Source organism: uncultured Bacteroides sp. (assembly GCF_910585845.1).
Classification (GTDB): domain Bacteria; phylum Bacteroidota; class Bacteroidia; order Bacteroidales; family Bacteroidaceae; genus Bacteroides.
Map to the genome: position 1 here is coordinate 1 of NZ_CAJUHF010000013.1, position 57,671 is coordinate 57,671.

At 48.9% G+C, this 57,671-nt stretch carries 32 protein-coding genes and 1 pseudogene; 20 read left to right on the forward strand and 13 right to left on the reverse strand.

What is annotated here, in order from left to right:
• Window positions 1-127: 127 nt before the first annotated feature.
• The 4 genes from trxB to QZ323_RS05560 all read right to left on the reverse strand — a co-directional run bounded on the left by trxB (window position 128) and on the right by QZ323_RS05560 (window position 5,564).
• Window positions 128-1,075: a thioredoxin-disulfide reductase gene (trxB, locus tag QZ323_RS05545; RefSeq protein ID WP_294633508.1), complete on the reverse strand. Its 948-nt coding sequence runs from the start codon at window positions 1,073-1,075 to the stop codon at window positions 128-130.
• Between the two features lie 229 nt (window positions 1,076-1,304).
• Window positions 1,305-1,949 carry a LolA-like putative outer membrane lipoprotein chaperone gene (locus tag QZ323_RS05550; protein ID WP_294633509.1) on the reverse strand — a complete coding sequence of 215 codons (645 nt, stop codon included), beginning with the start codon at window positions 1,947-1,949 and terminating at the stop codon, window positions 1,305-1,307.
• 92 nt (window positions 1,950-2,041) lie between these two features.
• On the reverse strand, window positions 2,042-4,663 hold the full coding sequence (locus QZ323_RS05555) for a DNA translocase FtsK (RefSeq protein WP_294633511.1): 2,622 nt from the start codon (window positions 4,661-4,663) through the stop codon (window positions 2,042-2,044).
• A 292-nt stretch (window positions 4,664-4,955) separates the two neighbouring features.
• Window positions 4,956-5,564: a DNA-binding protein gene (locus QZ323_RS05560; protein ID WP_294633513.1), complete on the reverse strand. Its 609-nt coding sequence runs from the start codon at window positions 5,562-5,564 to the stop codon at window positions 4,956-4,958.
• Between the two features lie 637 nt (window positions 5,565-6,201).
• On the opposite strand from QZ323_RS05560, the gene QZ323_RS05565 reads away from it, so the two are divergent.
• From QZ323_RS05565 to QZ323_RS05655, 19 genes and pseudogenes are all read left to right on the forward strand, one after another.
• Window positions 6,202-6,453 (forward strand): DUF3874 domain-containing protein, encoded by a 252-nt coding sequence (locus tag QZ323_RS05565; RefSeq protein ID WP_294633573.1) that lies wholly within the window; start codon window positions 6,202-6,204, stop codon window positions 6,451-6,453.
• A 583-nt stretch (window positions 6,454-7,036) separates the two neighbouring features.
• On the forward strand, window positions 7,037-10,123 hold the full coding sequence (locus QZ323_RS05570; protein WP_294633574.1) for a TonB-dependent receptor: 3,087 nt from the start codon (window positions 7,037-7,039) through the stop codon (window positions 10,121-10,123).
• A 6-nt stretch (window positions 10,124-10,129) separates the two neighbouring features.
• Window positions 10,130-12,175, forward strand: a complete 2,046-nt coding sequence (locus tag QZ323_RS05575; RefSeq protein ID WP_294633515.1) for a RagB/SusD family nutrient uptake outer membrane protein — start codon at window positions 10,130-10,132, stop codon at window positions 12,173-12,175.
• A gap of 49 nt (window positions 12,176-12,224) precedes the next feature.
• The gene (locus QZ323_RS05580; RefSeq protein WP_294633517.1) at window positions 12,225-15,041 is read left to right on the forward strand and encodes a SusC/RagA family TonB-linked outer membrane protein; all 2,817 of its coding nucleotides are present in this window, start codon (window positions 12,225-12,227) and stop codon (window positions 15,039-15,041) included.
• Window positions 15,042-15,070: 29 nt separating this feature from the next.
• Window positions 15,071-16,801 (forward strand): RagB/SusD family nutrient uptake outer membrane protein, encoded by a 1,731-nt coding sequence (locus QZ323_RS05585; protein ID WP_294633518.1) that lies wholly within the window; start codon window positions 15,071-15,073, stop codon window positions 16,799-16,801.
• Window positions 16,802-17,397: 596 nt separating this feature from the next.
• Window positions 17,398-17,958 carry a DUF5063 domain-containing protein gene (locus QZ323_RS05590; protein WP_294633519.1) on the forward strand — a complete coding sequence of 187 codons (561 nt, stop codon included), beginning with the start codon at window positions 17,398-17,400 and terminating at the stop codon, window positions 17,956-17,958.
• A gap of 11 nt (window positions 17,959-17,969) precedes the next feature.
• Window positions 17,970-18,632 carry a 3'-5' exonuclease gene (locus QZ323_RS05595; RefSeq protein ID WP_294633520.1) on the forward strand — a complete coding sequence of 221 codons (663 nt, stop codon included), beginning with the start codon at window positions 17,970-17,972 and terminating at the stop codon, window positions 18,630-18,632.
• A gap of 5 nt (window positions 18,633-18,637) precedes the next feature.
• Window positions 18,638-19,819 carry a class I SAM-dependent rRNA methyltransferase gene (locus QZ323_RS05600; protein ID WP_294633521.1) on the forward strand — a complete coding sequence of 394 codons (1,182 nt, stop codon included), beginning with the start codon at window positions 18,638-18,640 and terminating at the stop codon, window positions 19,817-19,819.
• Window positions 19,820-20,088: 269 nt separating this feature from the next.
• The gene (locus QZ323_RS05605; RefSeq protein ID WP_294633522.1) at window positions 20,089-21,354 is read left to right on the forward strand and encodes a nucleoside permease; all 1,266 of its coding nucleotides are present in this window, start codon (window positions 20,089-20,091) and stop codon (window positions 21,352-21,354) included.
• Between the two features lie 23 nt (window positions 21,355-21,377).
• Window positions 21,378-22,076, forward strand: coding sequence for a 16S rRNA (uracil(1498)-N(3))-methyltransferase (locus tag QZ323_RS05610; RefSeq protein WP_294633523.1), 699 nt, complete (start codon window positions 21,378-21,380; stop codon window positions 22,074-22,076).
• 212 nt (window positions 22,077-22,288) lie between these two features.
• Window positions 22,289-23,839, forward strand: a complete 1,551-nt coding sequence (locus tag QZ323_RS05615; RefSeq protein ID WP_294633524.1) for a DUF4836 family protein — start codon at window positions 22,289-22,291, stop codon at window positions 23,837-23,839.
• 13 nt (window positions 23,840-23,852) lie between these two features.
• Window positions 23,853-24,497, forward strand: coding sequence for an ATP-binding cassette domain-containing protein (locus QZ323_RS05620; RefSeq protein ID WP_294633525.1), 645 nt, complete (start codon window positions 23,853-23,855; stop codon window positions 24,495-24,497).
• Window positions 24,498-25,703: an ABC transporter permease gene (locus tag QZ323_RS05625; RefSeq protein ID WP_294633526.1), complete on the forward strand. Its 1,206-nt coding sequence runs from the start codon at window positions 24,498-24,500 to the stop codon at window positions 25,701-25,703.
• A gap of 228 nt (window positions 25,704-25,931) precedes the next feature.
• Window positions 25,932-26,838 (forward strand): annotated as a pseudogene (locus QZ323_RS05630) (DUF5597 domain-containing protein).
• Window positions 26,839-26,925: 87 nt separating this feature from the next.
• On the forward strand, window positions 26,926-28,614 hold the full coding sequence (locus QZ323_RS05635) for a sialate O-acetylesterase (protein WP_294633527.1): 1,689 nt from the start codon (window positions 26,926-26,928) through the stop codon (window positions 28,612-28,614).
• A 14-nt stretch (window positions 28,615-28,628) separates the two neighbouring features.
• A complete protein-coding gene (locus QZ323_RS05640) occupies window positions 28,629-30,125 on the forward strand; it encodes an MFS transporter (protein ID WP_294633528.1) in 1,497 nt (498 codons plus the stop codon).
• Between the two features lie 62 nt (window positions 30,126-30,187).
• On the forward strand, window positions 30,188-31,165 hold the full coding sequence (locus QZ323_RS05645) for a glycoside hydrolase family 43 protein (protein WP_294633530.1): 978 nt from the start codon (window positions 30,188-30,190) through the stop codon (window positions 31,163-31,165).
• A gap of 86 nt (window positions 31,166-31,251) precedes the next feature.
• On the forward strand, window positions 31,252-33,282 hold the full coding sequence (locus QZ323_RS05650) for an alpha-glucuronidase family glycosyl hydrolase (protein WP_294633531.1): 2,031 nt from the start codon (window positions 31,252-31,254) through the stop codon (window positions 33,280-33,282).
• Window positions 33,283-33,716: 434 nt separating this feature from the next.
• Window positions 33,717-37,868, forward strand: a complete 4,152-nt coding sequence (locus QZ323_RS05655) for a two-component regulator propeller domain-containing protein (protein WP_294633533.1) — start codon at window positions 33,717-33,719, stop codon at window positions 37,866-37,868.
• 172 nt (window positions 37,869-38,040) lie between these two features.
• Here the strand turns inward: QZ323_RS05655 and QZ323_RS05660 are convergent, their stop codons facing one another.
• On the reverse strand, window positions 38,041-39,156 hold the full coding sequence (locus tag QZ323_RS05660) for an endo-1,4-beta-xylanase (protein ID WP_294633534.1): 1,116 nt from the start codon (window positions 39,154-39,156) through the stop codon (window positions 38,041-38,043).
• A gap of 26 nt (window positions 39,157-39,182) precedes the next feature.
• Window positions 39,183-41,582, reverse strand: a complete 2,400-nt coding sequence (locus QZ323_RS05665) for a glycoside hydrolase family 127 protein (RefSeq protein WP_294633535.1) — start codon at window positions 41,580-41,582, stop codon at window positions 39,183-39,185.
• Between the two features lie 532 nt (window positions 41,583-42,114).
• Here QZ323_RS05665 and QZ323_RS05670 point away from each other — a divergent pair.
• Window positions 42,115-42,378: a hypothetical protein gene (locus QZ323_RS05670; protein WP_294633536.1), complete on the forward strand. Its 264-nt coding sequence runs from the start codon at window positions 42,115-42,117 to the stop codon at window positions 42,376-42,378.
• Window positions 42,379-43,133: 755 nt separating this feature from the next.
• Here the strand turns inward: QZ323_RS05670 and QZ323_RS05675 are convergent.
• The 7 genes from QZ323_RS05675 to QZ323_RS05705 all read right to left on the reverse strand — a co-directional run bounded on the left by QZ323_RS05675 (window position 43,134) and on the right by QZ323_RS05705 (window position 57,003).
• Complete coding sequence (locus QZ323_RS05675; RefSeq protein ID WP_294633537.1) at window positions 43,134-43,868, reverse strand: hypothetical protein; 735 nt, start codon at window positions 43,866-43,868, stop codon at window positions 43,134-43,136.
• Between the two features lie 78 nt (window positions 43,869-43,946).
• On the reverse strand, window positions 43,947-46,166 hold the full coding sequence (locus QZ323_RS05680) for an endo-1,4-beta-xylanase (protein WP_294633538.1): 2,220 nt from the start codon (window positions 46,164-46,166) through the stop codon (window positions 43,947-43,949).
• A gap of 33 nt (window positions 46,167-46,199) precedes the next feature.
• Entirely contained in the window at window positions 46,200-47,222 is a 1,023-nt protein-coding gene (locus QZ323_RS05685) for a DUF5627 domain-containing protein (protein WP_294633540.1), read from the reverse strand.
• 45 nt (window positions 47,223-47,267) lie between these two features.
• Window positions 47,268-49,073, reverse strand: coding sequence for a RagB/SusD family nutrient uptake outer membrane protein (locus tag QZ323_RS05690; RefSeq protein ID WP_294633542.1), 1,806 nt, complete (start codon window positions 49,071-49,073; stop codon window positions 47,268-47,270).
• A 46-nt stretch (window positions 49,074-49,119) separates the two neighbouring features.
• Window positions 49,120-51,948, reverse strand: a complete 2,829-nt coding sequence (locus tag QZ323_RS05695; RefSeq protein ID WP_294633544.1) for a SusC/RagA family TonB-linked outer membrane protein — start codon at window positions 51,946-51,948, stop codon at window positions 49,120-49,122.
• Window positions 51,949-51,979: 31 nt separating this feature from the next.
• Window positions 51,980-53,842 carry a RagB/SusD family nutrient uptake outer membrane protein gene (locus QZ323_RS05700; RefSeq protein WP_294633545.1) on the reverse strand — a complete coding sequence of 621 codons (1,863 nt, stop codon included), beginning with the start codon at window positions 53,840-53,842 and terminating at the stop codon, window positions 51,980-51,982.
• Window positions 53,843-53,853: 11 nt separating this feature from the next.
• Window positions 53,854-57,003, reverse strand: a complete 3,150-nt coding sequence (locus QZ323_RS05705; protein ID WP_294633547.1) for a TonB-dependent receptor — start codon at window positions 57,001-57,003, stop codon at window positions 53,854-53,856.
• Window positions 57,004-57,671 lie beyond the last annotated feature (668 nt).

Genomic DNA, 57,671 nt, shown 5'->3' on the forward strand with positions numbered 1-57,671 from the left:
TGGTCAAATTAGCCACTATAAGATTATTATTGAGGAAAATTTAAACAGGCTCTAAACTCCCGAATAATTCTTTTCAACTCCCGATAACTCCTCAAAGACAGTTCTTCAAACAAATATCTTCCGCCAATCAGAGAAGATTGTTCGCCGAAAGGTACCTCTCTGCTTCCAGTGCAGCTTTACAACCGCTACCCGCCGCCGTAATGGCTTGACGATAATGAGGATCGGCAATATCACCGGCAGCAAATACTCCCGGCACCTTCGTCCGCGGGCTGTTGCCTTCGGTCATGATATATCCATTTTCATCCGTATCCAGATAAGCTTTGAAGATATCCGAATTAGGCTGATGGCCGATAGCGAGGAAGAAACCGTCGATAGGCAGATCGTAACGTTCCTCGTCCGACTCGCCCATACGCTTCACCAGATGGACACCTTCCACTCCACCCTCGCCGAACAAGCCTACAGCATTATGCTCGAACAAGACCTCTATATTCTCCCGATTCATCACACGCTCTTGCATGATCTTGGAAGCGCGCAAGAAAGGCTTACGTACCACCAGATAGACTTTCTTCGCCAAACCGGACAGGTAAACCGCCTCTTCACAAGCCGTATCACCCCCGCCGACTACAGCTACAACCTTCTTCCGATAGAAGAAACCGTCGCAAGTGGCACAAGCGCTGACGCCTACACCTGCATATTTCTTTTCATCCTCCAGTCCCAGATATTTCGCTGTAGCACCAGTGGCAATAATCAGTGTATCCGCCTCGATCACCTTCTCTCCATCAATCGTCACCTTATAGGGAGCGGCACTCAGGTCGGAAGCCGTAGCTACACCGAAACGCAGGTCGGCACCGAAACGCTCAGCCTGCTTACGCAAGTCGTCCATCAACTGCTGACCGCTGATACCTTCGGGATAACCGGGGAAGTTCTCCACATCCGTAGTAGTAGTCAACTGACCGCCGGGCTGCAATCCTTCATAAAGCACCGGAGACAGATTAGCACGACCCGCATAAATGGCTGCTGTATAACCAGCCGGTCCGGAACCTACAATCAGACATTTTACTTTTTCTGTTTCCATAATCATTTCATTTATATTATTCTTAGTATATTTGTTTTAGAAGTTATTAGGAGTTATCGGGAGTTAGAAGGAGTTATCATTCCGCTACGCTTCGTCAGGAGTTAAAGCCAATAGTCTTAACTGCTAAAGGATAAAAGGATAATATTACTCTATCATCAGCCATCAATGACCACCCCTCCCCCTAATTGTCAATTATCAATTGTCAATTATCAACTGTCAATTGTTCTGTTCAATCCCTCAAGTCAATCACCTCCGCAGTAGGATAGGCATTTCGGTCGAAGGTAAAAAAACTATCGTGATAGGTCTGTCCCGATTTATAAGATGTGATACGGATGACCACATTTCCCCCTCCCCTTTGCTGCATGCTGACACGCAAAGGCTGAAATGTATCTTTAGCGATATAAAGATTGACGGACTGCAAATCCTGTCTTTTATCCATAGCTGTCAGCGTGACTTCATATATGGACTTTCCGCCAAAAGCATTCGTACTACCCGAACGGATCTGATATCCCTGTTTGTAAATGGTCAACAGGGCGTACGGGTTAATGCTCTGCAACTCGTCTGCGGTAGGTTCGGAGATGTTCACTTCGTCACTACCGGAAAGATAACTCCACTGCGTACGACCGTCGAACCAGGTCTTCACTCCTTCGGAATCCAACATAAACTTCCGTCCCTGCAAACGGATAACTCCCGTGGAACTACCTTCCGACACACCATTCGAACTGGCTTGCACAGTAAACTCCGCCTCTACCCCTCCCGCACGGCGGAAAGCATCAGCAGTACGGTCCAATACCGTTTTGGCATCTAATTGCTGCGCCGAAGCCGGAAGCAGCAGACCGAACAAACATATATAAGTTAATAGTATATTCTTCATTACTTGTCTAACAATAATTATAGCAGATTGTTCAAACTGCAACTATAACAGATTATTCAAGCTGCAATTACAACAGATTACTCAAACCGCAATTACAACAGATTACTCAACCGCATCTGCAAATCATTCTCGTCAACACAGAGCACCTCACGCGGTTTACTACCTTGCGTCGGTCCTACGATGCCGGCTTTCTCCAGTTGATCCATGATACGCCCTGCGCGGTTATATCCGATGGAGAACTTACGCTGAATGAGCGAAGTGGAACCTTGCTGATGGATGACAATCAAACGGGCGGCATCTTCGAACAACGGATCAAGACGTCCCATATCCACATCTCCCAAATCACTACCCCCGTCTTCACCTACATACTCAGGCAGATAGAACGCTGTAGGATAGCCCTGTTGCTTGGCAATGAAATTGGTGATATCAGCCACTTCCGGCGTATCGATAAAGGCACACTGCACACGCACCGGATCAGCACCTTGCAGGAAGAGCATATCTCCACGACCTATCAGCTGGTTAGCACCCGGACGGTCGAGAATCGTGCGCGAGTCGATCATGGCGGACACACGGAATGCGACACGGGCAGGGAAGTTCGCCTTGATGGTACCAGTGATGATGTTCGTGGTCGGACGTTGCGTGGCGATGATCATATGGATACCTACGGCACGCGCCAGCTGGGCGATACGCGCAATAGGCAATTCGACCTCCTTACCGGCTGTCATAATCAGGTCGCCGAACTCATCAATCACGACTACGATATACGGCATGAACCGATGTCCCTTTTCCGGATTCAGTTTGCGGTTGATGAATTTCTCGTTATACTCCTTGACGTTGCGCACATGGGCAGCTTTCAGCAAGTCGTAGCGGGTATCCATCTCCACACAGAGCGAGTTCAGCGTCTGCACCACCTTGGTCACGTCGGTGATGATGGCATCTTCGCCATCGGGCAGTTTGGCAAGGAAATGGTGTTCGATCACCGAATAGATGCTGAATTCCACTTTCTTGGGGTCGACAAGCACGAACTTCAATTCAGCCGGATGCTTCTTATATAATAAGGAGGTGATGATGGCATTCAGTCCGACGGACTTACCCTGACCGGTAGCACCCGCCACCAGCATGTGCGGCATCTTGCACAAATCGACCATGAACACTTCGTTGGTAATCGTCTTACCCAATGCGACAGGCAGGTCGTAGGTAGACTCCTGGAACTTCTTGCTGCCGATGATGCTCTGTCCGGAGACGATCTTCGGGTTGGAGTTCGGCACTTCGATACCGATAGTTCCCTTTCCGGGGATAGGCGCGATGATACGGATGCCCAATGCGGCAAGGCTGAGGGCGATGTCATCTTCCAGACCACGGATCTTGGAGATACGTACACCCTGTTCGGGAGTAATCTCATAGAGCGTCACCGTAGGTCCTACAGTCGCCTTGATCGTACTGATTTCGATGCCGAAGTTATGCAATGTGGTTACGATTTTGTCCTTTTTGGCATTCTGTTCAGCCATGTCTATCGTGGGACCGTTGTCGTCATAATGCTTCATCAGGTCGATGGTCGGGAAATGGTAATTCTCCAAGTCGAGACGCGGGTTGTAGGGTTCCAGATCCGTTGCGTCATACTCTTCGTCTTCCACGGTTTCCACTTCAAAAGCTGGTTCATTTCGTCTCGGCTGTTCCGTGGGCTTCTCACTGAGGGAAGAGGCAAGTTCAGTAACCGGTGTTTCTATGATCATATCCACTTCGGAGTGAGAAGAGGAACCGGCGGGCGGAGTCTTCATCGTAGTATCCAGTTCCAAGGTGAGTGTATTCTCTTCCAGTACGTCTTCCACCGTCTCGTCTTCGGGAGTTTCAGCAAGATGGTCGTTGTAGCTTTCCTCCGCCACTTCGTCTTCTGCGACATCTGTTTCATCAGACGGAGCAGGATCAGCGGCAGCATCGGGCATTAGTTCCGGAGCAAAGGCTTTCTTTCTCTTTGCAGTCCATGAATCTGTAAATTCTTCCGGAGTATCTCCTTGAGCAACTTCTTTAGCCTCTTCAAGTTCTTCCGAGTCTTCACATTGCTCCCACTTCTCCTTCTTACTGCGTTTCAGGAAACTAAGGCCGAACAACTTCCGTAACCAAATGATGGTGTTTGCACTGGTATAGATGAAGAAGCATATAGCCGTCAGCAACAGAATCAGCCATACACCTGGCATACCGATTTGCGACACCAACCAATTGCTGATGTTATAGCCGTGCATACCTCCCAGATAGAGGAACGAATCCTGATAGTACGTTTTGAAGGCAAATCCGAAAAAGATCGAAAACCAGATCAGCAACAACGAGCAACCGACAAACCACTTCCACAGTCTGACCTTGCGCACCCGCATCAGCTTCAGTCCTGCCACCGCAAGAAAGACCAAAATGAAGAAAGAAGAAATGCCGAAACAATCGTTAATCAGATAACTCGCCAACTGCGCACCACGTGAACCGGCATAGTTCTTGACGCCATTATTGAGGGAAGCCAGTTCTTGCGGATCGCCCGATTCGAGGATGCTTTGGTCGGCAGCTCCCGTGAAAAAGAAGGAGGAAAATGCCAACAACAGATAGACTGAAAATATAACCAACATCAATCCGATAACAAAATGCACAGTCTCGCTTCTGAAGACTTCCCCTATTTTAGCAAACAAGGATAGAGACTGTTCGGTATCTTTTGTAGAATTTTTCTTAGCCATGAGATAGTATTCCTTAAATTTGATAGTATTCCTTAAAAATTGAATGAATGATAGATTGGTGCAAAAGTAATAAAAATATCGCTCTCTTTACCATCTTATTTTCTAAAGATTCTCCGCAATGAAAAAAACAGTTCTCTCTACCCAGAGTTTTTGTGCCTACACACCTACACCGTTGGCTATATATCATTGTTCATCAACAAGATACATCGGTGTAGGCACACGATGTAGGTGGTGTAAGCAAATTTACCTACACCCTACACCGTTCAGTCTTATCGCATTCACAATCTGACCGTTAAGCCTTTTTCAGCACATAAATAGGTTGTTTCTGAAGCCCCTTATTTTCCAGTTTTCCTTCCTCACAAAGGCGCTTGATGTGTCGGGAAGCAGTTGTTCTCGACATTCCGTTAATGGTGCAAAAGTCTCCTTTCGTCATGAAGTCGTGGGTGAGGAAGAAGTTTTCCACCCGTTTGTCTATCTCTTCGGGGGTGAGTTTCCTCTGTTGCAGGTCGCGTATCTTCAGTGGTTTGACCTTTATGTTTCCAATCTCGCGCCTCAGTTCCATGTCGGGACGGAAGGCGATGCTCTTCAGTTTCACCTTGGTGCTTTTGCGCTTGGTGTCTGCGGTTACGGTTTCGGTGCAGGCCAGCGTAGGGCGGAAGTAGCCGATTCCGTCCAAGTGTACCTGTCTGCCGTCGCTCAGTTCCCTTCCCATAAAGTGGGATAAGGCATCAAGCACGGCAAGTACGTCCGTTTCTGTCAGCGAACAGTATTCTTGTATGAAGCTCCGCAACTTGGCAGTGCTGGTGGAACCGTTCAGGAGTACACGGGGGTGCAGGGTTTGCTCTTCGTCCTGATGTTCTTTCGTTTTGGGATTCTCGTACCAATCAAATGATATTGCCATAGTTCTTTCGTTTTTTCAGATTCTACTTGTTTCTTGTTATTTTTCTCTGTTATTGCTTGATTATTATCTTCATTGATGTATGATTCTCATTTTACGATGTCTGATTATCATCTCATTGACATCTGATTATCATCTCATTGATGTCTGCTTCTCATCTCATAATTGCCTTATTGTTATCGCTTGATTATCGTATTCTTATCTCCTTATCGCCCGGCAGTTTTCTTCTTGATTGCCTTGTTGTTTTCTTCTCGCCGTTTTCTTTACTTTCACCATGTTCTTGCCCTTTCCGCAGGACAAAGTAGCAAAAGCCTATCTCAGCACTTTTCCGATTAGACAACCTGCTTGTATCCATCTGATAATAAACGGGGGGCATTTCTTCAACCACCCATGTTAATCCGTCAATAAAGCGATATTATCAATCGACCACAAGTGTGGAGCACCTATTCCACACTTGTGGAGCAGTTGATTCACAGTCGTAGTTCACGCAAACCATAGATATGAAACACGTGCTCCACCTATGTGGTAGGTGCAATAATAAAGCACACAAATATAAAGAAAAAGCAAAGAAAAAACAAGAAGATAGGGAGATAAAGACATATTACGACAGACCAACCAAGAGTTTGAACAACCCACTCCGCTGGAGCAACTCTTCCTTTGCCACTTCCGCGCCGCACAAGACAACGAAGAAGGCTTGTGGATGACACCAATGGAGATCATCTCCTACTTACAGAAAAAGACGAAAGACCGGCTGTCCATCAACAAAGTCGCCCAATTCGGGCGCATACTCCGCAAACTCGGCATCAGTAACCGCCGCAAAAAACGGGGAAGTGAATATCATGTAAAAGAAGAAAGAGGTGAAGACTTCCCTTATCTTGGCAAACAAAAATAGAGGTTTTCCGACATCTTTTTTACCCGTCAACGCCCCTGTATGGAAGCTTGTCGGGTATGATATCCATGGATTATACCCGACAACCCCGGAATAAGCGAAATGATGTTGAGACTATTCATTTTGATTTTATCTGTTGTTTTTTACATGCTATTTTAGGGACAAAGGACGTTTTTCCATGCATTTGTACTATTCTCCATAGCTTCTTTATGCACGTACTTAGTATATTTGCACCACACTTCCACCATAGATAGACCTGTTCATCTTACCTGTGGGAGGAAAAAATTATTTCTTAACTTAACAATTTAAAGTATGAAAAACAGCAAGAACCAAAATCAACAGCAAGAACCAAAATCAGTAAAACCGCATGAATATTTTCTTTGCGATCCCCTCTTCTAAAATAATTTGTAATTAAGACTAAAAAGACATAGGGCTGAAAAAATGCAATCTTTTGAATTTTCTGAAATTAATAACCCTTTTTTATTAACTTAATAATTAAAGTATGAAGAACATAAAGATCTCACTTTATGGCTGTCTGGACAGAATCCGGCGGTTGTTCTTTGTTGCTTTGTTATCCGTGTTGGCCATGACGGCCAATGCGCAAAGCAAAACAGTTTCGGGAACAGTTGTCGATAAGACTGGTGAAACTATTATTGGTGCAAGTGTGGTAGTCAAAGGTACTACCAGCGGTACGATTACCGATATCGACGGTAATTTCACTCTCTCTGGCGTTCCTTCGAATGGAACTATTCAAATCAGTTTCGTAGGCTACAAGATGCAGACGATCTCCGTAACAGGAAAGACTACTTTGCATGTAGTTTTGGAAGAAGATTCCGAAATGCTTGCCGAAGTGGAGGTGGTGGCCTATGGCGTACAGAAGAAAGTAACGGTGACCGGTGCGCTTTCGAGCGTGAAATCGGACGACCTGGTTCGTACACCGGTTTCTTCTGTTAACAATGTGTTGGCCGGTCAGCTTTCCGGTGTGACCACCGTGCAGTATTCGGGTGAGCCGGGTTCGGACGGTGCTACGATTTTCGTGCGTGGTCAGGGTACTTGGGCCGATTCCGCCCCGTTGATTCAAGTGGACGGTGTGGAACGTTCTATGGCAGACATTGACCCGGAAGACATCGAAAGCATTACCGTGTTGAAGGATGCTTCGGCTACGGCCGTATTCGGTGTGCGCGGTGCTAACGGTGTCGTCCTGATTACCACCAAGCGCGGTAAAGAAGGAGAGGCCAAGATTGACATCAACACCTCATTCTCAGCATTGACCCCGACGCGCCTCTTGGAACAGGCGAACAGTTATGAATATGGTACTTTCTTCAACCAGATGCAGCGGAACGACTTCGATTTCAGCAGCGGCGAAACCTTTAATCCGATGTTCTCCGACGAAGTGCTTCAGAAGTTCAAAGACGGAAGCGACCCCATTCGTTTCCCAAGTATGCGTTGGATGGATTACATCATGAAAGATATGACCATGCAGACCAAGCATAATATCAACATCAGCGGAGGTACCAAGACGATGCGTTATTTCGTTTCTGCCGGTTTCATGACACAAGGCGGTCTGTTTACCGAGTTCGACGATTTCCATTATGACTACCGTTATCAGCGTTTCAACTATCGCTCCAACTTAGACTTGGACCTTAGTAAGACTACCACGCTGTCGTTCAATATAGCCGGTACGGTGGACAATGCACAGAAACCCCACACCAGCGGCGGTGCTTCGGGCATGATTATGAGTATGGTGCAGGCCACTCCTTTCAGCAGCCCGGGTATCATAGACGGCAGATATATCAGTACTACCACCGATTATACCGATGGAGTGACCTTGCCTTTCGTAGGAGGTAATGGATTGACTTATTACAACAGCGGAGGTACAGGCGGTTATTACCATTATAACAACAACAAATTGCAGATGGACCTTGCCTTGAGTCAGAAGTTGGATTTCATCACCAAAGGTCTTGCCTTGAAGCTCAAGGGCTCATATAACAATATGTTCAACGTGACCAAAGAAGGAACGGTGAATCGTGCGTCTTATCTTCCTGTCATCCAGAGTGATGGTTCGCTTCTTTATCGTAAGGAAGGCGAGAATACTCCTGTCACTTACAGTGAAGAAACCGGCAAGGCACGCGACTGGTATTTTGAAGCCCAACTGAACTACAACCGCACTTTCGGCGACCATTCCGTAGGTGCATTGATGCTTTATAACCAGAGCAAGGAATATTACCCTAAAACTTATTCGGACATCCCGCGCGGTTACGTAGGTCTGGTAGGCCGTGTCACTTACGACTACAAGAGCCGTTACATGGCCGAATTCAATGTAGGTTACAACGGTTCCGAAAACTTCCACCCCGACCGCCGTTTCGGTGTATTCCCGGCTGGTTCTATCGGATGGGTAGTCAGCGAGGAAAAATTCTTCACTCCCTTGAAAGAAGTCGTTTCTTTCTTGAAGCTCCGTGCTTCCTGGGGTCTGGTAGGTAATGACAAGGTGGGTGGTTCACGCTTCATGTATCTGGCTGACCCCTATCTGTACAGTGACGCGCTGGGTGCCCGTGGCGGATATGCCTATAACTTCGGTGTGGAGAACGCAACGACGTTGCCGGCTTATTATGAAGACGTGAACAGCAAGAACAATCCTGAGGTGACTTGGGAAAAGGCCTTCAAACAGGACTACGGTATCGACATCAATCTCTGGAACGACCGTCTGCGTGCAACTTTCGACTACTATAAGGAGCACCGTACGAACATCCTGCTGAAAGACTATACGGCACCCTCCATCGTAGGTTTCCAGCCGCCTTACGCCAACTTGGGTGTGGTAGACAGCTGGGGATGGGAAGTCTCCCTGAACTGGAACCACAAGGTGAACGACAAATTCCGCTACTGGGCTACGCTGAATCTCTCTCACAACCAGAATAAGATTATCGAAAAGAAAGAAACTCCCTATACCAATGCTTACCAGTATGAAAAGGGACACCGCATCGGTGCACGCTACATGTACCAGTTCTTCCGTTTCTACGACGAAGACACCCCCCGCCTGTACGAAGAGAAATTCGGCCAGCCTTTCCCGAAGCAGCTTGTCGACCTGAAAGAGGGTGATGCCGTGTTTGTGGATTTGGACGGCAACGGCATTATCAATGAAGACGATAAGACCCGCGACCTGGGCTATACCGACGACCCGCAATACGTGGCCGGTCTGAATGCCGGTTTTGCATGGAAGGATTTTGAATTTAACATGCAGTGGACGGGGTCTTGGGACGTATCGCGTGTCATCAGCGACGTATTCCGCTATCCGTTCCTAGACCGTACGACGAAAGACCGTGGCGGTTTGTTGAAGTATCATCTTGAGAATACATGGAATCCCGAAAAGGGAGGGCAGGATTATGAGTATCCGCGCGCCACTTGGACCAACGGAGCTACCAACAACTATCAGGATTGTGCTCTTTATGAAAAAGACGCGAAGTACCTGCGCCTGAAGACGCTTATGCTTGCCTATAACATGAAGTTCCCCTTCTTCAAGAAGATTGGTTTGGATCGTGCCCAGGTAGCATTTAGCGGTTACAACCTGCTGACATTCACTCCCTACATCTGGGGTGACCCCGAAACACGTGCCAGCACTTCGCCCTCATATCCGCTTCAACGTACTTATACCATTAGTCTAAAACTTAATTTTTAAGAGAAAATGAAACTGAATATCAAACATATCATAGGTGTAGCAGCCGTAGCTACTCTCGGAATGGTTTCTTGTACCGATGAGATCAAGTTCGGAAATGCCTTTTTGGAAAAGGCCCCGGGCGGTACGGTGACTGCCGATGAGGTATTTTCCAATCCGGAATATACCCGTAACTTCCTGGCAAGTGTTTACTCTACGCAGTATTATAACCTGCCTGCCAATTCCACAAACAATGCCCCGCAGTGTCAGAACTATTGGAAGGGAATGCCCGATGCGCTGGGAGATGACTTCCATCTGTTCTTCAACAATACCATTGTATTTACCAAATACTATAACGGTTCGCTGACTTCGGCTATCGACAACAAGAAGAACGGAAATATTTATCCTTATACGAATGAATATATCTGGGAGAATATACGTCACTGCTGGATTCTGATTGAACGCATCAACGAGGTGCCTGACATGAGCGATGCCGAGAAGGCGCGTATAGCCGACGAGGCACGATGTCTGATGGCTTATACTTATTTTATCGCTTTCCGTTGGTATGGCGGTCTGCCTATTATCCGTCAGTCGTTCAGCGGTGCAGAGAGCAGTTACGATCTGCCACGTGCCAGTGTGGAAGCTACTGTGGATTTCATGTTGGAATTGCTGGATACCGTAATCGGCAACAAGGCATTGCCTTGGGCCTATACCGGTGCTGAAGCAAAGTCTGAAACCGGACACTGGACTTTGGCTGGTGCTATGGCACTGAAATGTAAAGTCTTGGCTTTTGCCGCATCACCTTTGTTCAATGACGCTCAGCCTTACTATCAAGGTAAATATACGACAGAATCCGAACTTTGTTCCTGGTATGGTGGCAGCAAACCCGAACTGTGGACACAACTGAAGAAGGCATGCGACGATTTCTTTGCACAATTGAAGAGCCAGGGACATTATCAGTTTATAAAACCGATCGGCAATACGCAGGAAGATTACCGTTATGCTTTCCGTAGCGGCTATATCCTGCAAAACAGTACGGAGATCCTGCACAGTGTCCGCCGTAGTAAAAATGCTCATGGCAACGACTATGGTTGGTATAATTTAGGCTGGGGAGGAAAAGCTGATGGTAGCGGAGGTAATGACCGTTACTCTTATTGTCCGACACAAGAATACATCGAGATGTTCCCCTGGGCAGACGGAACTCCGTTCGATTGGGAAAAGGCGGAAAAAGAAGGCAAATTGGACTATATGTTTGTGAAGGGAGATACCGTGAAAGGCAGGCAGCAGTTGCAGAACCTTCGTTATACCCGCGACCCTCGTCTGTATGAAACTGCAATAGTGAACGGTGCACGCCAGACCGTGAACTGGGGTGACGGACGTTCCAGCGGTAATAACTGGGAAACTTGGGTAGGTGGTACTACTGCCGGCACCAATTCTAAGACCAATTCGGGTAAGTACGCTACCGGTTACCGCATGCTGAAATATATAGTAGGTGAAGCCATGCGAAGGAAGTTCCCGCAGTGGAATGCCATCATGTTGAGCGATATCTACTTGACTTACGCAGAAGCTATCGTTCAGACCGGAGGAAGTTTCACTGATGCCATCAGCTATGTGGATGAAGTGCGTGCCCGCGTGGGTCTGAAAGGACTGGTGGAATGTAATCCCGACAAGAACCTGACATCAAACAAAGAAAATCTGCTGGCAGAAATCATGCGCGAACGCGCTTGCGACTTGGCTTTCCAAAACGAACGCTACTTCGACTTGATCCGCTACAAGCGCGCCGACTTGTTGGGACGTCCGCTCCACGGCTTGCGTATCTATCGCTTGGTGAAGGACAAAGACGGTAAATGGGTGCGTTCTGAAACCCAATGGTACAACAAGTCATTGAATAAGGGCTTGTCGGAAGATGATCCTAACTTCTACGAGCCGTCACATTTCGATTACGAACGCTTCCAGATTACTACCGGTGCCCGTGCCTGGTGGTCGGATGGATTTGATCCGAAGTGGTACTTGCAGCCGTTCCCCATAACGGAAGTGAACAAGAATTACGGTTTGGTACAGAATGCCGGATGGTAATTCCCTTTAATAATGAACAATCAAAATGTATAAAGTAAAATAATACGTTATGAATAAAAAATATATAATTGTGTTGTCGCTCTTAGCAGGTCTGTGCCTGCCGACGACGGCACAGGAATCAAACGAAGAACAGACCGACAAGTTTGTAGGCCAGACCATCGATGTAGGTGCCGAGCGATTACTGACCCGTGAAGAGTCTACCGGTTCAGTATCGATCATCAGTTCCGAAACGACCGACCGTCGCAGTGCCAAGAATATCGGCAACTCCATTCTCGGCCAGGGCAATGGCTTGATATCGTTGCAGAGCGGCGGACGTTATGCTGATGCAAATCCCACTTTTTTTGTACGTGGACTGCAGACATTGAACGACAAGAACTCTCCGTTAGTCATGGTCGACGGCATTCAACGGGACATTACCAGCATCGCTCCCGAAGAAGTGGAAAACGTCATTGTCCTGAAAGATGCGGCAGCCGTTGCCATCTATGGATATAAGGGCATCAATGGAGCCATCAACATCATTACCAAACGAGGCAAATACAACACGCGAAGTGTAAAGGTGTCATACGACCACCTGTTTACTACGCTTGCCAACAAGCCCAAGTTTGTAGATGGCTATACCTACGGGCTGGCTATCAACGAAGCACGTGCCAATGACGGTCTGGCTCCACGTTACAGCAATAACGAACTCAATGCTTTACGCAATGGGACAATGCCTTATCTCTACCCGAGCGTGAACTGGGTGGATGAAACGTTCCGCGACAATGCAATGACCGACAAGTATAACATCGAGTTCCGTGGCGGCGGTCAAAAATTCCGTTACTACACCATGATAGACTTGATTTCCAATAAGGGATTTGTGAAGGAGTACAATTTGAATGAAGGCTACTCCACACAAGACAAGTATGTGAAAGGCAACCTGCGTATGAACATGGACATCGACCTGACCGAGACCACCGATGTACAAGTGAACCTGTTGGGTGTATTGCAGGAGACATCCCGTCCGGGTGCACAGGCCAACCTTTGGGATATGGTTTACACGGTGCCTTCTGCCGCATTCCCCATCAGGGATGCAAACGGCATTTGGGGAGGTAGTGACACATGGGCAGGTACGCTGAACCCTGTAGCACAGAGTGCCGGTGCGGCTTACTATAAGAATCACACCCGTTCATTCTTTGCCGACATGAAGTTGACCCAGGATCTTTCCGGCCTGACCAAAGGCTTGGGAGCATTTGTACGCATCAGCTATGACAACATTGCCAATATCTTTGAGAACCATAGCAAGGAATATGTCTACAGCGTCAATGCGCCCACATGGGCAGACGGTGCCAATGAGCCTACAGTAAAGAGCGCCACTTATGGCAAGGACAGTGAAATGGGCACGGAAGCGAAAACAAATACCTTCGACCGCCTGCTTCATTTTGATTTGGGCTTTAATTATCAGCGTACGTTCGGTGACCATAGCATCTACAGCCAGTTGAAATGGGACTACGAGAGCAACGATCCGAGCGGTATCAACAATACGGTGAACCGCCAGAACATTACCTGGTGGTCGCACTACGGTTATATGAACCGCTACTTCGTAGACCTCGCTTTGGTGGAAAGTGCCAGCAGCCGTTTGGCTCCCGGTACCAAATGGGCTTTCTCGCCTACGGTGTCGGCCGCATGGGTCATCTCTAAGGAAAAGTTCATGGAAGACGTGAAATGGGTGAACTTCTTGAAACTGCGTGCATCGGCAGGTATCATCAATGTAGACAACTTGCCGGGTGATGAAGTCTGGTCGTACTATGCCCAGCAATATGGTACTTCGGGAGGTGTCTATCCTTTCGACAGCGGTTGGAACTCAGAATTCGGACGTACCTACCTCGGACGAATGGCTACGGCTAATCCGAAACACGAAAAAGCCTATAAATACAATGTAGGTGTAGATGCGAAGCTTTTCGGCAGCCTGGATGTGACTCTTGATTTCTGGAAAGAACACCGTACAGACATTTGGGTGACATCGGAAGGTAAGTATTCGGCTATACTCGGTATGGATACTCCGTACGAAAATGCAGGTATCGTAGACAGCAAGGGTATAGAAGTTGGCCTTGACTATAACAAGAAACTCGGCCAGGTGGATTTCAATATCGGAGGAAACTTCTCGTTGAACAAGAATGAGATCAAGGAGATGCTGGAAGAACCCCGCCAATATGCCAACCTGGTGCAGACTGGCAATCCTTACAAGCAGACTTACGGCTTGGAGGCCATCGGTTTCTTCAAGGATGAAGCAGACATCGCCGCAAGTCCCAAGCAGACATTCTCTACGGTGAAACCCGGTGACATCAAATATCGCGACGTGAATGGCGACAACATCATCGACGCCAACGATAAAGTGGCTATCGGCTACAGTACCACTTGTCCGGAAATCTACTATACGTTGCATTTAGGTGCAGAGTGGAAAGGCCTCGGATTCTATGCCATGTTCCAGGGAACAGGCAACTATAGTGCAGTACTCAACACCAAGAGCATGTACTGGCCTCTGATAAACAATACCAATATCTCACAATATGCTTACGACAATCGTTGGACACCGCAGAATCAGAATGCCAAGTTCCCACGCCTGAGCAGCCAAAGCAATGCCAATAACTACCAAACTTCAACCCTTTGGTTGGCAGACCGCTCCTTCTTCAAGCTGCGCAATCTGGAAGTGTACTACAAATTGCCTGCTTCTTGGCTGAAAAAGACGAAATTTATGAATGCCGCCAAGTTGTACGTGCGTGGTATCGACCTCTTCAGCTTCGACCATATTGATGAGAACGATCCCGAAGCATACGGTGTCAACCAGATGACAAAAAGCGTTGCGCTGGGTCTGAGTGTTACGTTTTAATTTAATGAACGAATTAATACATTAGAATTATGATCAATAAAATAAGGACATCAGTCTTTGTCGTATGTGCAGCCGGATGCTTGGCTTCATGTTCCGATCAGATGGATTACAATGAGTACAACATCTTCGACAAGGACTATATAACACAAAACTTCAAGAATGTAGGTGGATTCATGACCGATATCTACAATACCGTGGATTATGATTTCGGCAACTATTCATCGGGTGCCATGCAGGCATCTGCAACGGACGAAAGCGAGTACAGCATTTTGGGTAATGCTATCGAAGATTTCTACAATGGTGCCTGGAGCCCTACCAATGCGAAATCGTCTGTATGGACCAATATGTACAAGGGCATCAGTACTTGCAACCATGTGATTCACGAATTGCAGGGCCTGTCGTTCGACGAACTGAAACTGAACAGCGACTATGCCGCCCAACTTCACCGTTATGAGAACTACAAGTACGAAAGCCGCTTTATGCGTGCTTACTTCTACTTCTGTCTGGTTCGCCAGTATGGTGATGTACCTTTGGTGACACAGCAAATCACTGCTGAAGAAGCCAACTCCATAAGCCAAACATCGGCAGATGATATCTTTAAGTTCATCATGGATGAATGTGCGGATATCCAGTCGTTGATTATCGAAGATTACAGTAACCTGGGAGAACTTTCTACCGGTACGGAAGAGACCGGCCGCGCAGACCGGCTTGCCGTGCTTGCGCTGAAAGCTCGTGCAGCTTTGTATTGGGCCAGTCCGCTTTTCAATCCCAATGGTGACAAGGAACGTTACCGTACGGCTGCTTTGTATACCAAGGAGTTGCTTGATGCTGCCCAGAAACGTGGCAAAGACCTTACTGCCAAGTATGCGGATTTATGGGCCGCCGAAAGTTTCAATACCCCCGGCATCATGAAGGAAATCCTGTACGGTCGCCGTTATTATAAAAATTCCTCCGGCGACAACATGGTGGAAACCAACAATTATCCTGTAGGTATAGAAGGTGGTGCGGGTGGTAACTGTCCTACTCAGAACCTAGTAGATGCATACGATATGCTCAATGGTAAATCTATCGGTGAAGCCGGTTCTGAATATGACGAGAAGAATCCTTATCAGAATCGCGACCCTCGCTTGGCAGCTACGGTGGCTGTGAACGGTGACCAATGGCCTACATATTCCGGTGCCGCCAAGATTGAAACATTCCACGGCGGCGTCAATGGCGAGCCTCTGACCGGTGCCACACCTACTGGCTATTACCTCAAAAAGCTTTGTAACGGTGCCATCTCATTGGCAAGCAACAGCAAGTTTACGGCATCACGCCATACTTGGTTGACCTTCCGTATGGGTGAATTTTATTTGAATTATGCCGAAGCGGTATTCAAGTATTTAGGTGATGCGAATGCTGTCACTGTAGAATTTCCGATGTCGGCTTGTGCTGCTGCCAGCATGACGCGCAAGCGTGCCGGTATGCCCGCTTTTGAAGAAGGCATGGATGCCGCTACGTTCTGGACTAAGTTATGCAACGAACGTTTTGTGGAGCTGGCTTTTGAAGGTCATCGTTTCTGGGATGTCCGCCGTTGGAAAGAGGCCGATAAGTATTTCAAGAATATCGTTGAAATGAAGTTGACCAAAGAAACTGACGGAAGCATTACTTATACTCGCAAGAACGTATCCCGCCAATGGGACGACAAGATGTATTTCTTCCCCATTCCACAAACGGAATTGATCAAAAACAAGAACTTGAAGCAAAATTCGGGTTGGTAAAGAATATTCAATAGGTAAACGACAATAGAATGAGAGCGTATCCAAACAGGTTGTTTGATACGCTCTCTTGTTATCTATATATCTTCTTTTCTTACCATATGCCGTTTTTCCGAAAACGAGAATCAAAAAATAACTATCCGTTGGCAAAATCAAATAGATATAACATTATGCGAAACTTGGATATTTTATAGGTAGGAATAAACTTTTTTATACCTTTGCAATGTCACCTTAACTTGACAGCATGAAGAGAACAGTAAAAACGTTTATATATACACTGGCTGAAAGCGGACAATGCAGCCATTCAAGAAGCCATAGACGAAACATATGCCGGGAAAATGGATGTCAGCCGCCTGTATGCAACGGTAGGAGCACATATTTACATCTGGAGACACTGATTTTTCTACGATATGATGATATCGCCACCGACATGTATCGGCTTTGGCTCCTAAGCCGACTTGTCGTCTGATGACTCCCTTCAACTCCTTTAACTCCTGCAAATGAAGAAGCTATGGGGAGAAGGCTTGACGTTTTCTTAACTGACTGGCATATAAATCAAGATTTATATCTATCTTTGCATCTCCAAATCAAATATAAATATGAAAAAAGAAAGCCAAGTGATATTCGACCGTAATGTAGTGGAATTCGTCACCGTAGCCGCCGAATTCTGCAAGTTTCTGGAACAGGCGGAGACGATGAAGCGCGATACATTCATCGATACCTCTTTAAAGATACTCCCGTTGCTCTACCTCAAGGCAGCCATGTTGCCCGAGACCGAAATGATAGGCGACGAGGCACCCGAGAATTATGTGACGGAAGAGACCTACGAAGTACTCCGTATCAACCTCGCCGACATCCTTGCCGACAAGGACGACTATCTGGACGTATTCCTGCAAGACATGGTCTACAGCGACCAGCCCATCAAGAAGAATATATCCGAAGACTTGGCGGATATTTACCAATCCCTCAAAGATTTTATATTCGTCTTCCAGCTGGGACTGAACGAGACCATGAACGACTCACTTGCCATCTGCCAGGAACAGTTCAAAGAATACTGGGGACAGACATTAGTGAATACCCTCCGCGCCCTGCATGACGCAAAATATCACCAGGCTGACGATGAAGCGGAAGAAGACAGCTTTGACGAAAAAGACGAATAAAGGAGTAAGCCATGATTATCAGAAGAACAATCAGTAAAGAAGCTATCCAAGAGATGCCGAAAGTGCTCTTTCCAGGACAGATACATGTCGTACAGACGCCTTGGGAAGCCGAAAAGGCCGTGAGTTACCTCAAGCAATACCCCATATTGGGAATAGACAGCGAAACGCGCCCCTCATTCACCAAAGGACAATCGCACAAGGTCGCCTTGCTACAGGTCTCGTCGGAAAAAGATTGTTTTCTATTCCGCCTGAACCTGACCGGACTGACACTTCCTGTCATCTCCTTACTGGAAAGCCCGTCGATCACCAAGATAGGCCTTTCCTTGAAGGACGACTTTATGATGCTGCACAAACGTGCCCCCTTCGAGCAACGTGCCTGCATCGAGTTGCAAGAGTATGTCCGCATGTTCGGCATTCAGGAGAAAAGCCTGCAGAAGATATACGCTATCCTGTTCGGAGAGAAGATCTCCAAGTCACAACGCCTCTCTAACTGGGAAGCCGAACACCTGACCGAACCTCAAAAGCTATATGCAGCCACAGACGCATGGGCTTGCCTCAACATATACAACCGATTGCAGGAACTGAAAATCAGTGGTGACTATGAACTGGCACCGGATGAACAGCCTGCCAATCAGGAATCATTAATCACTAACCCTTTAAATGATAATCAGTAAATCGCATGTACAAAGTCTACCTCAAATCAGGCAAAGAAGAATCATTGAAACGTTTTCACCCTTGGGTGTTTTCCGGCGCCATCGCACACCTTGACGGCGAACCGGAAGAAGGTGAAGTGGTAGAAATCTACACCTCGAAGAAGGAATTTATAGCCAAAGGACACTTTCAGATCGGCAGCATAGCCGTCCGCGTACTCTCTTTCCGGCAGGACGAGAACATCGATGCCGACTTTTGGAGACGTAAGCTCAGCATTGCCTACGAGATGCGGCGCAGTATCGGCATCGCCGAAAACCCGACCAACAATACATACAGACTGGTACATGGCGAAGGGGACAATCTGCCCGGACTGATCATAGATATTTATGCACGCACGGCTGTGATGCAGGCACACTCTGCCGGCATGCACCTCGACCGCATGGCTATAGCCGAAGCCCTCAGCCAAGTAATGGGAGACAAGCTGGAGAACATCTACTATAAGTCGGAAACCACCCTACCCTTCAAAGCCGACCTCTATCCTGAGAACGGCTTCCTGAAAGGAGGTAGCACGGACAACATCGCCATGGAATACGGATTGAAATTCCACATCGACTGGCTGAAAGGGCAAAAGACGGGCTTCTTCGTAGACCAGCGCGAAAACCGCTCCCTGCTGGAACGCTATGCCAACGGACGTTCCGTGCTGAACATGTTCTGCTACACAGGAGGTTTCTCCGTATATGCCATGCGCGGCAATGCCAGACTGGTGCATTCGGTAGACAGTTCCGCCAAGGCTATCGACCTTACCAACAAGAATATAGAACTGAACTTCCCAGGTGACAGACGCCATGCCGCCTTTGCCGAGGATGCCTTCAAATATCTGGACCGTATGGGCGACCAGTACGACCTGATCATCCTCGACCCGCCTGCCTTTGCCAAACACCGCGACGCCTTGCGCAATGCCTTGCAAGGCTACCGTAAGCTGAATGTGAAAGCCTTTGAGAAAATCAAACCGGGAGGTATCCTATTCACTTTCTCTTGTTCGCAGGCAGTCAGCAAAGAAAACTTCCGCACAGCTGTCTTCACGGCTGCCGCCATGTCAGGACGCAGCGTGCGTATCTTGCACCAACTGACGCAACCTGCCGACCATCCGGTAAACATCTATCATCCCGAAGGGGAATACTTGAAAGGATTAGTACTATATGTAGAATAACCCAAGCAAAGGGAAAAAGCACTTAATATCATAAAAAACGTTAACAAAAAGCAGAAAACAGGTAAAACCTTATGTTGTATAACATAAAAAGTCATACCTTTGCACTGTGTTTTTCATGGTATTAGATTTAAGGTTAATAAAGATTGGCTGTCTGGGATAGATAGCCTTCTTTTTTTATATACCACTTACCTCCGGCTTTTCCAATAAATTTCATACATTTGCAGCAATCTATCAATAACAAAAAGAGAAACACATAAAAATAAAAAGCTATGAGCATCAAGGTTCGCTTAATTATCATGAACTTCCTCCAATTTGCTGTTTGGGGAGCTTATCTGACTTCTATGGGTAGTTATCTGGTGAATGTCAATCTGGCATCACATATCGGAATGTTCTATGCCATGCAGGGTATCGTATCTTTATTCATGCCCGCCATACTAGGCATCATTGCCGATCGGTGGATTCCGGCACAGCGACTGTTAAGTTTCAGCCATTTCACCGCCGCCCTCTTCATGGCACTTGCCGGATACTACGGCATGACTGCCGGTGCTGACGTAGAGTTCGGTCCACTCTTTACCTTATATTCATTAAGCGTCGGTTTCTATATGCCGACACTTGCCCTATCCAACTCCGTTGCCTATACCGCTCTGGACAAAGCCGGACTGGACACTATCAAGACATTCCCTCCCATCCGCATCTTCGGCACTATCGGTTTCATCTGCTCTATGTGGATGGTGGATTTGCTGGGGGTGCAAAACACTTACGGACAATTCTTTGCCTGCGCCCTTATCGGTTTGGTCTACAGCATGTATGCGCTGACGTTGCCCGCCTGCCCGATCTGCAAAAGCGGCAAAAACAAATCTCTGGTAGAAGCACTCGGGCTACGCGCTTTCACGTTGTTCAAACAAAAGAAGATGGCACTGTTCTTCTTGTTCTCCATGCTGTTAGGGGTCTCTCTGCAGATCACCAACGGTTTCGCCAATCCGTATATCAGCAGTTTCGGTTCCATACCCGAGTATGCCGACACGTTCGGCGTACAGCATGCCAATATCCTGATTTCCCTGTCGCAAGTATCTGAAACCTTATGTATCCTGCTGATCCCTTTCTTCCTGAAACGTTTCGGCATCAAGCGGGTCATGCTGATTGCCATGTTCGCATGGGTGCTGCGTTTTGGACTGTTCGGAACGGGCAATCCGGGCAGTGGCGTATGGATGTTCGTCCTTTCGATGATTGTTTATGGCGTAGCGTTCGATTTCTTCAACATTTCAGGCTCTTTGTTTGTTGATAAGGAGACGGACAAAAATATCCGATCCAGTGCCCAAGGCTTGTTTGTGATTATGACAAACGGCTTCGGAGCCACAATCGGTACACTGGGCGCCCAGGCTGTAGTCAATCATTTTGTCGACTTCGGCAGCGAAGTTCCGCAAATAATGCAATGGCAATCAGCATGGTTTGTATTTGCCGGCTATGCATTGGCAGTAGCTGTAGTGTTTGCATTGGTCTTCAAATACAAGCACCAGCCGGAAAAGATGAATTAAAAAAAGAACTATAATAAATCATTATGCACGTATTCTACACTCCCGACATACAGACTTGTGCCGAACTCCCCACCGAGGAGGCACAACATTGTGTCCGCGTACTACGCCTCAACATCGGCGACCGGATCACCCTGACCGACGGGAAAGGACACTTCTATAATGCGGAGATCAGTGCCGCCACCAACAAGCGTTGCACGGTAAACATCTTGGAAACCATTTATCAGGAACCTCTATGGCAGGGACATCTGCATGTGGCTATGGCCCCTACCAAGAACATGGACCGCACAGAATGGTTTGCAGAGAAAGCCACCGAAATAGGGTTCGACGAACTCACCTTCCTGAACTGCCGCTTCTCCGAACGGAAAGTCATCAAGACAGAGCGCATCAGCAAGATACTGGTGTCTGCCATCAAGCAGTCGCTCAAGGCACGCCTACCCAAGCTGAATGAAATGACAGACTTCAACACTTTCATCAGCCAGCCTTTCAAAGGACAGAAATTCATCGCCCACTGTTATGAAGGCGAGAAACCGTTGCTAAAAGATGTGTTGCGAAAGGGAGAGGATGCACTTGTGCTAATAGGCCCTGAAGGAGATTTCAGCGAAGAGGAGGTGAAGAAAGCCATCGAAAACGGCTTCATCCCCATCAGCCTGGGAAAATCGAGACTGCGTACGGAGACCGCTGCTTTGGCCGCCTGCCACATTATGAATTTACAAAACCAATGATAATCACATTAACTCAAGTTTCGCAAGCTCAACTTTTGCAGGAAACAAGGAAACAAAGGAATAAGGGAACGAGGTGAGAAGAGAAAAATGCTTGCTTGTCATAAAGCTAAGAGTTATAGCCTGTGCTTTTCTCCTTGTAAATTTGTCAACTGCACTTTTGTAAACTAAGAAGTTGAGCTTGCGAAACTTAAAACATTAAAATCAGAAACAATATGAAGAAAAGTATGTCTCTCCGCTTAGCGTTGATGGCTGTATTGATGGTCTTTGTCAGCGCATGTTCCAAGAAATCGGAATACACAAATGTGATTCCTGCCAACGCCAGCACGGTGGCCAGCATCCATGTGAAATCATTGGCAGAGAAAGCCGGACTGAACGACAAGGAAAACAAAGAAGTGCAGCAAAAACTGATAGAAAGCCTGAAGAGCGGCACGAATGCCGCCACGTTCCAGCAAATAGAGATGATCATAAAAGACCCGAAGAAATCGGGAATCGACATCACGGAGCCGATATACGTATTCAGCACTGAGACATTCCCCTCTACTCTTGTAGCGAAAGTAAGCAGCGAAGATGACCTGCATGCCCTGATGGAGACCTTAGAAAAAGAGAATATCTGTCAGCCCCTGACCAACGGCGACGGTTTTCAGTTTACGCGGATGAGCAACCAGGTGTTCCTGGCATACACCCCCTCCGTACTGATACTGACCGGATACAAAGGAAACTCGCAACTTGAAAAAATCAAGGAGAACCTCCCTACCCTGCTGAAGCAGACCGACGAAAACAGCATCATCTCTACTGCCGCCTTCAAGAGGATGCAGAAAATGGGAGGCGACGTCAATGCTCTGCTTTCTCCGGAAAGTTTTCTGAAAGACTATGCCAAACAAATCAACTATGGCCTGCCTCAGGATATCAACCTGAAAGACTTGTGGATGCTCGGAAGCCTCTCTTTCGACAAAGGCAAAATCAGTATGAAGTACGAAAACTTCACCGAAAATCCCGAACTGCAAGCCATGCTTGACAGACAGAAAAAGGTGACCCGCCCTATTGACAACAATTTCCTGAAATATTTCCCCAAATCCACCCTGATGTATTTCAGCATGGGTATCAACGGAGACGAACTCTATAACCTGCTGCTTGAGAACCAGGAATTCCAACAGAACTTCTCCATCGCCAAGGCCAACGAAGTGAAAGCCCTGTTCGACTCATTCCAGAAAGACATTGCCGCCGGACTGCTCAATGTCACGATGAGTAAAGCCCCCGCTTTCCTTCTCTATGCCAACGTGAAGAGCGCCGCACCTGTACAAGCGCTCTATGAGAAAAAAGACGAACTGGGTCTGCGACGCGGCGAAGAGATCATCAAACTGGGCGAAAACGAATATGTATACAAATCCAGAATGGCAAACCTATTCTTCGGCGTACGCGACAACAATCTGTATGCCACAAATGACGAGACCGTATATAAAAGCATAGCCCAAGCCGCCGACCCCTCTATCAAAGAGACGGGATTCGCATCCGGCATGAAAGGCAAGAACAGTGCGTTCGCCATCAACACGGAAGCCATACTTGCCCTTCCGCTCATAAAGATACTGAGCGAATACGGCGGAGCACAATATGTAACTGCATTTTCCTTGATTGATAAGATAGAGTACGCGCAGATCACCGGCGATGCGGACAACAACGCGGAAGCTGTCATTCAGTTGAAAGACAAAAGCGTAAACGCACTGAAACAGATCATAAACTTTATCAAGGAGTTTACCGGCATTTAATCAACAACCCATCATGGAAACCATTCATCTGCGGCAAACACTTCCCCAAGTGTTTGCCGACCGGAATGCCATCACCTCCGACGTATGGCACCAGGACCTTGTGTTGCAGAAAGGAGAGCGTTACCTGATTGAAGCCGCTTCCGGAACAGGAAAATCCTCTTTATGCAGCTACATCTACGGATATCGGTACGACTATCAGGGCATCATTTGCTTTGACGAACGCAACATCCGTTCGCTCTCCATCGGCGAATGGGTGGAGCTACGGAAGTATTCGTTAAGCATGCTGTTCCAAGAATTGCGCATCTTCACCGAACTGACCGCATTGGAAAACGTGCTACTGAAAAACCGACTCACCAACTGGAAGAAGAAAAAGGAGATCCTCTCTCTCTTCGACACCCTCGGCATTGCGGACAAAGTCAACGAAAAGGCGGGAAAACTCTCCTTCGGGCAGCAACAGCGCGTAGCTTTCATCCGTGCCTTGTGCCAGCCGTTCGACTTCATCTTCCTGGATGAACCAGTCAGCCATCTGGACGACAACAACAGCGCACTCATGGGACGGATACTGACCGAAGAAGCCGACCGACAGGGTGCAGGTGTGGTGGTGACCTCCATCGGAAAACATATAGAACTGGAGTATAACAAAGTATTGAAACTATAAATGAACAGACTTGTTTGGAAACTGCTCCGCCAACACATCAGCATCGGGCAATTGAGCGGTTTTTTCCTTGCCAACCTCTTCGGGATGCTGATTGTGCTGCTGAGCGTGCAATTCTATAGAGATGTACTCCCCGTCTTCACACAGGGAGACAGCTTCATGAAAAAAGACTATATCATCGCCACCAAAAAGATCAGTACCCTCGGCAGCCTCACCGGACAAAACAACACCTTCTCTAAAGAAGAAATCAAAGAATTGGAAGCGCAACCTTTCACGCGCAGTGTAGGTAGCTTCACTCCCACCCTCTTCCATGTGTCGACAGGGCTGGGCATGCAGCAGGCGGGCATACGCCTCTCTACGGACATGTTCTTCGAGTCCGTTCCAGACCCTTTCATCGACGTCAACTTGGACAAGTGGCACTTCGACGAAGAAGCACGGACCATCCCTATTATTATCCCCCGCAACTACCTGAATCTCTATAACTTCGGATTTGCCCAAAGCCGCAACCTTCCGAAACTCTCGGAAGGCGTGATGGGGCTGATACAGATGAACATCGTCATCCGCGGCAACGGACGTACGGAACAGTACAAAGGAAACATCGTAGGTTTCTCCAACCGTCTGAACACGATTCTTGTGCCACAATCGTTTATGGAATGGGCTAACCGGACGTTCGCCCCCGAAAGGGAAGCACAACCCTCGCGCCTCATCGTAGAAGTGAAGAACCCTGCAGACACCGCCATCACCGACTATTTCCAACAGAAGAACTACGAAACCGAAGGAAACAATCTGGATGCCGGAAAGACCACCTACTTCCTGCGCCTCGTCACCGGAATTGTGTCGGCTGTAGGACTATTCATCAGTATCCTCTCTTTCTACATCCTGATGCTAAGCATCTTTTTGCTGCTCCAAAAGAATACGGTCAAACTAGAAAACTTACTGCTGACAGGTTACACTCCTGCCCAAGTTGCCATGCCTTATTGGGTGCTGACTGTCGGACTAAACCTGCTCGTCCTGTTGTTCTCCGTTGGCGGTGTGGCTTGGCTGAGGAACTGTTATACCGAAGTGCTGCAAACCCTGTTGCACCGTTTTGAGACAAACACACTGTTGCCTTGCATTCTTACAGGAGTTGCCCTGTTCTTTGCTGTGTCCACCTTGGACATATTCCTGATACGCCGGAAAGTGTTGTCCATATGGGGAGGAGATAAATAAATCCCGTCGCATCCATCCACATCGGAAGACAAGGGGATATAACACCATCCCTCCCTGATATTCACCCGCAAAAAGCCTTTATGTTACATCCGCAAAAGAATATGTAACATTCGCAAAGGATCATGTAACCCAAGAGAAGCTTTCTGAAACGCCATAGAAAGCCCCTTATATCAGAACTTGCTATCTTTGTTGCAATGAAAAACAATTCAAATCAATGCCAGTGAAAAAATGAAGAGTTGGATTTTATTTTGGGTAATCAGCAGTCTCCTATTCGTACACGCCAACGCCCAGAAAAGCGCATTGCAGAAACAAGGAACAGCCACGCAGTTAACAGTGGACGGCAAGCCTTTTCTCATTTTAGGCGGCGAATTGGGGAATTCATCTGCCGCCTGCACGGAAGATATCGAACGTATCTTCCCAAAGTTGCAGCGCATGGGACTGAACACTGTGCTTGTTCCGGCATACTGGGATCTGACGGAACCGCAAGAGGGCCAATTCGACTTCACGCTGACTGATAAAACCATCGAACAAGCCAGGCTGAATGGGTTGAAAGTTGTCTTTCTTTGGTTTGGAGCCTGGAAGAATTCAATGAGCTGCTATGCTCCTCTCTGGTTCAAAGATGCCTCTCCTGACCCGCTATCAGGGAAAAGATGTCATGGAAGGAATGCTCTTCGACCAAAAAAACCGGGAAAGCATCTTCATACAGGATGATTTAAGAATTGTCTGCCGGCATTATTTCACCCTGCCTTGGGATCCGCGTGCCAAAGACGGTAGTACATGGCCCGAAGGAGGAGGTATCCTGCTGAGACTTGCCCCAAACGAATATATCGTGGCGGGTAGTGGCATCGTCATCGAATTTGAAAAGGTTTCTGAAAACCAAGGCAAGATACAGGCCTTGGGCGAAGACGGTTTCGCGCAGGCAGGAGGGAAAAATGGGGAAACAGCTAATAGAAAAGCGGAATGGAAAGGAGCACGTTGCGGAATCGGACACGTAGACGAGGTGCAAGTGAACGAAGACGGTACACTGTCCTATATACGCCGACTGAATGGCGACCAAGACCATCAGGGGCGGCATGTGCGAATCTCGACAGGAGATTTCCGTATCTTGCACGTAAAGTTGTACGAATATAAATAGACGTGCAAAACAGAAAGAAAAGAAAAGATAAAGAAAAGAACAGAAAGAACAAAAACAACAGATAGAATCAAAGACATAATTCAAAACATGAAAATGGTTAGTTATAATAAAGTTAGGTTGATTTCGGCAGCGCTACTTTGCTTTTGTACTGTTTCTATAACGGAGGCAAAAGTAAAGTTGCCTGCCTTAATTTCGGACGGAATGGTACTGCAACGCGAACGCCCCGTCAAAGTATGGGGTACGGCAGACGCCGGAGAGAGCGTAGTAGTGAAATTCCAGAAAAACGCCGCTCCCAACGAAGTGAAAGGCGGAAAGCTGAAAAACGCCTATACGGTAACTGCCGACCAAACCGGCAACTGGTGCATCACCCTGCCCCCCATGAAGGCGGGTGGCCCCTATATCCTGCAAGTGAATGACATTGAACTGAAAGAGATTCTGGTGGGAGACGTCTGGTTATGCTCCGGACAGTCGAACATGGAATTACCTGTCAGACGTGTCACTGACATGTTTGCAGAAGAGATCGAAGCCTACGAGAACAAGCACATACGCCTGCTGAAGGTACCCAATATCTTCAACTTCCATGCCCCACAAACCGACCTGCCGGACCATACGAACTGGAAAGCCTGTACCCGGGAAGACGTGATGGAGTTCTCGGCACTCGCCTACTTCTTCGCCAAAGCCATGTACGAGAAAGACGGCATACCCGTCGGGATAATCAACTCCAGCTGGGGAGGAACACCCGTAGAAGCCTGGATCAGTGAAGACGGATTGAAAGAATTTCCCAAGTATATCAACGATAAGCGCCAGTATGAGGACGATGCCTACCTGAAAAGCATCAAGCAAACGGAAGGGCAGAGTTTCCGTCGATGGAGCCTCTCTCTATATCAGGGAGATGCGGGACTGCACGAATCCCCTCGTTGGTATGCTCCCGACTATAACGACAAAGGATGGACGAACGTCGACCTGCACTCCACCGGCTGGGGAAGCAACGGATTGAATCCGGTCAACGGTTCGCACTGGTTCCGCAAAGAGGTGGAGATCCCGCAGGAATGGAACGGTAAGGAGGCTGTCTTGCGATTGGGATGCATCGTCGATGCAGACTCTGTCTACGTGAACGGCACCTTCGTTGGAACGACTTCCTATCAATATCCGCCGCGCATCTACACAATTCCCGCAGGAGTGCTGAAGACGGGAAAGAATGTCGTAACCGTACGTCTGATCAGCAACGGTGGCTATCCGCACTTCGTCAAGGAGAAACCCTACAAGATCATTTGCGGCAATGAGGAAGTGAGCCTGACAGGAGAATGGAAATACAAGCAGGGTGCTGCCATGCCCGCAGCTCCGGGCATGATGTTCTTCTGCTACAAGCCGATATGCTTGTACAATGCCATGATCGCCCCACTGAAGAACTACAACGTACGCGGCGTGATCTGGTATCAAGGAGAGTCGAACGTAGACCGCCGCAACGAATACGCCGCCCTGCTGACCGCTATGATTGCCGACTGGCGACGTACCTTCGGCAATGCGGAGTTGCCTTTCTACATCGTCGAACTTGCCGACTTCCTGTCGAAAGATGATGTCAGGGGACGTCAGGCATGGACGGAGATGCGCAAGGAGCAGGCACGTGTGGCAGAGACCAACACCCATACCCGCCTCATCCGCAACAGCGATTTGGGCGAATGGAACGACATACACCCGTTGGACAAGAAGACTCTGGGCAACCGCGTAGCCGAAAGCGCCTGGAAAGACAGCCAAGAACAGAAAACTAAAAAATAATAATAACAAGTACTATGAACTCACTCAGTCAGAAAGTATCTTTAGCCGAAAAGATAGGCTATAGTTTAGGAGATTGCTCTGCGAACCTTGTGTTCCAGATGATGATGATTTATCAAACCAAGTTCTATACCGATGTATTCGGGTTGGAAGGTGCCATTGCGGGATCAGTCATGCTGATTGCCCGCATCGTAGATGCCTTTGTCGACCCGACGGTAGGCATCCTGTCCGACCGCACCCAAAGTAAATGGGGTAAATACCGCCCGTGGGTGATCTGGACGGCACTCCCCTTCATGGTGTTCTACATATTGGCGTTCTACAATCCCGGCATCGAGGACAAAGGATTGGTAGCCGTCTACGCCACCATCTCTTACACCTTATTGATGACCCTTTATTCTTTCAATAATACCCCATACTCTTCGTTGGGCGGTGTCATGTCAAGTGACATCAAAGAGCGTACGAGTATCACATCCATCCGTTTCGTGTCTGCCACTATCGCACAGTTTGTCGTACAGGGCCTGACGCTGCCTTTGGTCAGCAAATTTGCGGGCGAAAGCGGCGACAAGGGACACGGATGGTTGTGCACCATCACCCTGTTTGCTGTGATCGGTTTCTTGTTCCTGGTGATTACATTCTTCTCCAGCCGCGAACGTATCACGCCGCCGGCAAGCCAAAAGACGGATACGCGGAAGGACATCAAGGATGTATTCAGTAACATCCCTTGGCGTGCCATGTTCATCCTTACCCTCTTCCTTTTCACGACACTGGCGATGTGGGGAAGTGCCATGAACTACTACTTTGAGAATTATGTGGACGCAGGCGCACTATATGCCTTCCTCGACAAGCTCGGACTGGTTGCCACGCAGGCAAGCGACAGTATCGGATATACCGTACTGAACGCCTTCGGTCTGATTGTGAGCAGCCCCGACAAGGCTTACGAAGTCGGCTTCGGCGTATTCAACATGCTGGGTGCCATCGTCCAGTTCTTCGGTGTCATCTGCCTGTCCGGTTTCCTTGCCAACCGCTACGGAAAGAAGTCGGTCTTCATTGTCTGCCTGGCATTGACGGCATTGTTCACTGCCTTCTTCTACTTCCCCAACGAGACGGACGTAGAGACGATGTTCGTGTTGAACTTCCTGAAGAGTCTAGCGTATGCGCCTACCGTGCCGTTGCTTTGGGCAATGATTGCCGATGTGGCTGACCACTCGGAATATGTCAACCATCGCCGTGCGACGGGATTCGTATTTGCCGGCGTAGTGTTTGCACTGAAAGCCGGTCTGGGTATAGGCGGAGCCATCTTAGGATTCCTGCTTTCCGGCTTCGGCTACGTATCCGGGGCGGGCATAGCGCAGAGCGAATCCGCCATTCATGGCATCGTGCTCTCTTCCAGCATCATTCCGGCGCTGACGTTCTTTGTGGGTGTCGTCGCCTTGTGGTTCTACCCCATCACCAAGAAGTATAACGAGCAGATACAGGCAGAACTTGCCGAGCGCCGGAAAAATGCCGACTATTAACCGGCGTATCCGCATCGGAAAACAGCGATAAACAATCATAAATTCAAATAAAAAACATTATCATGAAAAAGGAAAAAAGATATTTAGTACCCAACGACTTTATGGCAGATCCTGCCGTCCATGTGTTCAACGACCGCCTCTATATCTACCCCTCGCACGACTGGGAAAGCGGCATCCCCGAAAATGACAACGGCGACCACTTCAATATGAAAGACTACCACGTCTTCTCTACCGAAGACCCTATACACGGGGAAGTCATCGACCACGGTTTGGTGCTCACCACCGAAGAGATTCCTTGGGCAGGACGCCAGCTTTGGGATTGCGACGTGGCGGAGAAGGACGGAAAGTATTATATGTATTTCCCCCTGAAGGACCGGAACGACATTTTCCGTATCGGCGTTGCCGTGAGCGACCGCCCCGAAGGTCCTTTCACGCCCCAACCCGATCCGATACGCGGGAGCTACAGCATAGACCCTGCCGTGCTGAACGATGGAGACGGAAACTATTACATGTACTTCGGCGGACTCTGGGGAGGACAATTGCAACGCTACCGCGACAACAAGGCGTTGGAAGCGGGCGGCGTATTTCCTGCCGACAACGAACCTGCCATCCCCGCACGGGTAGTCAAGCTCAGTGCCGACATGATGCAGTTTGCCGAAGAGCCCCGACCAGTGGTGGTACTCGACGAGAACGGCAAACCGCTGACAGCAGGCGACAATGAACGCCGCTTCTTCGAGGCTTCGTGGATGCACAAGTACAACGGCAAGTACTACTTCTCCTACTCCACCGGAGACACGCATCGCCTGTGCTATGCCATCGGCGACAATCCCTACGGCCCGTTCACCTATCAAGGAGTCATCCTTACTCCGGTGGTGGGATGGACCACGCACCATGCCATCGCAGAGTACAAGGGCAAATGGTATCTGTTCCACCACGACAGTGTTCCTTCGGGAGGACGTACCTGGCTACGTAGCCTGAAAGTATGCGAACTGGAATACGATGCCGAGGGACACATCATCACTATCGAAGGGGAAGACTGATGACTTTCTTTCCGACTTGTTTCTTGCCCGCTTGCCATTTAGGAAGTTGAAGTTAAGAAACGAATTATTCATCTCTATCATTGCTTATGAAGAAATTATTATCCTTCATATTATTACTCTGCCTGCTGGTTCCCGCCTCGGCAGAAGATGGCAACCGCTTGTGGCTGCGATACACGGCAGACGGACAGGCGAACGTCACCTGCAACCGGCAATCGCCCATTGTGGACGCAGCTGCCGCCGAACTGCGTAAAGGCTGGAAAGGGGTACCCGTTGCGCTGACCCTGATCCGCAACAAGGAAACACGCGCACTGGGGGAAGAAGGCTTCCGACTGTCCACATCCGACGAAGGGCGGAAAATCTCCATTACTTCCGCCGGCGAGCGCGGATTGCTCTACGGAGCGTTCCATCTGCTAAGGTTGCAGGAGACTGGTACAGACTGGACAAGGCTTGACATCAAGGAAAGCCCCGCCTACGACCTCCGTATCCTCAACCACTGGGACAACCTGGACCGTAGCGTCGAACGGGGATATGCCGGACGCTCCCTATGGAAGTGGGACGCACTGCCCTCGACCCTCTCCGACCGTTACACGGAGTATGCACGTGCCAATGCCTCCATCGGCATCAACGGCACTGTCATCAATAATGTCAATGCTTCCTCCCGAATCCTCTCTGCCGAGTATCTGGAGAAGGTGAAAGCACTGGCAGACATATTCCGTCCGTATGGCATCCGGGTCTATCTCTCCATCAATTTTGCCTCTCCCATGCAACTGGGTGGACTGCCTACGGCTGACCCGCTGGACAAACAGGTTATTGCCTGGTGGAAGGAGAAGGCACGTGAAATCTATCGCCTTATCCCCGACTTCGGCGGTTTCCTCGTGAAAGCCAACTCCGAGGGACAACCCGGTCCGTGCGACTTCGGACGCAGCCACACCGAAGGTGCCAACATGCTTGCCGATGCGGTGAAGCCCTACAAAGGCATCATCATGTGGCGCGCCTTCGTCTACAGCCCCAGCGATGCCGACCGCGCAAAGCAGGCATATCTGGAGTTCCAACCTCTGGACGGACAATTCCGCAACAACGTCATCGTGCAGATAAAGAATGGTCCGGTCGACTTCCAGCCGCGCGAACCTTACAGTCCGTTGTTCGGCGCCATGCCTGCGACGGCGCAGATGGTTGAGTTTCAGATTACACAAGAGTATCTGGGTTTCTCCCACCACCTTGCCTACCTTGCGCCGATGTGGAAGGAGTTTTTCAATTTCGTGCCGCACGCTTCGCTGAAGGCGATGGCAGGCGTTGCCAACATCGGAACAGATACAAACTGGTGCGGGCATCACTTTGCCCAATCCAACTGGTATGCTTTCGGACGCCTCGCCTGGAATCCGGAACTCTCTTCCGAAGCCATCGCTGACGAATGGTTGGCACAGACGTTCTTCAATGCGCGTAACCAACAGCACATCCCCGCAGCACACAAAGTACGGCAGATGATGATGCAAAGCCGCGAAGCCGTAGTGGACTACATGATGCCCATCGGACTGCACCATCTCTTCGCATGGGGACATCATTACGGTCCGGAACCTTGGTGCGCCATCCCCGGTGCACGCCCCGACTGGCTGCCTTCTTATTATCACAAGGCAGACAAGAAAGGAATCGGTTTCGACCGCAGCCGGAACGGCAGTAATGCCACCGCGCAGTATCCCGATTCGCTCCGCCGACTCTACGACGACATCCGCACTTGTCCGGACGAATACCTGCTGTGGTTCCACCATGCACCGTGGCAACACGTCATGCAGAGCGGACGTACCGTGTGGGACGAACTATGCCACCGCTACGACAGGGGCGTTCAACAGGTCAGGAACTTCCAGAAGATATGGGCGGAAACGGAAGAGTTCATCGATGCAGAACGATTTGAAGCCGTACAGTCGCGGCTGAGCATACAGGCGCGCGATGCCGTGTGGTGGAAAGATGCATGCCTGCTCTACTTCATGGAGTATTCCGGCATGCGGATTCCTTACGACATTGAACGCCCGATCCATCGGTTGGACGACCTGAAGCGGGTGAAGTTACCCATCGGCAACCACGAATGTCCGACGGAGCAGATGCTGAACGAAAGAAGATAAAAACCAAAGAAGATAAGAACCAAATAGAAAAAGAACGGAGGAGTTTTACCACTCCTCCGTTCTTTTTCTATTTGAGTTGTACATATTTATTTATTCCATTATTTATTAAGCAACTACCGTTTTTCATTCATTCCATTTCTTTTCCTTCTCCGCACGGTCGACAGAGAAATATCGCATTCTCGTCGCCCGGAAAATGCGGAGTGTCTAAATGACCGGAAAGAAACTCAAAAGAAGCTGAATAAAAGACTTTTTGAAGAAAATTCAAACAGGCTCTAAGGTAAATGTAAAGAAGATTGTGTATATTTGCAACCCTAAATCATAGCTTCGCAGTTCGTAGTTTACAACCCTACAACCCGTAACTCGTAACCCTGTAGTTCGTAGCTTACCCCTTTGTAGCCTGTAACTTGCAGTTCGTAGCTCAAACATTATACTATATGAAAACAATATTCATACTATGCCTGCTGAGTTTGTTCCTTTCCTTCCCCTCCCACGGACAAGAAGGAAGGATGTTCACCACCGACAATGAACTGTCCAGCAGTATGATCAACAAGATATATCAAGACAAGGACGGCATCATCTGGATAGCTACCGAAGACGGACTGAATCAGTACGACGGCGCTAAATTCACCATATACAGGAACGAAAAAAACAATCCGCACTCACTGCTGAGCAACTATGTACGTATCGTCTTTGAAGACAGCCGCAGACGTTTCTTCGTGGGTGGCCTGAACGGCTTGCAGCTGTACGACCGTGCCACCGACCGGTTCACCAACATCTCTATGAAGTTTTCCGACGGCACACTGGCAGCTCCCAACATATCCACCCTGCTCGAACGGAAAAACGGAGACATACTGATAGGCACCGCCGGACACAGCCTGTTTGAACTAAAGGAACAAGGCGACACAATAATGGGACTGCAAACCAGACACCTCGTAACCAGCAGCCTCATCCACTGCATCTACGAAGACCGGCAAGAGAATTTATGGATAGCCACCGGCGACAAAGGTATCTTCCGTATAGACCGACAAGGGCAAACCAAGCAATACATCCACGAAAACAGCATAGCCCTCAACACCGTCTCCAGCATCTGCGAAGACGAACACGGTAGACTCTACATCGGAAGCCTCAAACGGGGTGTGTTCGTCTATCATCCGCAGACCGACTCATTCCGCCCGATCACCTACGCGCCCAACCATAACCTGCCCGTCAAGATACTTTATCCTTCCACACACAACGAAATATACATCGGTACCGACGGCGAAGGCATGAAGACGTATGACATACAAAAAAAACGAATCAAAGAAACCAACTTCAATACCACCCTATTCAACCTGAACCGCTCAAAAATCCACTCCATCTTGAAAGACAAGATGGGTAACCTGTGGCTGGGCTTCTTCCAGAAAGGCGTCATGCTTATGCCCCCCATGACCAACCAGTTCAACTACATCGGCTATAAATCTTCCATGCACGACCTGATAGGCTCCAACTGCGTCATGTCGGTGTGCAAGGATCACGCAGGCATCCTCTGGGTGGGAACAGACAACGACGGTATCTATGGCATAGCCCCCGACGGGAGCCTGAAAAGCCACTTCGCCCCCAAAGGTACCCCGCACTCGGTGCCCGCAACCATCATGAGCATCTTCGAAGACTCCAACCACAATCTCTGGGTAGGCTCCTACATGAACGGCATGGCGAAGATGAACACCCAAACCGGCCACTGCGAATACATCAACCTGCTGGACGAAAAGTCCGCTCCTGTAGAGAGTGTCTACAGTTTTGCCGAAGACAACCGGAAAACCCTATGGGTGGGAACAATGGGTGCCGGGCTCTACAACATCGACATCAGTACCGGCAGAGTGAACAACTGGGAATCACCTACCAAAGAATCGGACTGGAACCAGATAAACAGGTTGCACAACTCTTGGATCAACTGCTTGCTACATACATCGGACGAGCGACTCTACATCGGCACATACGACGGCTTAGGCTGCCTGGACATACGGAATATGGACTTCGTATCTCCCCTGAAGAACAGAAGAATACTCTATGGTGACGTGATCTATGCCCTATACGAAAGCCGCGACGGACACATCTGGATAGGAACTGACAAAGGACTGAAATCGCTGGACCCGAAGACGAACCAAGTCAATGAATATACGATAGAAGACGGACTGCCCAGCAACTTCATCTGCGGCATCAAAGAGGATACGAACGGGCATCTTTGGATCAGTACCAACAATGGCATCAGTCGGTTCACCCCAGACATCCGGAGCTTCATCAACTTCCATGCAAGCGACGGACTGCAAGGAAACGAATTCAGCAAGGGAGCCGCCTTCGTCACCAAGGAGGGTGAGTTCATCTTCGGCGGGACAAACGGAATCACCTACTTCGACCCTACCCGCATAAGCAACCCCAACAAGCAACCGGAAATACGCATCACCGACTTCTACCTTCACAACAAGACCGTGAAGAAAGGCATGAAGTCCGGCGGCAGAGAGATTGTGGACACTGCCGTGATGGACGCCAAACATTTCCATCTGTCACACAAGGACAACTCATTCAGCATTGAGTTCTCTGCCATGGAGTTCTATAGCCCCGAGCGTATCACCTACATGTATACCTTCAACAACAGCGCCAACTGGGTCAGCCTGCATCCGGGCAGCAACCGGATATCTTTCAGCGACCTGGCGCCCGGCACTTATCGCTTCATGGTGAAATCCAAAGATTACGCCTCCTATTCGGACACAAAGGAGATCCTCATCACCATCTCTCCCGCCTGGTACGCATCTGCATGGGCATGGGTCGTTTATGTCCTGCTGACAGCCGCTATCATCTATGCCATCATCATGCAGACGCGCCACCGTATCCGCGTCAAGCACGAGATCATGGAGCACATACACACCGAGCAGATCAACGAAGCCAAACTGCAATTCTTCATCAATATCTCCCATGAGATACGCACACCGATGTCGCTCATCATCAGCCCGCTGCAAAAGCTGATAGCCACCGACAAGGACAACGAACGGCAGAAGAACTACTACACCATCTACCGCAACGCCGAACGCATACTGCGCCTGGTGAACCAACTGATGGACATTCGCAAGATAGACAAGAAACAGATGCTGCTTAAGTTTCAGGAGACGGACATCGTGTTCCTCGTCCGCGACCTGTATAATACGTTCGAACCGCAGGCAAAGTCCAGGAACATCGCCTTCAACTTCCGGCCGGAGATGCAGGAACAGAAGCTCTGGATAGACCCGAAGCACTTCGACAAGGTGATCATGAACATCCTCTCCAATGCCTTCAAGTTCACTCCGGACAACGGCGAAATAAACATCCTCCTGCACACAGGCGAAGACCCTGCCGCTGCCTCACAAGCCCTGCGAAACTACCTGGAAATCGTAGTGGAAGACAGTGGAATCGGCATCAGTCCCGCAGAGGTAGGAAGAATATTCGAACGTTTCTATCAGATACGCAACAGCCACAACAACTCCAACGTAGGCACCGGCATCGGGCTGCATCTGAGCCGCTCGCTGGTCGAACTGCACCACGGTATCATCACCGCCGAGAACAACGAAGGCAAGAAAGGTTCACGCTTCATCATCCGCCTTCCCCTGGGCTGCGCACATCTGAAACCGGAAGAGATAGAGGAAGAAGCACAGAAATTCATCATACCTGCGCATACTGCTGATGTAGTGCCTGTCCAATCGGTGTCCGGCGAAGCGGAAGAAAAGGTACGTTCGCGCACCAAGTGCCGTGTGCTGGTGGTGGAAGATGACGAAGAGATACGGAAATACATCTGTCGCGAGCTGGCAGTGAACTTCCACATGCAAGAGTGCACCAATGGCAAAGACGCACTCAGCCTCATCCATAAGAAGGCGCCGGACCTGATCATCAGCGACATCATGATGCCGGAGATGGACGGACTGACCCTCTGCCGCAAAATCAAACAGAACGTAACCATAAACCATATCCCTGTCATCCTGCTGACGGCAAAGTCGAGAGAGGAAGACAACCTGGAGGGTTTGAAGACAGGCGCAGACGCCTATATCGTGAAGCCCTTCAGCATTGAGATAGTGAGAAAGACCGCAATGAACCTGATCAAAAGCCGCGAAATACTGCGGAACAGTTTCAGCGGAAACCAGATACAGACCGACAAGCTGCAAAAGCTGAACGTGCAGTCGCCCGACGAGAAGCTGCTGGAAAGAGTCATGAAGATTATCAACGCCAACCTCAGCAATCCGGATCTGAACGTCGAAATGATATCCAACAATGCCGGCATAAGCCGCGTGCACCTGCACCGCAAGCTGAAAGAGCTTACCAACCAGTCCACACGCGACCTGATACGCAACGTACGCCTGCAGCAGGCTGCCTCACTGCTGAAGGACAAGCGCCAGAATATTACGGAAGTCGCCCTCCTTACGGGTTTCACCAATATAGCCTATTTCTCTACGGCATTCAAGGAGTTATACGGTGTCACCCCTTCGGCGTATATGGAGAAACAATCTGAAATGTCCGATACCCAAGAACAAAACCAAGAACAAAACCAGGAACAAAACCAGGAACAAAAGCCGGAGCAGGAATAAAACAATTAAAACCAAAGGAAGCCATACAGATTACCCGGATTCTCACAGATTTTTCTTCACATACACTTATCAGAATAAGTGAAACAATCTGTAAGAATCCGGGTAATTCTATGATAACCGACAGTAATCTATCGTAATCTGTGATGAAAAGCAGTTATGCCGTACCCCCTCATCACTTCTTTTCCAACAACTCCTTGACAAAAGGTTTCGGCTGATAGTCACGGTCGAAAAGCAGCGGATAATCCTTGCGTCCCTTTATCGGGAAACCGTTCTTCCAGGAATCACTGTCGCTGATGCCCCATGCGGTCACACGGCTGATGACATCGGCATGTTTGATGAAAAGGTTCATATAGGCCTCCATTCTTGCATTCCAATGTTCGGACACGCTGTCGGGTAGAGACTCCGGATAGGGGTTCAGTGCTTTCCGATAGGCCAATGTGTCGGAGATGTTGGCAGTGCGGTTCACTGTGGGCAACGCGCTCATGTCCCACTCCGTAATCATCACCCGGGCACCGGTGGAAGCATAGGCAAGAATACTTTGCTCAAACTGCTCCATATCGGGATAATCCATGCCCATGTGTCCCTGCATACCTACTGCATCCACACGCAGTCCTTTGCTTTTCATCTCATTCACCAATCGCACCACGGTGTTCCGCTTACCTTCGGAGGACATGTTGTAGTCATTGTAGTACAACTCCGCCTCCGGGTCCGCCTCGTGCGCAAACTGGAATGCCAGCGGGATAAACTCTTCGCCCAGAATCTCATAGAACTTGCTCTGACGGAAAGAACCATCTTCCAGAATAGCCTCGTTCACCACGTCCCATCCCTTCACTCTGCCCTTGTAGCGGGTCACGATGGTAGAGATATGCTCCTTCATGCGTTGCTTCAGGACTTCGGGAGATACCTCTTTCCCCTCCTTGTCCACACAGAACCACGGCGCCAACTGGGAATGCCATATCAGGCAATGCCCAATGATGAACATCCCGTTCTCCTCGCCGAACTTCACAAACTCGTCCGCCTGACGGAAATCATAACGGTCTTCTTCGGGATGAATGACCTCGCACTTCATGCAATTCTCCGCTACGACGGAATTGAAATGCCTCTTCACAATATTCAGGGAAGCCGTGTCGCGTCCCGAAGACTGGCGGGTGTTCAGCGACACCCCGATCAGAAACTTGTCTCCCAACACCGCCTTTAGAGAAGGTTCTTCCTTCACCGCAGGCTGAGTAGCACAGGCACAAAAGGCGGCCCCTGCCACTAAACTCAACAAAATGTTTTTGCTTTTCATATGGATTGTTATAACTAACTGACTGATTACTCATTTCTCACTAACCGCACATGGAATACTCCGCCCGCGATGTTGCCGGGCTTGCTTCGGAAAGTGACCGTGACCGACTGCTTCCCTTCCAGCATCCCTGCGGGAATGGGATACTCCACATTCACCAGTTCCGCTTTCTTCCATTTGCCCACCAGATTCTCTTCTGCCAACAGCGCGCCGTCAATCAAGATGTCGAACGAGCGATTGGCACTCTCATTGCCCCAATAACGCACCATGAGGGAAAGCTCCTTTTCGCCGTTCGTCAGCAAGTTGTATTGGAAATATCCGCCGTCGCGGGCGTCTCTCCACGCCTCACCTTCGAAATGTCCGGTTTGCGACTTCTCGTACTTGAGCTGATGGTCTACTTCCGGCTGCTGCTCGGCGGTTGCCACCGCATCCACCGTGCGGCGGTCGAGCAACAGTTTGCGCTGCTCCGCCTCATGCATCGCCTTCTGCACATCGGCATACGCGGCTTGGCTCATGGAGAGCCAGTACATCATGTAGCGGCAATCGTGTATGCGGAAGAACGGCTCCAGCTGGAGGTCACGGTATTTGTCGGTGAAGAGTCCCGGCACGGTATAGCACAACGGCTTCCCTTCCACCGGCTTTATGCCTTCCAAGCGGGATTCTATCTCCTGCTTGCTTCCGATGATGATGGGGGTATCGAATACCGACACCAGCGGTCCGTGGGCGATGTGTCCCCAACGGCTGTTGTCTGCCACGAGGCCATCCAGATGTTCGGTTCCCATACGTGCTCCCATCAGGATGGGGCCGCGCATGATGGCGATGTACTCCGGAACATTGGGCAACTCTTCCACGGTCACTTTCATCGGCATGGTGATTTCAATGACATCCCCGTTCTTCCATTTCCGCTCTATGGCAATGTAGCTTGAGGGTTGCGAACCGGCGGCATACTCCTTTCCGTTGCACACCACCTTCATCTCTCCCGCCTTGCTCCACCACGGATGGCGGATCAGCAAGCGGGCTTTCACTGCCTTCTTCATGTGCAGGGTCAGACGGCTGGTCTCCCGGTCGGGGAAGGCGGTCTCCTGCGTCAGGGTGATTCCTTTCTCCTTCCAGTCCAGTCGGGAGGCTACAAAGAGATTGACGTAGAGGTTGTCTCCCTCATGGCTGTAGATGAACTCGCCATACTTACCGTGGTTCTCCATCCCCGTGCCGACGCAGCACCACATGGCGCTGTTGGGGGCGGAATACACCCTGTAGTGTGCCGGACGTGCCGAGGTGAAGTAGACGTATCCTCCATGTTCGGGATGCTGGGTGGAAAGGATATGGTTGTACATCGCTCTCTCATAGAAGTCGGCATAACGTGCTTCGGGCGACATGCGGAAGAGTCCTTCCGTCAGTTTCAGCATATTATTGGTATTGCAGGATTCGGGACCTTCGCGGTCTTCCACGTAGCTTTTGCAGTCGTTGGCGGCGGCAAAATGCTCACGGCGGCTGTTGCCTCCCAGTGAGAGGGTGCGCTTGCCCGTCACGGTGTTCCAGAAGAAATCGGCAGCTTTCCGGTAGGTATCGGCATCGCCGCTCCGTCCGGCAGAGGCGCTAAGCTCGGCTATCCGCTGGTAGCCTACGACCTTGGGCACTTGCGTATTGGCGTGTTTGTTGTCCAGATTGTCCGTTTCCGCCGCCATGCTGTCCAGCAGCCAGCGGTGCGAGAAGCGCTTGGCGGCATCCAGATATTTCACGTCGTCCGTCATCCGGTAGGCATCGGCATACACTTCGTCCATGCCGCCAAACTCGTTGCCGAGCATCTGTTCCATCTGTTCGTCAGTCAGCGGTGCAATGATACCCAGTCCCCAGTCGCAGAGGGAGAGGAACATCTCTTTCGCCTCTTCGCTGCCTCCATACGCCCAGGCATCCCTCAGTCCGGCATACGTCTTATGCAGATTGTACCAAGGCACCCAATATTTCCAGACGATGCCTACGTTGCCTTTCTGAATCTCCTTCCAGGCTTCCATGCCTTTGGGCACTCCTCCCACATATCCGTTGCCGTGTGCCTGCTGGCAGCGTTTCAGTTCCGAGACCATGTAGTCCATGCGTCTTTTGCACTCCTCGTTTCCGGTGGCGGCGTAGTGAATGGCGAGTGCCGAGAGATAGTGTCCTCCGACGTGCCCGTCCAGGTCAATCCAGTTGGCAAAGCTTTCTCCCTTCGGGGTAAGTCCCGCCTCTTTCAGGAAGGGGGCAAGCAGGCGGTCGGTGTCGTACTGCAGGAGCACATCGACGTTCAAGTCGCATGCCTGCTTGAAGGGGCCGTCCAGCAGCTTGACCTGCCGCAGGGGGAAGGTGTTCGGATAGAGCTTGTCCTGAGCAAACGTGGTTGCAAACGAGGCAACCAGACAAAGCAATAGGGATAGGGTTCTTTTTCTTCTGTTCATGATATTTCTTTAAGTAATTAAGTTATTTTAGTTCCGCAAGTTCAGCTTCTTAGTTGGCAAGACCTCGGTTGGCAGGTCTGCAAGGGGGGAAGTGCAGATTATGGCATCGGGGGGATGGCGAGCATCTCTTCCTTGTCGATTCGTCTCTTCGGTGCCTTGTTCGCTGCGAAAGTTAAGCTTGCGAAACTTGTGTTAAATGTAATGTTGGCGCTTCACTTTGGAAGGGGTTTTCCGGTTGCAAATATACGAAATAGATGGCTATGCTCCCTGTATCGTATGTTACATAATTTTTCGCTGGTGTTACATCTTTCTTGTATTGTCACATCTTTCTTGCATTGTTACATTCTGGGGCTTTCAGGCCTTTCTGGGCTTTACAAAGGGTTGGGGGGATGGAGGAAAGTGGTGAGATGCAAGAAAGGAATGTTCAAAGACTAATATATTTGATTATAACAAATATATTCTACTACACTCGCTTGCATTGTATGGGGCGAATTCGAGTGGTAAATCCAATCTTGTCAGTGCTATGCACACCATGGCAAGATGTGTATTGTTGTCTGTGAAGCTAAATGATAATGAAGAATTGGAATATGATCCATTTCTTCTTTTGGAGGGCAATGCGCGTCCTACTATGTTTGAGGTTATTTTCCTTAAAGGGGAGTTTTGTTATAGGTATGGTTTCAGATATAATCAAGATCGAATAGTAGAAGAGTGGCTGTTCCGCAAAACCGTACCTCGTTCCAAGGAGCAGATGTTGTTTGTGAGAAATGAAGAGGGAATCTGTGTGGAAGAGTCCTGAAACAAATCCTAAGAACGCCCAGTTGATTTTTACCACTCATGACACACACCTACTGTCGCAGAAAATTCTCAGACGCGACCAGATCTGGTTTACAGAGAAAGATTCCAAAGAGCAGACGGATTTATATAGCTTAATGGATATTGTACTTCCTGATGGCACAAAGCCTCGCAACGATGCAAACTACGAGAGAAATTATATTGCCGGCCGTTATGGAGCCATTCCTTATATTCTTAACGATTAAATTGTAAGGCTATGGCTGCAAAGAAGATAAAACTCGCTATGCCAATCAAAATCCATGCACAACAGTTTACCGTCTCGTGAGGCAGTTGTTGGGAAAGGATGAGAAACTAAATGCAGAATTAGTTGCTAAAATTGAAGAATAATTATAAATTTCGGCATTAATTTGCGCAAATACAGGGATAATAATCCAAGAATGAATGTTTTTCCCGGATGACTTGCAAGTTGGCAGGCTGGACATAAGTTATATTTACTTTCTGTTTTATTATACTCGACTATATACAAAACCCCTCTCAGAAGCCTTCTGAGAGGGGGGATAATGAGTCAGGGACTGAAAGGGTTTGACTCAGGGAGTGAAAGGGTTTCAGTCCCTGACTGAATGGGGTTCACTCAGTGAGGCATTTTTGATGCATTAAAATAAGATGCGTTTCACAAGTGTTTTGTAAGCAATATTCCTCCACAGGAATAACTCTTAATCTGTTTGCATGCCACTTATAGCCTCACGGTCGTTCATTCAATTACCAATAGCGGTAAAACTCATAGGTATAAACATCATCTCCAGTGATACTTCCTTCAAAGAGGTTATATCCTTTCAGATCGCCGTGATAATAAACCAAAGGAGAAGCGTTGAAATCCATCAGGTAAGTACCTGTCTGTCCACCTTTGGGAATAACCATCAAGGCTCCGTGATCTAATTTGCCTCCGTCGTTATAGACTTCAAACGGTACTCTGACTCTAACTTCGTCTTTTACAGGATAAGTAGAAGTAGCTGTAAATAGATAACGATTATTATAGGTTTGTTCTACAGAAACTCTTATATAATTATTTATTCCGTTTTGAGTAATCCCAATTGTTAATGTCTTATTAGATATTGGCTGTTTTAACACAATACTACCACTTCTTAAAGAAGAGATATTATCTTCTGTCATTACCAATAAAACATATATTTCATTATATTGAGAACATATAGCGTAATTCACCCAAGAAGGTTTGCTTACAATTTCAGGTTGTAATACAGTCTTTATGCCATTAACCTCAACATAAGATAATAAAGTCCTTCCAACAGGTTGTGTAGTACCTTTGGGAGTAAAAGCAAAATCTTCTACAATATCTGAATCTGTAAAACCTAAATAGTAAACACTATCATTAGCACTCCTCGTAACAGCATTTTCTGCTCCATCTTTATCAAAAGGTATTTCACTACTGCAACTATACCCGATAATTAAACTCAAAATAAATAAGACTTTCTTCATGGCTATTTGATTTTTATAAAAATAATAAAGGCAGCGGCATTATCCCTCCGCTGCCTTTTATTAAAACTCCATGATAATTTACTTTCCGGCTAAACCATCTGCAAAGCCTGCGTATGTATGTTTACGGCTGTAGTTGGAATCCCACAGACCGACAGGTTCACCGCCGCGCCAGCCTGAATCACTGGGAGCATCAGTGATACACCACTGAGTGATACCATACTGTTGGGCAGCAGGAATAATCTCGAAGTACTTCTTCACAATGAACTTATAATATTCTGCCATTGCCTTATGCTGAGCTTCGGTCATATTTTCCGTCTTCACGTTGTTTCCATTTTCATCTACATAACCCATATCAAGTTCGGAAATCTTCACCAGCTTACCACTCTCTGCCAATATCTCGAACATCTTTACTACATGTTCTTCTTTACTCTTCTGAGTAGCCTCATTGGCATAACAACTTACGTGCATCTGTGTACCGATACCGTCAATCTTTGTCACATTGTCCGCTTCCCACTTCTTAATCCAGTGTACCAAACTCCTCACTTTCTTATTGTCATCCCAATCGGATTCCAAATTATAGTCATTGATAAAGAGTTTCAAAGGAGCGGTACCTCCGTTTTCTGCGTAATACTTGCGGGCAGCAGCTACGACAATACGAACATAATCTTCATTGCCCAAGTAGTCTTGCCAATAGAAGTTGTTCTTAGCATCATCTGCACTGGCATTAGATGCGGACTGCAACGTATAGAAACCTTCGCCGTCATCACCACCACCGGAAATGGCTTCGTTCACTACATCCCAAGTAGTTACATAACCATCGGTAGCTTTCATCATGCCTTCTATCCAATTGTTCATAGCCGCAGTAAGAACTTCTTTTTTCTCTTGGGGAGTGAGTTCAATACTTGTCTGATTAGAAGAATATCCCTCTCCTTCTGCAGACAATGCTTGATATCCATTCCAACTAATCCATCCCTCAATCGACTGGTTTTCAAAGTTTGAAACATACATATCAGATGTACCATCTGAGAATATTACATTATCTACATAAATAGTTCCCACAAAATCACCAAAATTGAAAGTAAATTTATCCACCTGATTATGCTCTGGCGTAAATGTAAAACTTACATCAGTCCATTCGGTACCAATATTAAATCCACCAGGATAACCTTGTGCTCCACCTGTAGACGACTGCATAAATATAGTACAATTATATGAATCCGTAGCCTTGACTTTAGCAGTAAAAGTATATGAATTTCCTTCTGTCAACGGTTTGTCAAATTGATACCACACTTGTGAATCCCAATTATTATTTTTCTTTTCATTATTAGTCATTTTTAAGCAAAAGCCAGCATTATCATTGCCTTCTGATACAATCTGAAATGAAGGACCATTCCAATTGTTTCCCCAACCATTTGTTGTTTCTTCTGCAAAATCACCATTATCAATAAGATTATCATCTGCTCCATCTTTCACAAGTACCAAATTATCAAAGTAAACCTTACCTCCAAACTTACCGAATACAATTTGTAGTTTATCTAAAGTAAATTGAGTAGTAAAGTTCCATTCATAAGTGGCCCAATCAGTACCTATAGCTCCTTTTGCACCTAAATATTGTACATCTTTACTTCCTCCCCATTGATCTTTGTTTGGACTAGCTGACCAAATCGGCCAAAACTCCAAACCTTCGAATTCTTCTGAAGCCTTTATATCTACTTTGAAAGTATAATTCACACCTTGTTCCAAAGCCACAGGAAGCATATACGTAGCCTGCTTATCCCAAATGTTTTCACCTGCTCCATTAGTATTATATTCAATAAAACTATTTTTGGCATTAGGGTCAATAGGCAAAGGAATAGGGGCAATAAGTTTATTCAAATACTTCGGTCTCTGCTGCGAATGCCAAGCCAACGTATGTCCATAAATGGTAAGTCCTCCTGCTTTTGCGGCAGTAACAAAATTTTCCACCGCATCAAAGTTCATCTCACCTGCGTCATTCACACAGGAAGCATACTTCATGGCATTGCCGGCAGTCATTTCCACAAAATTGCTGTTAGCCAACTGAGTGACTTGTCCTCCGGCAATGTAGTCGCTTGCAGCCAGTGCAATTCCCAACTTAAAGTCGGGATTGGCACTGCTGCTTACATAATTCTTCAATACATCATAGTCGTTGAGATACTCCATCCCTGCAATAGAGGCAGGCTTCTCAACCTCGAATGCCAGCGGCTTGTCGTCTACGCACGAAGCAGTAACGACAGCCGTCAGAAGCATTGTTCCTAAGATATTTTTCGTATATTTCATATAAATACTTTTTTAAAATAAGAAACCCTAAAGTTATTTCTTCACGGGAGTGAACCATTCGGCCTTCACACCACGGTAATGAACCACCAACGTATCCTTAGTGGCACAATGGATGCCATCGTAATCCATCGTGTAATCCAAATAGAGCACATCGCGGTCCTTACCGCCCCAGCTGTTCTTGTCTCCTTTGGCAACGAACTTTCCGCTACCATCGGCTACCACACCTTCCGAATTGGAAGAGACCGTGCAATTGCCGCTCTCGTCGAAAGCAAGAACCAGATTTGCCTCAACATTCTTTCCGGCAGCATCTTTGGTAGGACGAGCCCACTGCACCTTGTTTATGCCCAGGGTGCTGAATCCGTCAATAGCCTCATCTTTCTCCACATACGCTTTATGACGCACTTCCGTACCGGTCTTGTTGCCGCTATACGTATCCACTCCACGGCGCAAGTAGTGCGAATCGTATTTGCTGATATACTTCACCGCATAAAGCACATAGTCTTTAGGCTGCACTTCCCAATCTTCCTTGTTCAAGCGAACCGGATTATCAACCTGCTTTTTACCCTGCAAGATGGTGTCGGCATTCTGCACACCGGTCATCACCACCGGAATCACATAGTTCAACTCCACCGACTTCGGGTCATTGAAATAAGCGTCGGTCAGGTTCACCGTAACGCCTCCCAATATATTGCCTTTCTTGATGACGATCTTGTCACCGCCCAACGTATAGTGGGAAGCCGGCATCGGAATGATGTCGCCACCGGTGCTTTCGAATTTGAAACCGTCGCACAAGGTATTGTCTACCCGTATACCTATTTCCACGTCTTTCTTATTCTCGTATACACCTGCCACCGTGGCCATAATCTGGCACTTATGCTCATTGTCCAACGAGTTGTCAACTGAGTTGTCCTCACCTAAAGTAATGGTGCGGATGGGACTTTGATAAGCAAAGTAAACCGCAGAATATTTATAGTCGGGAAATTCCCAGTCGCCATTCTCGCATGCAGTGAACAAGGTTCCCGCCATAGCGGCCAGTATCCATAATGATTTTTTCATTGCTATTTTCATTTATTCAGTTTATATAAGTTCGTTTACTGCCGCTTACCATCCCTTGTTCTGGATGAGTGCATTAAACTTCAATATCTCACTATAAGGTACAGGACCATAATACATGTAGTCCTTGTAATCACGCTTCTCCACATCTACCACTTCGTAGTTGGTTCCGGTGATCTTCATGCCCCGTACGGTTTCGTTCAGCTTGCTGAGCTCTACCTTCCAACGACGCAAATCCCAGAAACGGAATCCCTCGAAGCAAAGTTCCAGACGACGTTCGTTGCGTATCAGCTCACGCATCTTGTCCTTGTCGCCCTTCACCGACTCCAAGTAGGGATCGACACCATCCTTGCCTAAGCCTGCACGCTGGCGGATAGCTTTGATCACATCGTATGCGGAATAGCCGTGAGTACCCTTTCCTTGCGGTCCCCATGCCTCGTTGGCAGCTTCGGCATACCCCAAGAAGATTTCCGTATAGCGAATCCAGGGCTTGATATGGAAACCGTTGGTCGTATTGCTCGGATTAGCGTTCACGTTCATGTCCAGGAACTTGCGCAGATAGTATCCGGTACGCGTAGAAGCACCGTCAAACTTATTCATGGCATCATTGTTGTTGCCATCGACAGCAGTAGTGATGACATCGTTTGCCGAACCTGCCTGACAGCCGTTGTAAATGATGTACAAAGCCAGACGGGGGTCACGGTTGGCATACGGATTCTGTGCATCGTACCCACTCTGCGGGTCACTGATGGGATAACCGTTCGCTGCGGGGAAAGCATCTACCAGATTCTGCGAAGGATTCACACGGCCTTTTCCGAACAGAGAAGGAGGATATTGGTCTTTCTCCAAGTCCGCACTCTCGTTCTTGTTGCTTCTCCACAAGATTTCAGGACGGTTATATCCGGCTTTCATATTCTGGATACCGTTGTGATCTTCGTACCACTTGTTTCCCGTAGGGTCTATGCCGGCAATGGGATTGCCTCCCAGATTGGCCAACACTTGGGCCATAGCGTCGGCAGCCTGTTCCCAACTCACGCCCGAACCTTCGCTGTATGCAGGACTGGCAGCAAGCAGAGCCGCCTGTGCGCGAATGGCACGTGCCACACGGGCACTCATACGGTTCTTGGCATGGTCGCCGAATACACGGTTATACAAAGAGACATCCGCCCCCAACTGTACATATTTGTCAGGCACCACACCCGTATTCACATCCAGATCGCCATACTCCTCAGGAAGCATCTCAATCGCTCTCTCCACATCCTCGTTCAGCAGTTCGATACACTCCTTGAAGGTATTGCGCGGCTTGTTAAAGTCTGAATTAACCGTTTCCGACTCCGTCAGGATAGGAATACCCAGCAACTGTCCGTCTGCCGTCCAACCGGAGCAACTCATCAACAAATGATACATATAGAGTGCACGCATACCGTATGCGTCTCCCTGAAAACGTACCCGGAACAGCTCGGAAGCCTTGGGGTCTCTGGCCCATTCCACGTTTTCGGAAATCTCCAGAAACTGGTTAAGATACTGCCAAGAGGCACGCAAGTTCTGCCAACGGTTCAGGTCACCGGGCGTATTGTCCGAACGCCACGAACCGGCAGCCATCTTCCGATAGTCATTGTTCACGTCATTGGACACAGCGTCGTCCGTAGCCACCTCTGTGAAAGACCAGTTGTTGGCGTTCTCACCCAGCGGATTGCCTATGTAGGCATGTCCCAGCAAACCGACCGCCCACGAAGGCATGTTTTCCAAATCAGACGGTTCTTTGAAGTTTTCCACTGCCGGCTCGAACAGGTCGTCGCAAGCAGAGAATGCCATCAGGAATGCCGCTGATAAGATGATATTTTTTAGTTTCATAACTTCTTGCTTTTTTTTCAATCTACATTATTAAATTATCATTCTCTTAGAACGTTCCCTTAAGACCCAGTTGATAGAAACGCATCTGAGGCGCACTACCCACATTCAGTTCCAATGCCTTGCGTTCTTTTGCGATGGTGAGCAGGTTGTTTGCATTGACAAAGAAACTCAGTCCTTTGACAAACGATCCTCTCAACACCTTTTCAGGCATGGTGTAAGTGAGCTGTATCTGAGAGAGGTTGAAACGGTCGTTCTTATACATCCAGAAGTCGGACGCGCGGAAGTTGTTCTCGCCACCGGTCGTCGTCAGGCGGGGATAGGTGGCTGTGGCTGCCGTCTCGGGAGTCCAGCGGTTGCGCACCACTTCCGAGTATTTGCCGTCTCCTTTCACCCAGTAGTAAGAATTGTCCTTCATGCCGTAGCCGCCTACGTAAAGATTACCCATGACATAGAGCGTAAAGTCGTGCCATTTGGCAGTCAGGTTGATACCGCTCATGAACGGAGAATCCCAACGTCCTAAGAGCACACGGTCGTTATCGTCAATCTTGCCGTCATTGTTCTGGTCCTTATAGCGAATGTCGCCGGGCTTCACGTCGCCGAACGTCTGCTGGGGAGCTGCGTCAATCTCGGCCTGGTCATTGAAGAACCCTTCGCTCTGCAAGCCCCAATGTCCGTTCAGCGCGCGGCCTACAGCCGACAGATATTCGAACTCGATGTTCTCGTCGCGTTTCTCGGCAATACTCTTGTACCACATACCGCTCACGCCGAGTGTCAAATCCACCTCGCCTACTTTCTTGTTGGCATATACGCTGAAATCGAAACCGGTGCGCTTGTCCGCATTGAAGTTCACATAAGGAATGATAGAAGAGGAAGGATAACCCACCTGCGTGAAATAGATCGGATAGAGGGAGCTGGTGCGTGCCAGACCGCCATCCATCTTACTGTTGAAGAAGTTGAAATCAAAAGTAAGCAGCTTGTTCCACATCGAACCGCGCAATCCTACGGTGAACTCTTTACGTTTCACGTAAGTCATGGCAGAACCGTCTCCACGTTGGAACTCAGTGGCAGCCAAACCGCCATTGTCTCCCCAACTGTACCATCCGCCGGACTGCACAATCGGCTTGTACAGGTAGTAACCATCTTCATTGTCGCTGGTCTTGATGTCAAGATCCTGATTGATGATGCCTGCGGAAGCAGTAAGCATCAGGTTATCGAAAACAGAGTTCTCCAGGAAATTCTCCTTTGCCAGGTTCCATCCCAAAGTGACCGTGGGCGAGAATGCAGCACGATTGCCTTCGGGCAACTTGGTGGAATAAGGCATCGCAGCACTGAAGTCCACGTAATATTTGTGCCGATAGTTGTAGGATGCCTGGAAACCCAGGTTGGCATTGGTGGTGCGGTGATAGCGGCCGCTTTGTTGGGTCTGCCAAGCATTGGCAAGCACCATAGCGAACACATTGTGGTCTTCGTTGAAGGTGTTCTGATAGTCGAACTGACCGGACACATTGTATGTGTAACGGTAGGCCGAGTTATTGATGTTTTCGCTGCCGCTCTTCTCGTCCTTGCCATACTGCGTGATGCCCGAAATAACTTCTTTTCCATTATAAGTACTCCATACGGGTGCAAAAGTGGCATAACTGCTGCTGTAGCCCTGATCGTAGGTAGAAGCATAGTCAATACCATATTTGACACGGAAATAGAGTCCCTTGAGCAACGGAGAGAGATTGACATCAAAACGCGTGTTGAACTGGAACTGGCGGCTCACGAATTTATTGTCGCCGGCAGCATAAGCATCCGCCACCGGATTGGTGGGATTCTGCTGCGTACCGCCGAAGAAGTACTTGCCACCCTGAAGATAATTACTGTTGAGCACAGTATTCAGCGAGTTCCTGTCCGCCTCTTCAATGAAACTCAGCGGAATCAACGGTGATACCAGATGAGGACGCAACGTAGCAGCCTGCCCCCACCAGTCCACATTCGCCGCATACGAATCGTAGAAGGTGACATTGGCATCGGTCTGTGCGGTAATGAGTTTGTGCAACTTCATATCCACATTACCACGTACAAAGAAGCGGCTGATGTAGTTGTCTTCCGTATTGCCCACCTTCAGCAACGAAGACTCACGATAGTAACCCGTAGAAGTATAATACTTCACTTTCTCGCTACCGCCTGAAATTTCGACAATCGCCTCCGAACGGTTATACGCCTTTTTCAGGTATTCGGAAGAGTACATGTCGAAGTTGGGATAACGGTAGGGATTCACACCGGAAGCATGGTTATAGATATCTTCCTGAGAGTAATTGGCGGCAAAACCGTCGTTGAGGCGTGCCTCATTATAGAGCGTCATATACTCTGCCGACCCTAAGTATTTGGGATACGACTTGGGGGTATAGAAACCGGTGTTGGCATGAACATTGATCCGGAGGTCGCCCACCTCACCGCGCTTGGTGGTGATGGAGATGACACCCTTGGCTGCACGAGGACCGTAGAGCACTACGGCAGCAGCCCCTTTCAGCAGCGTGATCTGGTCTATTTCGTGGGGAAGCACATTGTTCGCGTCGCGCACCATACCGTCCACAATCACCAAATATTCGTCGTTTCCCCAGATATTGCCGTTGAAACCACCTACCACATTGTCAACCAAGCTCAGACTGTAGTTTGTATATGCCTTTTCCGACATTTTCTTCATGTCAATGACAGACACTCCACCCAACAGGTCGTCGGAGTTGATGGAACGGAATGCCACTTGCACCTTCTGGAGCGTATCAGCCTGGGCGGCTTCCACCAAGTCGGCCAGCGTCTCCTGGGCGGCAACGTGTGTGTTGGCAAAAGCCAGAGCCGCACAGAATACAAGTCCTTTATATATATGTTTCATTTTTTATAGTCTTTATGTTTATGTAAAACCATTACCAACCGGGATTTTGATAGAACTCCGGATACATCGTCACATCGCTCGTCTTGAACGGCAGCCAGTAGTGTTTAGCCCGCAATTTGCGTTCCGTCACTACCTCTTCGCGGAAGTTTCTGACTTTGCGTTCCTTCGGATCGGCTTTGGGGTCGAACTCCTCCGCGCGGTCAAAGAGTTGCTTGGTCTTGATATTATAAGGATATTCGGTCAGCAGTTTCCAACGGCGCAGGTCGTTGAAACGGTGGCCTTCGTAAGCAAGCTCCACGGCACGCTCGCGGCGCACTTCTCCCATGAATTTCTCCAAGTCGGCCGTATAGTGGCTTGCCACGCCTTCTACTCCGGCACGCTCGCGAATCACATTGACTGCGTCTACGGCGCTCTTCGAGAACGTAGTAGCCTTGCCGTTGGCCGAGCCATAAGCCTGTGCGGCAGCTTCGGCATACAGTAGATAGACCTCTGCCAAGCGCAGCCATGCCAAGTGGAAGTGGGTGGCCTTTCCATAACCATAGTCCTGGTCGCCCTTATTGGCTCCTATCGGGATGAACTTATAGTTGAAATAACCCGTACGGCTGGTCTTCTGCGGATCATTGCAACAGTTGCCACCTTCGTAGAGGTTGGCGAACTCGTACTCCTTGAAGTCGCCTACTGTTTTCATCTGGCGCACGCCGTCGTAGATGAAGTTGTTGTAGAAGCGCGGGTCGCGGCCTTTCCAAGGCTGCTCTTTGCTGAAACCGGAGTTGGGATCATCGAGAGGCATGCCGTTTGCCATACCGAAATAGTTCACGTAGTTGGCAGCCGGACAGAGGATGATGCCGTCGCCATCACAGATGAAGGAGAGCTGGTAGGAGTTCATCTGACGCCAATAAGAGTCGGCACTGAACGTAGGGCTGCGCATGATGGCTTCCGTACCGCCCGGCATCAGCCAGTTCTGCTCTTTGGTATAGAAGAGGTTGCTGTAATTTTCAAAGTCTACCAGAGCATATTGCGTCTGACCGCCCTCTACCATGGCAAGCACCTGTCCTAAAACCTCGGCAGCACGTTTGCAGTAATCCGCATTGTAGGAACGTCCGCTGCCTTCCGCACCATTTTCCATCAAAGGGCTACCGGCATACAGCAGGCACTTGCCCATATAAGAGAGGGCCCAAATCTTGTTGGGGCGCAAAGCGTTGTTTCCCTTCGTGCGGTTTCCGGTAGCTGTATTGTCCCAGTCGATGGGGAGGAGTTCGGCTGCGCGCTGGAAGTCTCTTGCCATCTTCTCGGCATTCTCCTGATAGCTTTCGCGCGGCAGGTTGAACAGTTCGACGGGCGAAAGGGGTCTTTCCATATAGGGCAGGCCACCCCAGTAGGTGGTCAGCTGGAAGTAGAACCAAGCACGGAAGAAGTAGAGCTGGCCTTCGATAAAGTTGCGTTCTTCTTGTGTGGCATCGGTCAGCAGGCCGTTCTGCAAAGCCTCAAGACCCAAGTTTGCCTGACGGATGGCATACCAACCGCCACCCCAGAGGGACTTGGCAAAGCGGTCGCCATCCAAGGTCCAGTTTCGGTCCAGGAAGCAGTCGCTCTTGTTGATATATGAACGGTAGTTTCCGCCGTCGATGGCATAGCCCATCAGATACTCACCGTTACCGGTGGTGATCACCTCGTCTTCACCCCAGTTGAAGGAGCTTACCCAATTGTGCTTTGCCACATCGGGGATGACGTTGTACATGACTTCAATGAATCCTTGGAAGTTATTGAAGTTCTTGAACGCATCTTCCTTGGTCAGGACGGAATCGGAATCCCTCTCCAGATAGTCGGTGCACGACACAGAGGCGAAACCGGCAAGGAACAATGCGAAAAGTATATGATATATTCTATTTTTCATCTTCAGTTAGATTAAAGTGTGATTTTGAATCCTAAGTTGAAACGGCGCTGGGTAGGATATGCGCTCCATCCGCCGGTGTTCGACTCGCGGTCATCGGGCATGTTGGTCCAGAGGAAGAGGTTGTTACCGTTGACAAACAACTTCAAGCTGCTCAATCCCGAAGCCTTCAGCCACTTCTCCTTGGAGAAAGTATAAGAGAGTTCGGCATATTTCAGACGCGTGTATGAACCGTCGAAGAGGAAGCGCGTGCCATCGGTATACCGGCTTGTCTGGTTCAGCCAACGGGGCAGAGGCACATCGGCGCTCTGGTTGTCGGGACTCCAGTAGCTGCCTTCGAAGAATGCCGTGTTGCGCGTGCCGCCCAAGCTGGTCAGGCCGACGGTGCGGCTCACGTTGTTCACGCCGTAGAACTGCACGAAGAAGCTCCATCCCTTGTAGTCGAAGCCGACCTGCAGGTTCATGGTGTTCTGCGGCACTCCGGTGTAGCCGTATGGGATGTTGTCGTTCTGAGTGATCTCGCCATCGGCATCGTAGTCGAGGATGATGTAGTTGCCCGGCTTGCGGTTGGCGTCGTACTCGTCGTGCGCGGTACTACCGTAGAGTTCGTCCCAGCTGTTGTAATAGCCGTGGTCGGCGTAGGAATAGTTCTGGTTGACTGGCTTTCCGGCCTGTTTCTGATACTCCGGCATGAGGCTGGGGTCGTCTGCATCGATCACCTTGCTGACGGCATGGGTGAGCGAGGCGTTACCCCAGAGTCGCCAGTCGCGCGTGAGCTGCTTGTTCCAGCGCAGTTCCAGTTCGAAACCTTTGCTGTCTATCTTGCCCAGGTTGGCGATGGGGGCTTCGGTACCAAAATAGGAAGGCACGGCACGTCTGTTTCCGGGCAGGAGGATGTCGGTGCGTTTTTCCTGGAAGTAGTCGAACGAACCGGAGATGACGCCTCCGAAGAGGGCGAAGTCGGCGGCGACGTCGAGTTTGGTGGCTATCTCCCATTGGAGGTTATCGTTTCCTATCTGTGTCTGCTGCCACCAGTTGTAGGGGCTTCGGGCGGGGTCTACTCCGGTGAGTGCCTGACGGTAGTTTCCTCCGTTGTTCCAGATGTCCATGTATCCCCAGCGATAGGATTTTCCGTTCACGTATAGGCTGTCATTACCGATTTGTCCGTAGGAAGCGCGTAGTTTCAGCATGTCGAGCCACTTCAGTTTGAGTTTCTTCACGAAGGGTTCTTCCGAAACCATCCATCCGATGGCGCCGGAGTTGAAGAAGGCGAAGCGGTTTTCGGCGGCGAAGAGGTCGGAGCCGTTGTATGCGCCGTTATACTCGATCATGTAGCGGCTGGCGTAGTCGTACGTGGCACGGAACACCCAGTTCTCGCGGCGGTAGGGCTGTTCGCTACCGGTGGCATACTGTTCGCGGCTGAAGTTTCCCATGGCTCCCACGGTGTGGTCGCCGAACTTGTTGGAGTAGTTCAGCTGTACGGAATAGTCCATGCGTCGGTAAGTGGCCCAGTTTTGCACGGAACCGGCTCCGATCTTCCAGGCGTTGTTGTTCATGAAGTCGAACTTGTAGAGTGCATCCGTTTTGACGTCGGTGTATTCCTGTCCGGTTTCGGGGTCGATCCATTTGTGGGCTTCGTCTTCCCAGTCGGTGGTGTCGTCTACGCCACGTCCGGTTTCGCGGAAGGCGTTGTCGAAGGCGAGCCTTGCCTGCACGTTGAGTCCTTTGAGGAGGAATCCGAGGTCTTGTTCGAGGGTGAAGTCGGTGTTCAGCCGGTCGTCGGTGGTGTATCCGATACCGTTCACGCTGAGCTGTTCGTAGCTGTTGGTGGCAGCCTGCGTGGGGTTAGGCTGGTAGTATCCGAAGGTTCCGTCGCTGTATACGGGCACGAAGGCGTCGGGGGATATTCCATAGAATGCGCTCCAGACGAGGTTTTCGTACAACCCTTGCGTGGCTTTCTTCACGGCGTGCGAGCCTGAGAGGTTGACGTGCAGCTTGGTGGTCTTCGTGAGGTTGAAGTCGAGGTTGCTTCGCACGTTGATACGGTCGTAGCTGAATCCAGGATCGTATCCTTTCACGTTGGTGACTTTCTTGTAGATGTCTCCCTCGTGGGCGAAGTCGGCGGAGGCGAAGTATTTGACGAATTTCGTACCTCCGCTGACGTTGACGTTTGCCGTGTATGAGGTGGCTACGTCTTTGAGCAGGTAGTCTACCCAGTTCATGTTGGGGTAGCGTTCGGCTTCGGCCTGATTGGCAGGATGGCGGTACTTGTAGAGCCGGTCTTGGGTGAGGTAGTAGCTCCAAGAGTCGGGGTGGTAGGCGAGTTCGTTCTCGATGACCTGGTTGCGCAGGGAGAGGGCGTCATAGGCGTCCATCATGTCGGGCAACTTGGAGTAGGTCTTGAGCGTGGTGCTGGCGTTGACGTTGATGACTGCCTTTCCTTCTTCACCGCGCTTGGTGGTGATGAGGATGACGCCGTTGGCACCGCGCACGCCGAACACTGCCGTTGCGGATGCGTCTTTCAGCACGGATATGGATGCTACGGAGTTGATGTCTACCGAAGTCATGGGGCGTTCGATGCCGTCTACCAGCACGAGTGGCTGTGTGCTGTTGAAGGAGGATACGCCTCGGATGGTGATTTCGGGTTCTTCGTCACCGGGTTTTCCGGTGGTGGTCATGGTGACTACGCCCGGCAGGTTACCCGTGAGAGCTTGTCCGAGGCTTGTGACGCCTCCCGTGCGTTCCAAAGTCTTGGCATTGGTCTGGGCGATGGCGCCTACGACTGATGCTTTCTTCTGCTGTCCGAAGCCTACTACGACGACTTCTTCCAGTTGCTGGCTGTCGTCTTCGAGTGTCAGTTTCATCGGGGTTTTTGAGTTGGCTTTCACTTCTTGCGACTTCATACCGATGTATGAGACGATGAGGGTTGCATTTTCATGCGGCACTGCTAACGTAAAGTTTCCATCTATATCTGATATCGTACCTATTGAATTGTTTCCTTTTAAAACGATGGAAGCACCGATTACGGTTTCTCCGTTAGCATCATAGACTGTACCTTTTACAGTCACTCCGTTTTGAGCCAGAGTTGGCAGGCAACTCAGCAGCATCAAAAGGAACAGGTAAGGAATCTTTTTAATTGTCTTAGTTACATTTTTCATTACCATTAGTTTAAGATATTAATAACTACATTCTCTCTCGTGTGTGGAGGGCGGGTGTGTCTGCATCAGACTCTTGCCCGCAGCTTTCAACTGTCGTCATACTCATGTTTCATAAGCGCTCTGTTTTTTTAAATTAAAAATCACGTTAGCTATACTCTGTTTCCGGAGGTATTTGTCCGGCGGTAAAATCGTTCGCGACAAGGGGTGTTTCCGATAGTGCGGGCTGCCCTGCATCAGCATAAATTCTTCCGTGGGGCAAAAGTATCAAATAACCCTAAATCCCTTTATAGAGTGGTATAACACGTTTTTTCGATGATATTACATCCTTCTCAGGGATGTAACATTTTTCTTTTCGTATGTTACATGAGATATGAATAAACGGCTATATATCAGTAGAATAACCGTAATGTTACGGGACAGGATCCACGCTCTGGAGACAGGCGCGGAAAAGGGGGAGGGATTCCCCGTCTTCGAAGCAGGAAAAGCGAGGGGGACGGGGGGAGAGAAGGGGGAAAAAGGGGGAGTGAGGAGGAAGTGAGGAGGGAAAAAGAGGGAAGCGCAAAAGGAGTGAAGAGGAAGTGAAGAAGGAGTGAAAAGGAAGTGAAGAAGGAGTGAAAAGGAAGTGAAGAGAGAAATGGGGCGTCGGGTAAAAGGGTCAGCAGGAGGACAGGGTT

Excerpts from the sequence above, each read along its gene's own strand:
- trxB (WP_294633508.1), bottom strand. The coding sequence starts at position 1,075 with ATGGAAACAGAAAAAGTAAAATGTCTGATTGTAGGTTCCGGACCGGCT.
- QZ323_RS05625 (WP_294633526.1), top strand. The coding sequence starts at position 24,498 with ATGAACAGACTTGTTTGGAAACTGCTCCGCCAACACATCAGCATCGGG.
- QZ323_RS05600 (WP_294633521.1), top strand. The coding sequence starts at position 18,638 with ATGTACAAAGTCTACCTCAAATCAGGCAAAGAAGAATCATTGAAACGT.
- QZ323_RS05690 (WP_294633542.1), bottom strand. The coding sequence starts at position 49,073 with ATGAAACTAAAAAATATCATCTTATCAGCGGCATTCCTGATGGCATTC.
- QZ323_RS05595 (WP_294633520.1), top strand. The coding sequence starts at position 17,970 with ATGATTATCAGAAGAACAATCAGTAAAGAAGCTATCCAAGAGATGCCG.
- QZ323_RS05550 (WP_294633509.1), bottom strand. The coding sequence starts at position 1,949 with ATGAAGAATATACTATTAACTTATATATGTTTGTTCGGTCTGCTGCTT.
- QZ323_RS05575 (WP_294633515.1), top strand. The coding sequence starts at position 10,130 with ATGAAACTGAATATCAAACATATCATAGGTGTAGCAGCCGTAGCTACT.
- QZ323_RS05580 (WP_294633517.1), top strand. The coding sequence starts at position 12,225 with ATGAATAAAAAATATATAATTGTGTTGTCGCTCTTAGCAGGTCTGTGC.
- QZ323_RS05635 (WP_294633527.1), top strand. The coding sequence starts at position 26,926 with ATGAAAATGGTTAGTTATAATAAAGTTAGGTTGATTTCGGCAGCGCTA.
- QZ323_RS05650 (WP_294633531.1), top strand. The coding sequence starts at position 31,252 with ATGAAGAAATTATTATCCTTCATATTATTACTCTGCCTGCTGGTTCCC.
- QZ323_RS05700 (WP_294633545.1), bottom strand. The coding sequence starts at position 53,842 with ATGAAAAATAGAATATATCATATACTTTTCGCATTGTTCCTTGCCGGT.
- QZ323_RS05705 (WP_294633547.1), bottom strand. The coding sequence starts at position 57,003 with ATGGTAATGAAAAATGTAACTAAGACAATTAAAAAGATTCCTTACCTG.
- QZ323_RS05610 (WP_294633523.1), top strand. The coding sequence starts at position 21,378 with ATGCACGTATTCTACACTCCCGACATACAGACTTGTGCCGAACTCCCC.
- QZ323_RS05695 (WP_294633544.1), bottom strand. The coding sequence starts at position 51,948 with ATGAAACATATATATAAAGGACTTGTATTCTGTGCGGCTCTGGCTTTT.
- QZ323_RS05685 (WP_294633540.1), bottom strand. The coding sequence starts at position 47,222 with ATGAAAAAATCATTATGGATACTGGCCGCTATGGCGGGAACCTTGTTC.
- QZ323_RS05665 (WP_294633535.1), bottom strand. The coding sequence starts at position 41,582 with ATGAACAGAAGAAAAAGAACCCTATCCCTATTGCTTTGTCTGGTTGCC.
- QZ323_RS05555 (WP_294633511.1), bottom strand. The coding sequence starts at position 4,663 with ATGGCTAAGAAAAATTCTACAAAAGATACCGAACAGTCTCTATCCTTG.
- QZ323_RS05670 (WP_294633536.1), top strand. The coding sequence starts at position 42,115 with ATGGCAAGATGTGTATTGTTGTCTGTGAAGCTAAATGATAATGAAGAA.
- QZ323_RS05640 (WP_294633528.1), top strand. The coding sequence starts at position 28,629 with ATGAACTCACTCAGTCAGAAAGTATCTTTAGCCGAAAAGATAGGCTAT.
- QZ323_RS05680 (WP_294633538.1), bottom strand. The coding sequence starts at position 46,166 with ATGAAATATACGAAAAATATCTTAGGAACAATGCTTCTGACGGCTGTC.
- QZ323_RS05590 (WP_294633519.1), top strand. The coding sequence starts at position 17,398 with ATGAAAAAAGAAAGCCAAGTGATATTCGACCGTAATGTAGTGGAATTC.
- QZ323_RS05570 (WP_294633574.1), top strand. The coding sequence starts at position 7,037 with ATGACGGCCAATGCGCAAAGCAAAACAGTTTCGGGAACAGTTGTCGAT.
- QZ323_RS05645 (WP_294633530.1), top strand. The coding sequence starts at position 30,188 with ATGAAAAAGGAAAAAAGATATTTAGTACCCAACGACTTTATGGCAGAT.
- QZ323_RS05660 (WP_294633534.1), bottom strand. The coding sequence starts at position 39,156 with ATGAAAAGCAAAAACATTTTGTTGAGTTTAGTGGCAGGGGCCGCCTTT.
- QZ323_RS05620 (WP_294633525.1), top strand. The coding sequence starts at position 23,853 with ATGGAAACCATTCATCTGCGGCAAACACTTCCCCAAGTGTTTGCCGAC.
- QZ323_RS05615 (WP_294633524.1), top strand. The coding sequence starts at position 22,289 with ATGAAGAAAAGTATGTCTCTCCGCTTAGCGTTGATGGCTGTATTGATG.
- QZ323_RS05675 (WP_294633537.1), bottom strand. The coding sequence starts at position 43,868 with ATGAAGAAAGTCTTATTTATTTTGAGTTTAATTATCGGGTATAGTTGC.
- QZ323_RS05585 (WP_294633518.1), top strand. The coding sequence starts at position 15,071 with ATGATCAATAAAATAAGGACATCAGTCTTTGTCGTATGTGCAGCCGGA.
- QZ323_RS05605 (WP_294633522.1), top strand. The coding sequence starts at position 20,089 with ATGAGCATCAAGGTTCGCTTAATTATCATGAACTTCCTCCAATTTGCT.
- QZ323_RS05655 (WP_294633533.1), top strand. The coding sequence starts at position 33,717 with ATGAAAACAATATTCATACTATGCCTGCTGAGTTTGTTCCTTTCCTTC.
- QZ323_RS05560 (WP_294633513.1), bottom strand. The coding sequence starts at position 5,564 with ATGGCAATATCATTTGATTGGTACGAGAATCCCAAAACGAAAGAACAT.